The sequence below is a fragment of the Dysgonomonas sp. Marseille-Q5470 genome, assembly GCF_951230145.1.
GTDB lineage: Bacteria > Bacteroidota > Bacteroidia > Bacteroidales > Dysgonomonadaceae > Dysgonomonas.
The window spans coordinates 115343-173013 of sequence record NZ_CATNVE010000006.1 but is presented as its reverse complement, the minus strand read 5'-3'; the positions used below and the strand labels follow the sequence as shown (position 1 = coordinate 173013).

46 protein-coding genes (2 of these 46 running past the window's edge) are annotated in these 57671 nt (G+C 37.0%); 23 read left to right on the top strand and 23 right to left on the bottom strand.

All coding sequences use genetic code 11. The features are described 5' to 3' along the window. The 4 genes from QOX35_RS11690 to susR form a co-directional block, all read right to left on the bottom strand. Window positions 1–1459, bottom strand: the 5' portion of a protein-coding gene (locus tag QOX35_RS11690) for a GH92 family glycosyl hydrolase (RefSeq protein ID WP_502846768.1). Its footprint begins 848 nt before the window's first position; 1459 of the gene's 2307 nt are visible here — the first part of the coding sequence; it begins with the start codon at window positions 1457–1459; its stop codon lies off the left edge, out of view. Window positions 1460–1509: 50 nt separating this feature from the next. Further along, window positions 1510–4050: a glycoside hydrolase family 38 C-terminal domain-containing protein gene (locus tag QOX35_RS11685; protein WP_283687050.1), complete on the bottom strand. Its 2541-nt coding sequence runs from the start codon at window positions 4048–4050 to the stop codon at window positions 1510–1512. 14 nt (window positions 4051–4064) lie between these two features. Beyond that, complete coding sequence (locus QOX35_RS11680; protein WP_283687049.1) at window positions 4065–5450, bottom strand: SGNH/GDSL hydrolase family protein; 1386 nt, start codon at window positions 5448–5450, stop codon at window positions 4065–4067. A gap of 256 nt (window positions 5451–5706) precedes the next feature. Beyond that, window positions 5707–7305, bottom strand: a complete 1599-nt coding sequence (gene susR, locus QOX35_RS11675; RefSeq protein ID WP_283687048.1) for a SusR family glycan utilization regulator — start codon at window positions 7303–7305, stop codon at window positions 5707–5709. A gap of 305 nt (window positions 7306–7610) precedes the next feature. Between susR and QOX35_RS11670 the strand changes: the two genes are divergently transcribed. The 7 genes from QOX35_RS11670 (at window position 7611) to QOX35_RS11640 (ending at window position 15359) form a co-directional block, all read left to right on the top strand. Then, window positions 7611–8918 carry a TolC family protein gene (locus tag QOX35_RS11670; RefSeq protein ID WP_283687047.1) on the top strand — a complete coding sequence of 436 codons (1308 nt, stop codon included), beginning with the start codon at window positions 7611–7613 and terminating at the stop codon, window positions 8916–8918. A 22-nt stretch (window positions 8919–8940) separates the two neighbouring features. After that, entirely contained in the window at window positions 8941–10023 is a 1083-nt protein-coding gene (locus QOX35_RS11665; protein WP_283687046.1) for an efflux RND transporter periplasmic adaptor subunit, read from the top strand. Window positions 10024–10027: 4 nt separating this feature from the next. After that, window positions 10028–13240, top strand: coding sequence for an efflux RND transporter permease subunit (locus tag QOX35_RS11660; protein WP_283687045.1), 3213 nt, complete (start codon window positions 10028–10030; stop codon window positions 13238–13240). A 2-nt stretch (window positions 13241–13242) separates the two neighbouring features. After that, window positions 13243–13554 carry a hypothetical protein gene (locus QOX35_RS11655; protein ID WP_283687044.1) on the top strand — a complete coding sequence of 104 codons (312 nt, stop codon included), beginning with the start codon at window positions 13243–13245 and terminating at the stop codon, window positions 13552–13554. A 2-nt stretch (window positions 13555–13556) separates the two neighbouring features. After that, the gene (locus QOX35_RS11650; RefSeq protein WP_283687043.1) at window positions 13557–13745 is read left to right on the top strand and encodes a YgaP family membrane protein; all 189 of its coding nucleotides are present in this window, start codon (window positions 13557–13559) and stop codon (window positions 13743–13745) included. A 65-nt stretch (window positions 13746–13810) separates the two neighbouring features. Further along, window positions 13811–14725, top strand: coding sequence for a phospholipase A (locus tag QOX35_RS11645; protein WP_283687042.1), 915 nt, complete (start codon window positions 13811–13813; stop codon window positions 14723–14725). Window positions 14726–14741: 16 nt separating this feature from the next. Continuing rightward, window positions 14742–15359, top strand: coding sequence for a class I SAM-dependent methyltransferase (locus QOX35_RS11640; RefSeq protein ID WP_283687041.1), 618 nt, complete (start codon window positions 14742–14744; stop codon window positions 15357–15359). 51 nt (window positions 15360–15410) lie between these two features. On the opposite strand, the gene QOX35_RS11635 is transcribed toward QOX35_RS11640, so the two are convergent. The 6 genes from QOX35_RS11635 to QOX35_RS11610 are packed head-to-tail and all read right to left on the bottom strand — an operon-like array spanning window position 15411 to window position 17248. Then, window positions 15411–15599, bottom strand: a complete 189-nt coding sequence (locus QOX35_RS11635) for a heavy-metal-associated domain-containing protein (protein ID WP_283687040.1) — start codon at window positions 15597–15599, stop codon at window positions 15411–15413. Window positions 15600–15608: 9 nt separating this feature from the next. Then, complete coding sequence (locus tag QOX35_RS11630; protein ID WP_135104302.1) at window positions 15609–15986, bottom strand: MarR family transcriptional regulator; 378 nt, start codon at window positions 15984–15986, stop codon at window positions 15609–15611. A 24-nt stretch (window positions 15987–16010) separates the two neighbouring features. Then, window positions 16011–16481, bottom strand: coding sequence for a thioredoxin (gene trxA, locus QOX35_RS11625; RefSeq protein WP_283687039.1), 471 nt, complete (start codon window positions 16479–16481; stop codon window positions 16011–16013). Window positions 16482–16483: 2 nt separating this feature from the next. Then, entirely contained in the window at window positions 16484–16720 is a 237-nt protein-coding gene (locus tag QOX35_RS11620) for a hypothetical protein (RefSeq protein WP_283687038.1), read from the bottom strand. An 8-nt stretch (window positions 16721–16728) separates the two neighbouring features. After that, the gene (locus tag QOX35_RS11615; protein ID WP_283687037.1) at window positions 16729–17031 is read right to left on the bottom strand and encodes a rhodanese-like domain-containing protein; all 303 of its coding nucleotides are present in this window, start codon (window positions 17029–17031) and stop codon (window positions 16729–16731) included. 13 nt (window positions 17032–17044) lie between these two features. After that, window positions 17045–17248: a DUF6132 family protein gene (locus QOX35_RS11610; protein ID WP_135104298.1), complete on the bottom strand. Its 204-nt coding sequence runs from the start codon at window positions 17246–17248 to the stop codon at window positions 17045–17047. A gap of 387 nt (window positions 17249–17635) precedes the next feature. Between QOX35_RS11610 and thiM the strand changes: the two genes are divergently transcribed. The 8 genes from thiM to arsM all read left to right on the top strand — a co-directional run bounded on the left by thiM (window position 17636) and on the right by arsM (window position 23353). Then, the gene (gene thiM / locus QOX35_RS11605; protein ID WP_283687036.1) at window positions 17636–18430 is read left to right on the top strand and encodes a hydroxyethylthiazole kinase; all 795 of its coding nucleotides are present in this window, start codon (window positions 17636–17638) and stop codon (window positions 18428–18430) included. After that, the gene (gene thiE, locus QOX35_RS11600; protein ID WP_283687035.1) at window positions 18427–19083 is read left to right on the top strand and encodes a thiamine phosphate synthase; all 657 of its coding nucleotides are present in this window, start codon (window positions 18427–18429) and stop codon (window positions 19081–19083) included. The genes thiM and thiE overlap by 4 nt, the downstream gene beginning before the upstream one ends. Next, window positions 19070–19720 carry a TenA family protein gene (locus tag QOX35_RS11595; protein WP_283687034.1) on the top strand — a complete coding sequence of 217 codons (651 nt, stop codon included), beginning with the start codon at window positions 19070–19072 and terminating at the stop codon, window positions 19718–19720. The genes thiE and QOX35_RS11595 overlap by 14 nt, the downstream gene beginning before the upstream one ends. Window positions 19721–19733: 13 nt before the next feature. Beyond that, window positions 19734–20546, top strand: a complete 813-nt coding sequence (thiD, locus tag QOX35_RS11590) for a bifunctional hydroxymethylpyrimidine kinase/phosphomethylpyrimidine kinase (RefSeq protein WP_283687033.1) — start codon at window positions 19734–19736, stop codon at window positions 20544–20546. A gap of 129 nt (window positions 20547–20675) precedes the next feature. Continuing rightward, window positions 20676–21002, top strand: coding sequence for an ArsR/SmtB family transcription factor (locus QOX35_RS11585; RefSeq protein WP_283687032.1), 327 nt, complete (start codon window positions 20676–20678; stop codon window positions 21000–21002). A 67-nt stretch (window positions 21003–21069) separates the two neighbouring features. Continuing rightward, a complete protein-coding gene (locus tag QOX35_RS11580; protein ID WP_283687031.1) occupies window positions 21070–21495 on the top strand; it encodes an arsenate reductase ArsC in 426 nt (141 codons plus the stop codon). Continuing rightward, window positions 21488–22522, top strand: coding sequence for an ACR3 family arsenite efflux transporter (gene arsB / locus QOX35_RS11575; RefSeq protein WP_283687030.1), 1035 nt, complete (start codon window positions 21488–21490; stop codon window positions 22520–22522). Before QOX35_RS11580 ends, arsB begins: the two co-directional genes overlap by 8 nt. Window positions 22523–22543: 21 nt before the next feature. Continuing rightward, the gene (gene arsM / locus QOX35_RS11570; RefSeq protein WP_283687028.1) at window positions 22544–23353 is read left to right on the top strand and encodes an arsenite methyltransferase; all 810 of its coding nucleotides are present in this window, start codon (window positions 22544–22546) and stop codon (window positions 23351–23353) included. A gap of 76 nt (window positions 23354–23429) precedes the next feature. Here arsM and QOX35_RS11565 read toward each other — a convergent pair whose 3' ends face one another. Next, window positions 23430–24764, bottom strand: a complete 1335-nt coding sequence (locus QOX35_RS11565; RefSeq protein WP_283687027.1) for a KamA family radical SAM protein — start codon at window positions 24762–24764, stop codon at window positions 23430–23432. A 476-nt stretch (window positions 24765–25240) separates the two neighbouring features. Here QOX35_RS11565 and QOX35_RS11560 point away from each other — a divergent pair, with 476 nt between their 5' ends. The 5 genes from QOX35_RS11560 to QOX35_RS11540 all read left to right on the top strand — a co-directional run bounded on the left by QOX35_RS11560 (window position 25241) and on the right by QOX35_RS11540 (window position 32776). Continuing rightward, a complete protein-coding gene (locus QOX35_RS11560; RefSeq protein WP_283687026.1) occupies window positions 25241–26236 on the top strand; it encodes a FecR family protein in 996 nt (331 codons plus the stop codon). Window positions 26237–26259: 23 nt separating this feature from the next. Continuing rightward, window positions 26260–29619, top strand: coding sequence for a SusC/RagA family TonB-linked outer membrane protein (locus QOX35_RS11555; protein ID WP_283687025.1), 3360 nt, complete (start codon window positions 26260–26262; stop codon window positions 29617–29619). A gap of 19 nt (window positions 29620–29638) precedes the next feature. Then, a complete protein-coding gene (locus tag QOX35_RS11550; RefSeq protein WP_283687024.1) occupies window positions 29639–31168 on the top strand; it encodes a SusD/RagB family nutrient-binding outer membrane lipoprotein in 1530 nt (509 codons plus the stop codon). Window positions 31169–31390: 222 nt separating this feature from the next. Next, a complete protein-coding gene (locus QOX35_RS11545) occupies window positions 31391–32200 on the top strand; it encodes a glycoside hydrolase family 16 protein (RefSeq protein WP_283687022.1) in 810 nt (269 codons plus the stop codon). A 30-nt stretch (window positions 32201–32230) separates the two neighbouring features. Continuing rightward, on the top strand, window positions 32231–32776 hold the full coding sequence (locus tag QOX35_RS11540; RefSeq protein ID WP_283687021.1) for an RNA polymerase sigma-70 factor: 546 nt from the start codon (window positions 32231–32233) through the stop codon (window positions 32774–32776). A 31-nt stretch (window positions 32777–32807) separates the two neighbouring features. Here QOX35_RS11540 and QOX35_RS11535 read toward each other — a convergent pair whose 3' ends face one another. From QOX35_RS11535 to QOX35_RS11480, 12 genes are all read right to left on the bottom strand, one after another. Then, complete coding sequence (locus QOX35_RS11535) at window positions 32808–33896, bottom strand: endonuclease/exonuclease/phosphatase family protein (RefSeq protein ID WP_283687020.1); 1089 nt, start codon at window positions 33894–33896, stop codon at window positions 32808–32810. Window positions 33897–33988: 92 nt separating this feature from the next. After that, window positions 33989–36079, bottom strand: coding sequence for a glycoside hydrolase family 36 protein (locus QOX35_RS11530; RefSeq protein ID WP_283687019.1), 2091 nt, complete (start codon window positions 36077–36079; stop codon window positions 33989–33991). A 164-nt stretch (window positions 36080–36243) separates the two neighbouring features. After that, entirely contained in the window at window positions 36244–38319 is a 2076-nt protein-coding gene (locus QOX35_RS11525; RefSeq protein WP_283687018.1) for a glycoside hydrolase family 36 protein, read from the bottom strand. 57 nt (window positions 38320–38376) lie between these two features. Further along, a complete protein-coding gene (locus tag QOX35_RS11520; RefSeq protein WP_414647289.1) occupies window positions 38377–39537 on the bottom strand; it encodes an MFS transporter in 1161 nt (386 codons plus the stop codon). Window positions 39538–39611: 74 nt separating this feature from the next. Continuing rightward, a complete protein-coding gene (locus QOX35_RS11515; RefSeq protein WP_283687017.1) occupies window positions 39612–41297 on the bottom strand; it encodes a leucine-rich repeat domain-containing protein in 1686 nt (561 codons plus the stop codon). A 22-nt stretch (window positions 41298–41319) separates the two neighbouring features. Continuing rightward, a complete protein-coding gene (locus tag QOX35_RS11510) occupies window positions 41320–42900 on the bottom strand; it encodes a glycoside hydrolase (RefSeq protein WP_283687016.1) in 1581 nt (526 codons plus the stop codon). 25 nt (window positions 42901–42925) lie between these two features. Then, window positions 42926–43504, bottom strand: a complete 579-nt coding sequence (locus QOX35_RS11505; protein WP_283687014.1) for an SIS domain-containing protein — start codon at window positions 43502–43504, stop codon at window positions 42926–42928. A 10-nt stretch (window positions 43505–43514) separates the two neighbouring features. Beyond that, window positions 43515–44486, bottom strand: a complete 972-nt coding sequence (locus QOX35_RS11500) for an ROK family protein (protein ID WP_283687013.1) — start codon at window positions 44484–44486, stop codon at window positions 43515–43517. A 4-nt stretch (window positions 44487–44490) separates the two neighbouring features. Beyond that, window positions 44491–46893 carry a glycoside hydrolase family 2 protein gene (locus QOX35_RS11495; protein ID WP_283687012.1) on the bottom strand — a complete coding sequence of 801 codons (2403 nt, stop codon included), beginning with the start codon at window positions 46891–46893 and terminating at the stop codon, window positions 44491–44493. Between the two features lie 14 nt (window positions 46894–46907). After that, window positions 46908–48590: a RagB/SusD family nutrient uptake outer membrane protein gene (locus QOX35_RS11490; protein WP_283687011.1), complete on the bottom strand. Its 1683-nt coding sequence runs from the start codon at window positions 48588–48590 to the stop codon at window positions 46908–46910. Window positions 48591–48604: 14 nt separating this feature from the next. Next, on the bottom strand, window positions 48605–51751 hold the full coding sequence (locus QOX35_RS11485; protein WP_283687010.1) for a SusC/RagA family TonB-linked outer membrane protein: 3147 nt from the start codon (window positions 51749–51751) through the stop codon (window positions 48605–48607). Window positions 51752–51868: 117 nt separating this feature from the next. Further along, on the bottom strand, window positions 51869–54520 hold the full coding sequence (locus tag QOX35_RS11480) for a family 78 glycoside hydrolase catalytic domain (protein WP_283687009.1): 2652 nt from the start codon (window positions 54518–54520) through the stop codon (window positions 51869–51871). A gap of 883 nt (window positions 54521–55403) precedes the next feature. Here QOX35_RS11480 and QOX35_RS11475 point away from each other — a divergent pair. The 3 genes from QOX35_RS11475 to QOX35_RS11465 form a co-directional block, all read left to right on the top strand. Beyond that, window positions 55404–56426, top strand: a complete 1023-nt coding sequence (locus QOX35_RS11475; protein WP_283687008.1) for a LacI family DNA-binding transcriptional regulator — start codon at window positions 55404–55406, stop codon at window positions 56424–56426. Between the two features lie 414 nt (window positions 56427–56840). After that, window positions 56841–57524: an L-ribulose-5-phosphate 4-epimerase gene (gene araD, locus QOX35_RS11470; protein WP_283687007.1), complete on the top strand. Its 684-nt coding sequence runs from the start codon at window positions 56841–56843 to the stop codon at window positions 57522–57524. A 29-nt stretch (window positions 57525–57553) separates the two neighbouring features. Further along, a protein-coding gene (locus tag QOX35_RS11465; protein WP_283687006.1) for an alpha-N-arabinofuranosidase crosses the window boundary here: on the top strand, window positions 57554–57671 show its 5' portion. It continues 1418 nt past the right edge of the window; 118 of the gene's 1536 nt are visible here — the first part of the coding sequence; the start codon lies at window positions 57554–57556; its stop codon lies off the right edge, out of view.

Below are 57671 nucleotides of genomic sequence, written 5' to 3'. Positions count from 1 at the left end.
TATCGTTACCAAATTTTTGTGAAGTATTGATCGCGTATTTATATGCTTTGTCGATATCATAATTGCGAATACCCTTCATGTAAGCATCGGTTAAAACAGACAACGCCGGATTACCGATCATACAACCTGAATATGCATTCATTATTTCCCAACGTTCGTAATACTCTCGTCCGCTCTCGTCGGCCAGTGTGATCAATGAGTTTAGCTGATCATTGACCAGTGCGGGGTTAATAATTGTTTGAAGTGGAAATTGACTGCGAAATACGTCCCAACCGCTGAAGATTGTGCGTTTTTTGAAGGCTGATGCTTGATGAATCTTTTTATCTCCTCCTATATATCGCCCATCTACATCTGTAAAGATGCGTGGATCTATCATTGTATGATAAAGCGAGGTATAGAATATTATTTTCTCGTCTTTAGTCCCTCCTTCTATCTTTATACGGCTCAGTTCATTATTCCATAGTTTTTTTGCTTCAGCACGAATATTATCGAAGTTTTTATTTCCTATGTCCGCTTTGAGATTTTTTTCTGCACCATCTATGTCTACAAAGGAAATTCCTACCTTCAATGTAACTTCTTCTCCTTTATGAGTTTCAAATTCGGTAAAAAAACCAAGGTGTTTTCCCTCTATTTCTTTCTTATCTCTGATAATCGGAGCTTCAGAGACTCTTTGCAGATAGGGAATACTGATAACCTCTTCTCTTTTTCTCTTCCAGTTATCAGGAATATCTGCACTCCAAAAACCATAATTATTTAGTGGTTTACTAAATTGAGCATGAAAGTATACAGTATAGTCAGCATTGCCTTCTCCATTGCCCCAACCTCCACCATCGGGAGTACATCTCATCCATCCTTGGATAGTGCTATCGTTCAGAACTTTTACATATTGGTATACAGACGTTCCTCCTACTCTGCGAGCCAAATCAATTTGTATCCTAGATTGCTTATTTGCAGGAAATGTGAACCTTAACATTCCGCTATGAGGAGCTGCTGTAGCTTCTACTTTTATATTATAATCGGTAAGCTGTGCCGAATAATAACCGGCTTCAGCAGTTTCTGTATCTTTATTGTACGAAGAACGATATCCTCTGATGCTTCCATCTTCCTTACCGGCTATCGTCTTTAATGTGCCGATAGTAGGCATAACTAGAAAATTGCCTAAATCGCCATACCATCCCACACCACTCATTTGAGTAAATGCAAACCCTTCGATAGTTTTGTGTTCGTAACTGTAGCCGGGGCTGTTGTCTCCTCCGGTAATTGTATTCGGACTGACCTGAACCATACCATAAGGAGTAGTTGCTCCCGGAAAAGTTTTTCCTAAGCCGTGATAAACTCCGGCTGCTCCGACACTGGTACTAGCACCGATAAAAGGATTAACATAATCGGAAGGGGCAAAATCTTCTAAGGGTTTAACATCTGAAGCACAGCTTGCTACTATCAGGCACAAACCGGCCATAGAGGCTATTATAGATCTATACATAATAAGTGGTTATATTCTTTAATTATTTAGTTTGCTTTCTTTAGTAATAATGTTTTTAGACCGAAACGAGGCATAGATATAGATACTTTGTTTTTATCTATTACCTTTTTTGAAATAGCATTTCCGTTTAAATCAACTTCTTTTATATCAGCAACCGGAAATCCGAATGCAATTCTTCTTATCGATCCGTCTCCTTCTGCATTGAATAAACGAATTAGAATATTGTCATCCTTGACTTTAAAAGCACTTATTTCATAGCCGGACTTGTCTATATTTATAAATGATTTATCAGCCAACGGTATATTTTTATGAGAAGATGTTATTAGAGGTTCATTCCATTTATTATTTTCTATCGATATATTCGCTTGATCCCATTTTCCGCTGTGTGGAACTATTGCATATTTCATCTTCAAAGGATGGGTAATTTTATAATCGGGTCCCCATAAACCAATACCCGAATATTGGGCTGTGAGTGCTAGTGGAAAATCTTTTCCATGTGAATAGGAAGTGGTATGGTCAGAAAATATAGCAAATCCATATTTCTGATCTTTTTGTACAAGGTCTACCCAATTCAGTATAATGTTATGTTTAATTCCGTCCCATGTATTGAAAAAAGTATTTTCGAGTTTACTTTCACATACATCAAATGGGGCATTTTTATATAGAGTGGAAAAAGACAGGGCTACAGGAAACAGTACATTCAACTTAAATCTGTCGTCAGTAAAAGCTCGTCTGTTATCTCGCCAATTTAGTCCCTGCTTGTACTCCCCTATCCCAACATTATTTTTCCAATTAACGGTCAGATCAAAGTCTATACGCTTTTGCCCGTTGGTTAATGTTATTATCTGAACAAAAGGATGTGAGGCTATTTCGCCTTCTATTTTGACGCTTGTGCGAAGGAAATTATCCTCTAATACTGTTATTTTTGCCCGAGCATCGGTTGTCGAATAAAATTTATTTTCGTCATAGAAATGTCCTCTGAGTTCCCCAAAATTGAATTCGTTATCTTTATCTACATATTCTTTACTATCTTCCATTTTTGCTATAAGGCTTTTGATTGTACCTCCTTTGGAAGGATTTAGAGTTATCCTATACATATTGCTTTCGAGGATATAATTTCCATCGGTATCAACGTGTACAGAAGTTTTCTTATTGATCACAACCTTTTTATGCGAAACAAGAAATGTAGCATAACCGAAAGCCGGAACTTCTGCCTGAAAGGATATGTAAGAGGAATCTCCTATCTGTTGAGAATAAGATGATAATAGTTCATTTTTTGAATTATATACCACAACTTCCCCTTCCTTATTAGAAGGAATTAGCGCTTTAACGAGCTCAGTACGTTTTACACCTAGAGTATTATATACTCTGATATATGCCCTATTTTCAGTATTCCGACTAATACTTGTATTGTAAGAATCGACAGCTTCGTCAATCACTTTTTCGGATATTTCATTCGTATTATTTGTCCACAGAGTGATTTCCTGAGCCCATGTACGATCTTTTTTCAGACGGTTGTAAGGCACTATCCACGAATCATGATGCTGTGCCATCATCAGTGTACGCCAAGCTTCATCGATTCTCTCCTGAGCAGGATTATATTTATTATCAAGATTTGCCATAGCTGCCATTTTCTCAGCCATTATTATTTTATTCTCCGAAACACGAACTTCTTGAGCAATTTTCTGTAGCACCTGACTGCCCCACATAAGATTTACATGTATATCTTCTTGTGAGAAGTAATAATTATTATTCGTTTTTTTGTCCGAAATATTCTCGAAATAATTTCTCCAAGTAGTATATATAGATTTATTTTTGACATTTGCTCCATAGCCTAACCAGGGACCATTTTTCCATCCGGCATCCTGATAACACATCCCAACTGGATTTTCTATGCCTTGATTGAAAGAAGTCTCAAGATATGCTTCGGAATTATTCCATGCTTTGGTCTGCCATGTCGAATTATCTTCAAGTTCTTCACTGGCATAACGAGGCACTGTGAGTATAGCAGTTCCATCAGTACCGATCCAGTTCACCAACTGCCCTCCATAAGGGGCAGTATATCCGCCCCAACAGGTATTAGGGCATTTCAACACTGCATATTTGAAACCAAACAATCTTAATATCTGAGGGAGGCTACTTGTGAAACAAGGTTCCTCTACCGAATAAGTAGTGAAAGCAACATCGGGAAAATGTTGGTGTATCTTTTTTATACCATATTCAAACTGGCGTATAATACTTTCCCCTGATATATTGTAACAATAAGGTTGAGCATAAGCCGGATTTGTAAATTCGACTCTTTTATCTGTCGCAATATTTTTAAAATTATTATAGGCTACGGGGTCTTTTACTTTTACAGTATCCCATGTCTCAGGTTCTATTTCGAGTCCGAGCTGCCAGTCGGGATGCTCGGTAAGCTTATCGACCATAAATTGAGTAACCCAAACCGGATAATGCCCGTAAACTCCACCATGATAGCCGTCTACAAAATATGCCTTCTGCTGCGAAAAAAGATTACCATAAAAAGAAAAAACTGCAAGGATAGTAACAACGCCTGTTTTCAACATAATCACACAATCGCTTATTTAACTTTCACTAAGGTTATTATTCTCTTAATAGGCGTATTTATATTATATATAGTAGATAGAAGCAAGTCCATCTCATCTTGCCATACCTTTCTTACTTCAGGATATCTTGCTTTGCTATACAGGTCACGCCTAATATTTATCCAGACATTCGAGCTTTTATTTTCATCCAGAATTTTAACAGCTTCCTCAGTATTAGGATCTGTTATACCTTTTGGCAAGAAAAAATTGAATTGTACCCACGCATATTCACGGAAGCGTTTTTCTATCTCCCATCGCTCTTCATTCAAAAACATAACCTTTAGCGCTTGTTTATACTGTGGTGTATTAAGTGTTGCCAGATTGATGCCTTTGGCAAATTCGGCAGAAGACCAAGTTCCTATATTTTCTCCGTCTATCTGAAGACAGTAGTTGCCCTTCAGCCCTTTCACTGTCAACATCTCTTTATTCATCTCATCGATAAAAGGCACTGTTTTTATAGCTTCAGCCTGACTCTTTTTCTGTTCCCATCCCCGAGCAATCGTGTCCATAGGATATGGTAAAGCTTTTGCTAGGTAATTGAAACTTAAACCTGTAGAAGTCTTTTTAATATCTGTTATTTCACAATTTGAAGAAGAAATTATAGAAGTATTGGGAGCATCTATACTTATTTCAGCCACTTCCTTACCTGCAAATCCCTGAGCTTTCAATATCAGATAAGCCATAACCATATGTCCATCATTATCAGGATGAATACGGTCTTTTCCACAAAGGGTGAATGTTGGATCTTTTTGCTGAAACTGACTATTAAGTGCGATCATTGGTTGATTAAGATCAAAAAACTGCCAGCCATTAGCCTTTGCCGATTCTCTTTGAAAATCAACAATTCGAAGCATCGCTTTATTTTTATTCCGAAAAGGTGTATTTCCTTCTATTTTTGCAGTTTCATCGTAAGGAGAGCTACCCATCAATACAATTTTAGTATTAACAAGATTCTTGTATCTCGCCTCCATCTGTTTATAAGCATCATAAGATGCTTTTACTTTCTCATCTGCAAATTTTTCAGGCTGGTCACCATTGTATTCAAGATATCCCGAATCATTCATACCAAAAGTTGTAATGAGAACGGTTGGTCTTTTACTGAATACGTCTCCATCGAGTCTCCGAACCATGTCTATAGCCTGATCCCCTCCTATTCCTGCATTCATAATAGTTAATCTCATTTCAGGAAAGCGTGTCATATAATAAAGCCATATATATGAATGATAATGACCTCCATCAGTAATACTATTACCTAGAAAAACAACCCTGTCGCCATTCTTGAAAGGAGTTATTTCCTGAGCTATCGTAACGGATGCACTCAAAAAGAGCAGATAAAATAGAATTAGATTTTTCATTTTCATGTATTAGATTAAAAATAAAAATAGATTGAACTTTTAATGGCGGCTTATTAGCCATATATAGAATAAAGATTTTTCATAGTTATGAAATACCTCAAAAACTATATATGCAAATATATGAGCAGATAGACCCTATTTGTTTATGTAAGTAAGCTTTTAAGTAGGTTTTTTGGGCAGAATAAAAACGTGTATACACTGTTTATAAGACAGATATAAAAAAAAAGACATAGAGTTTTGGTAAGTATTTTAGAAGGCTTTTTTATGATAAATTTCCTATTTTTTTCACCTCATCTTCAAAATTTTCACTCGTGATCGCTTTACTTCTTATTACTTTACTCTTATAATTGTAGATGGTTTGAATAGAGTAACGGAGAAATGTAGCTACTTGATCCATATCATTTATCCCAAGACGGATAAGTGCAAAAATACGTAATTCAGTATTTAGCTGATTTTTTCCCAATCTGTAACGTTCGTCTTCTTTCAACAGATTATTAAACTCTTCTACAAAATTGGGATATATCTTAAAAAAAGCTCTGTCGAAGGTTGTGTATAAATCTTCCACCTCTTTTTCTAAATCGCGCGAAGATGAAGTCTGCTTGAGTAGTTCTTCCACCTGTCCGGCTTTTATCTTTCTATTTACATTTTTTCTAAAATCATCCAACTTATCGATGTAAATAGCACATTGATTCATGAAAATACCGATATACCTCTCTTTTATCAAACTAACTTCGTCTAGCTTCTTATTTACACTCGCTAATTGTTCATTCGCAGCTTTCAGATTTTTCTTTGCTCTTGATACAATCTTAATTTGTCGGTAAATAAAATATAAAACAATACCCAACACAACAACAAAGCAACTTGTGAGAATAGAATAAATTCTGAGATTCTGCTTTTGCTGCTCAATACGATATAAATAAGTATCTTCAATGATAGGATACACACGTGCTATAATTGTATTTCTAAAACGAGAATTAAAAAAATTTGCATCATCCAAAGCAATCCTTATATAATTATATGCCCTATTCATATCTCCTTTGTCATACAAATAAATAGCCAAAGCAAGGAGAGCCTCATTCTCCTTGACTGCTAACTGGGTATCGGTTATAGCTGCCAGAATCATATACTTTTCTTCCATTGCGCTATTTCCCATATATTTATATATTTTAGCCAAACTCATTGCATCCATAGCATATCCATGAGTTGGAGAGTCTTGTTTGTTAAATATATTGAGAAGAATCTCACAGGCTTTTTTATATTGCCCTTCATCTTGAAGTTTGAATGCCATTTCCTTACTATACATATCCGAGCCTTCGCTCAATAGAGATGTAAGTCTCTCGCGATAGTTTTCCTTTTCTTTCAGATAAAAGCTCTCATATTGGGAGTCATCTGTGTATTTAATTAAATTTTCGTAATACCTGATATATGTCCAACAATACGACAACTTAAGATATATAGGTAATTCATCATATTCAATTGCCTTAAGCGTTTCCAAAGCCTGAGTAAATAGTCCTGAGATACACAAGATGAATGATAAATCTAACTTATTCTGATTTAGATATTCTTTATTACCTAATTTTTCGGCTATTATAATATTTTTATTTATATACTTTATAGCAGAGTCACACTGGAAAGATCTGTATTCTGATATGATGCTTTCATTAATATTATATTCATCGCCCAGAGTTTTCGGATTATCTAGTTGAGCTATTAATCTTTTGATTTTAGCTTCCTTTTCGGCTATATATATCGAACGGTTCTGTGTTGTTTTGTCCAGTACTGTTAACAAAGAATCTATTTCATTTTCAGAAAACGCATTCAAAGACAGAACAAAACAAAGCAAAAAAATTAAAGCTCTCATAAAAGCATATAGAGTGGTGAAAATCTTCTACACAAAACTAATAAGATTTTTTCAGAATCCCTATTAGTTAGAAGAAATAGATGTAAGACAAAATTTTAGTTATCTATATATACAAACTTATAATGTATAAAAATATAAATTCTTTTGATTTATATCCCCATTTGAAAGTTCAAATAATACCCATCCAAATATTTTCCATTGGAAATTTGTTTCTTTGGAAAATTATATTTTATTTTGCAATATATTTCTAAAGGATATTATTTCCAATAGATATTTTATTGATATAAATAATATTAAAATATAAAATGAAAAAGGCAAGTATTATTATTAGTGCTATTCTGGTTAGTTTTCTAACGCAAGCGCAGAATCTCCGGCATATTTCGGTAAAAGATGCAGTAGAGATTGCAGTGAAAAATAACAACAATGTTAAAATATCTGAGTTGGATGAAAAAGTAGCGAATGCAAATTATCATCAAACAGATGCCGTTTTTCTTCCACAAGTGACGGTTGGATATACCGCTTTAAGTACAAATAACCCACTAAATGCTTTCGGATTTCTATTGCAGCAAGAATCTGTTACTGCAATGGACTTCGATCCTGCCAAACTGAATAATCCCGGAGCAAGACAAAATTACAGTGCTCAGGTAGAGGCTAAGCTACCATTGTTGAATATGGATATGATCTATGCTCGCAAAGGAGCTAAATCTCAAGAAGAGGTTTACAAATATAAAACGGAACGAGCCAAAGAATACATCGAATTTGAAGTACGAAAGGCATATACTCAATTACAAATGTCGTATCAGGCTCGAAACATCCTTCAAAAATCGTTATCAGATGTGAAACAAATACATCAATCAGTTTCCAATTTCTATAATCAAGGATTAGTTCAGAAATCGGATGTACTGAATGCTCAAGTGCAAGTCAATACAATTGAAACAGCATTGGCAAAAGCCGAAAATAATATACAGAATACCTCAGACGGACTGCGTCTTCTGATGGGATTGGAAACAAGTAACGATGTATATACAACAGATTCGTTGTTGCAAGATGTAAGCCTATATCAAGACAGAGAACTTTCGTCTTATCGTTCCGATATCATGGCACTAAACAAAGCTTTAGATGCAACAAACATGATGGTAAAATCCTCAAAGATGGCATTCCTACCACGTATCAATGCTTTTGGTTCATATAGCCTGAATGATTCGAAGGCTTTCAAATTTGGGAATGATTCTTACCTCGTTGGTATAAATCTAAGCTGGACAATATTTTCAGGCAATCAAAACCGGAGTAAGATGAAATCGGCACAATTCGAACGAGATAAAATGCAAGAAGAGATCAACCTGCATATCAAAAAAGAAGAACTAGAGCTAAATAAAACCAAACGTGATCTGAACGATTCCCAAATCGAGATCAACAAGCAAAAGGCCAGCGTGGAACAAGCAGATGAAGCATTACGTATTCTCTCCAATCGTCACCGAGAAGGTTTAGCGAGTACCACAGATCTATTGATGGCACAAGCTCAATTCTTTCAACAAAAACTTATGCTATCTCAATCTATTATGTCGTATAATATAACGGATGCATACCTCAATTTTTTATCAAAAACTAAGTAACAAATAAAACCTATAAATAGATATGAAAACTTTAAGAAATGCATTTTTAGGAATAGTGGGAATATCAACTCTTTACTCCTGCTCTTCTTCTGATAAGTTAGAGGATAAAGATAAGACTATAGTAAAAGTAGAAGCTTACTCTCCGGGCCAATCTACAAACGAAGGATTTTACCTTAGCGGTGAGGTCACAGCCAAGCAAACAGCTAATATCAGCACCCGAATGATGGGATATATAAACAAGATATATGTAAAACCAGGCGACAAGGTAACATCAGGGCAACTCCTCGTATCTATAAGCAGTGATGATATTCTGGCAAAAAAGGCTCAGGTACAAGCTATGATTACCGAAGCTGAAGCAGCAGCAAAAAATGCCCAACGTGATTATGAGCGTTTCAAAACACTACGCAACCAAAACAGTGTATCAGATAAAGAACTCGAAAATGTAGCTTTGCAGAATACTTCGATGAATGCCAAAGTACAAATGGTTCGCCAACAGATGAACGAAGTAAATGCGATGCTTTCATACACCAATATACGCGCTCCATTTTCGGGAGTCGTAACACAAAAAATGGTGGACGAAGGGAGTATGGCAAATCCGGGAATGCCTATTTTGACGATTGAGCAGAATGGTGAATTGCAGGTTATAGCATCTATCCCCGAAAACTATATACAGTATGTAAAAGTAGGCGATGTAGCCAAGATGGAATTGAAATCATTAGGGATAACGATCGATGGAAAAGTATCCGAACTCAGTCCGTCGGCATTCCGCACAGGAGGACAATACTCTATGAAATTGGCTATTGACAGAAAAGATAAAGAAAATATACGTCCGGGAATGTATGTAAATATATTGATACCGAATAAAACAGGTGAGAATATTACATCTAAAATCATGCTGGACAAAAGCTCTATTGTATACCGTGATCAGCTTACAGGGGTATATGTGGTAGACAACCAAAGTCAAGCTAATCTTCGCTGGATACGTTTAGGTAAGACAATCGACAATCAGGTAGAAGTTCTTTCGGGGTTGAGCCAAAACGACAAAATTGTATCCAAAGCCGAAGGCAAATTATATAACGGAGTAAAAGTATCTGTAAATAAATAAAATTATGGAAAACGGAATTTCAGGAAAAATAGCCGGAGCGTTTATCAAGTCTAAATTGAGTATCCTACTCATGCTAGCTTTTATGCTCTTAGGTCTGTTCAGCATATATTTCATACCCCGCGAAGAAGAACCTCAGATTGAAGTTCCTATGGCGGACATCATGATTGGTTATCCCGGAGCAACACCTCAGGAAGTAGAATCAGGTGTTGTACAACCTATCGAAAAAATCATATCGAATATCAAAGGTGTAGAGCATGTTTATTCTACTTCTATGAATGGCATGGGTATGCTCACCGTACAATTTTATGTCGGCGAAGATGTGGAACGTTCGTTAGTAAAACTTTACAACGAAATGATGAAAAATATGGATCGTATGCCACAAGGTGCTACTATGCCATTGGTAAAATCACGAGCCATAGATGATGTGCCTGCATTAGCTTTCACTTTTTGGAGTGATAAAATAGGTGATTACCAAATACGCCAGGTAGCAGAAGTAGTTAGCAACGAGATAAAGAAAATACCTGATGTAGCACAAGTGAATATTGTAGGTGGACAAAGCCGACAAGTGAAAGTCATGCTCGACAAAGACAAGATGGCTCAAAGCAAGCTCGACTTTGGAGCAATAGCCCAATCACTGCAAGCAAATAATGCACAGATGCAAAGCGGAAATATCGTAACAGGAGATATGGTTTACTCTGTACAAACCGGCAATTTCTTTGCGAATGTGGATGATGTGAAGAATCTGATTGTAGGAACAAATGATAATCAGCCAGTTTACCTGTATCAAATAGCAGAAGTAGAAGATGGACCTGAAGTACCCAAACAATATGTTTCGTTTGGATATGGAGCTGCGTCAGGCGATAAAAAAGCCGGCATGCCCGACGACTATTCGGCTGTAACTATTTCTATTGCTAAGAAAAAAGGTGCTGATGCAATGAAGCTGGCAGAAGTAGTCATTGATAAAGTAGATCACCTGAAAAAAGATGTCATTACAAAGGATCTGAATGTAGAAGTCTCTCGTAATTATGGAGAAACTGCGTCGCATAAAGTATCCGAATTACTGTTCCACTTATCTATTGCAATTATAGTTGTAACCCTGTTTGTAATGATAGCTATGGGATGGCGTGGTGGTTTGGTGGTATTTCTTTCCGTGCCTGTAACATTTGCCCTCACTCTTTTTGCTTATTACTTCTTGGGATATACACTCAATCGTATTACACTGTTTGCTTTGGTGTTTGTTACAGGTATTGTTGTGGATGACTCCATTGTGATTGCGGAGAATATGCACCGTCACTTCAAGATGAAAAAACTACCACCGTTACAAGCTGCGCTATATGCTATTAATGAGGTAGGGAATCCGACTATCTTGGCAACGCTGACTGTTATCGCAGCCGTACTGCCCATGGCATTCGTATCGGGAATGATGGGACCATATATGAGTCCGATGCCTATAGGTGCATCTATAGCCATGATTTTCTCTTTACTGGTAGCTCTGACGTTGACTCCATATTTCGGCTATTTATTCTTAAGACATAAAGAGAAAAAAGGAAAAGGAGAAGGACACGAAAGTGAAGAAAAAGAAACGGATTTACATGAAACAAAAATATACAAATTATATGCTAAAATAGTAACACCGTTTTTGGAAAACAGAAAACGTCGCTGGACATTTATGATTGGCTTAACTGTCGTTTTACTGGGATCGTTTGTGTTGTTTTATACAAAATCTGTTCCGGTAAAAATGTTGCCTTTCGACAATAAGAATGAATTTCAAGTGGTAATAGATATGCCGGAGGGAACGACTTTAGAACGTACTGCCGCCGTAACTAAAGAATTAGCTGTATATATCAGCCGAAATGATAAAGTAACCAATTATCAAACTTATGTGGGAACTTCTGCTCCTATCAGCTTCAATGGATTGGTGCGCCACTATGATATGCGCGTGGGTGACAATGTAGCTGATATACAGGTTAATCTTGTTGACAAAGGAGAACGTAGCGAACAGAGTCATGATATAGCGACATCGGTGCGTGCCGATTTGCAAGCTATCGGCAAAAAATACAATGCCAATGTAAAAATAGTGGAAGTACCTCCCGGTCCTCCTGTAATGTCTACAATTGCAGCCGAAATATATGGTCCAGACTATGATCAACAAATAGCTGTAGCCAAACAAGTGAAAGATATACTAGCTGCGACAGATAATGTTGTTGATGTGGATTGGTCGGTAGAAGATGCTCAGACTGAATATAAGTTTGAGGTGGATAAAGACAAAGCGATGAAGTTGGGAATCCCCAATGCACAAGTTGTTCAGAATATGAGAGCGGCTCTATCGGGTATGCCTGTCGGTATATTGCACCAACCTTCATCAGTCAATCAAGTAGGTATTGTACTTCAACTGTCAGAAAAAGAGAAATCAAGCATAGAAGATGTATTAAGCATGAAAGTTGTGAATCAACAAGGTATGGCAATTCCCGTTAGCGATTTGGTGAAGGTCACTAAAGGAGAAAAAGAAAAGAGCATTCATCGCAAAGATCAAAAACGTGTAGTTTACATATTAACCGAAGTTGCAGGAAGTTTAGAAAGCCCTATATATCCTATTTCGGAAGTGTCGGATAAGTTATCTCAGGTAAAACTCCCTGAAGGATACACTTTATCTGAAGAATATAGTAAGCAACCAAAATATGAAGACAACTTTTCCTTAAAGTGGGATGGAGAATGGCAAATAACATACGAGGTGTTCCGTGATTTAGGATTAGCATTCTTATTTGTATTAATTATTATTTATGTACTCATTGTGGCATGGTTTCAAAACTTTATAACGCCGTTGGTACAGCTGGCTGCTATACCTCTATCATTGATTGGTATTGTTTTCGGCCACTGGATCATGGGAGCTTACTTTAGTGCCCCGTCTATGATTGGATTTATTGCCTTAGCCGGAATTATGGTACGAAACTCGGTACTGCTTATCGACTTTATCGACATACGGCTCAAAGATGGTATTCCATTAAAACAAGCTGTTATTGAAGCCGGAGCTGTACGCACCACGCCTATCATACTGACTGCCGGAGGCGTAGTTTTGGGGGCAATCGTCATTCTATTCGATCCTATTTTTCAAGGTCTGGCAATTTCTTTGATGGGTGGAACAATAACCTCTACTGTGCTGACACTGATTGTTGTGCCGTTATTGTATTTCAAAATGTTGAAAAAGAAAGTAAAATGATTATGAAGCTATTAGTTGTATTAAGTATAAAGGAATATCAGGAGCAGGTGGGAAGCCTGCTCCATGATGCCGGAGTAAAACGGTTTAGTGTAACAAATATCACCGGATACAAAAAGAAGGAAGAAAACTTGGGCTGGTTTGCAGCGAATGGAAATAATGCAAAAACTAATTCGATAATGCTTTTCAGCTTTGTAACAAAAGAAATAGCAGACAAGGCTATCGTAGAAATTGATAGTTGTAATATTGAGACAAAAAATCCTTTTCCTGTACATGCATTTATCCTTGATGTAGAGAATTTTTCTAAACTGATTTGATTATGAAACGTGAATATATTATACGAATAGTAGCGGGTACAATGGTACTAACAGGAATTTCTCTGGCTTATTTTGTTTCTATCGGATGGCTGTTCTTACCTGCATTTGTTGGTGTGAATCTTATACAATCTTCGTTCACTAAATTTTGTCCGTTAGAAATCCTGCTCGATAAACTGAATGTTAAACGGTAAATTGATTAATTAAACTAGAGAGCAAAACCGAACACTTAAATCGTCTTTTGCTCTCTTTTTTAGATATGAAAGCAATATTTTATATAATAATCGTATTGTTTATCCTCATTATACACACCCCCAGGGTCTACTCACAGGAAAATACGATCTTACAGGTAGATAGTATTTCACTTCGGAATAACTATCTGAATGAGATGCAGTCAATAAATGTATTGAAACATAAACCGATTGAAGTTTCAGAAGACCTTGTAAGGTCTGTACTAGACAAGCAGGCTCCTTTTGCGGTGTATAAGGATAATTATATGGTAACCGGAATCCCTTTAAATAAATCGGTAACCCGCAAAACAGCGGATGCATTTTTCCAATTTAGCATTCGTCATAGAGTTACCAGAAGTGTACTCCCTTTCAACTCATTCTTATACATTACTTATTCTCAGAAATCATTTTGGGATATTTACGATGAATCAAGTCCTTTCAGCGATACAAATTATAATCCGGGAATAGGCATAGGTAGGTATGTGATAAAAGACAACAAACTGAAAGGGGCAATGATGATTTCTTTGGAACACGAATCGAATGGTAAAGCAGGAGAAGATTCCCGTAGTTGGAACTATATAAATCTGTCAGCTAAATACTTTTACAATATGCGATTATCGGCTAAAGCTCAAATATATCTACCCTATGTAGATGGTGTTAATAATAAAGATTTGTTGCGCTACAAAGGATATGGAATTTTTTCGGTCAATTATATTGATAAGGAAAATTTATGGTGGTTTAGCCTTAATATAATCCCTCGAGATAAGGTTATAAACCCTAATTTACATACATCTTTATCATTTAGAGTATCTAAAAATTCAAATCAATACTTAACTTTGGATTATTATGCAGGATATGGAGAAGGGTTGCTAAATTACAAGAAATATACAAATCAGGTAAGAATAGGATTTACGATAAAACCGGATTTCTTCAGTGCATATTAACAAAAAATGAATGACTATGAATAATAAATGGGACGAAAGTTATAATATTGAAAAATACCGCTACGGAGAAACCCCGAATCTATTTTTCAAGCAAATCCTCGATACGCTTCCAATAGGAAAAATTCTTCTTCCGGCTGATGGAGAGGGACGAAATGGTGTATATGCAGCGACAAGGGGTTGGAATGTAGATGCTTTCGACCAAAGCCAGCAAGCTAAAGGAAAAGCCTTGCGTTTGGCTCAAAAGAATAGCGTGGATATTTCATTCAAAGTGATTGATTTCGAAGACATCTCTGAAAATTATATTGTAGACTCTTATGATGTAATCGCTCTTACCTATGTTCACCTACCGGAACAGTTAAAAGCAAGATATCACAGATCATTATTACCTTTTTTGAAAATTGGAGGGTATATTATTATCGAAGGATTTAGCAAAGAGCATGTAAAATACCAGCAACAAAATCCATTGGTGGGAGGTCCTCCTCAACTGGAAATGATGTATTCGAAGGAAGAGATTTTATCTATTTTTGAATCTTTAAAAATCGATTTATTGGAAGAGATCACTGTAGAATTGGCAGAAGGTATAGGGCATAATGGAAAAGCCTCTGTAATACGCTTTATCGGGCAAAAGATATAAAAGAAAGAAGCAACAGTTGTTATTTACCGTTGCCTCTGTTTACTTTATAGATCAATATATATTTTCAAATTTTTCCTGAAGTTCTTTTTCTGTGATTTCTTCTGTGTGATCGATAACAATAGCTTTATTCGCAATATCCACATTCACACCATATACTCCGGGAACAATACCGATTTCTTTGCCTATAGACCGCACACAGCTACTACACTGTATATTTTCTACATTTATAATTGTCTTCATAGGCTACGATTATAAATTGACTACAGGTTTTAGCGTTTCGGGAATGTCGAACTCAGCACATTTTATCGATTCAAGCTTTTTCTTGCCCAAATCAGTCAAAGCAAAATACATCTGACGCTTGTCTTCCTTACCTACAATACGGCGGATAAGACCTTTCTTTTCGACCGACTTTATCACTTTTGATGTATTCGAATTACTCAGCCCCAATACGCTCGCCAACTCATTTGATGAATATTTTTGAGTATTTAGCGAACATAGCAGCATTCCTTCATTCAGTCCAAGATCATATAATTGTTGAAAATTTAGTTCAAAGTCATAAATCGCCCGATACACATCTCTGATCTGACATAATGTTTTTACTTGCGAATTATTTATATTGTCTGCCATTTTAGTCTAAGTTTATATTTACTGTTATTCTTTTAATAAAAGATTATCAATAGCTTCCTTTAATTGCTGCTTGGGTAATGCTCCTGCAGCCATCTGAGGTTGTGCATTCATCGGAACAAAGAGTAAAGATGGTATACTTCTTATTCCGAAGAGAGCTGCAAGTTCAGGCTCTGTTTCCGTATTTATCTCATAAATATATATACGATCTCCGTATTCTGCAGCCAATTCTTCCAACACCGGAGCTATAGCCTTACAAGGGCCACACCAGTCAGCATAGAAATCGATCAATGCCGGCTTATCCCCCAAATATTTCCACTCAGTAGGATTTGTTTCAAAATTAGCAACTTTTGATAAGAATTCAGCTTTTGTTAAATGTATTGTTGTCATTTTATTTTCTTTTTTAATTGTTTCTTCTATTTGATTTTTTGTTTCTGCCTTGTTATTACAAGAAATAAGCAATAATGCCACGAATGAAAATAGTATTGTATATTTCATTTTTAATCCGGTTTATATTTTTTTATCTGATCTCCATAAATATTTTCTTTGTACTTAGTATCTGTATAGCATTCTCCGGAACCACAACAGGAAATATTCATAATTGCCTGAAAAAGTAGCCATCCTCCAAAAACCAGAAATATATAATTTTGCGAAATCATTGAATAGATAGCCATAAGTATTCCCAATATCAAACGAACGATCCGTGCAAAACCCCAATTCTTCAATATGTGATTCATTTTGTTATTTATTTAAAATTAAACCAACTTCCACCATTATATACTTCCTGAAAACCTTTATTTCTTAGAAGTGTTACTGCACTGCGGCTACGCATGCCACTCGCACATACAGCAATAATCGGTTTATCTTTTTTCAGTTTAGATAAATTACTGCTTAAACTATCTAACGAAATATTGATTGAATTGATTGCCGCCCCTTGTTTATACTCTTCTTTTGTACGAACATCTAAAAGGATAGCACCATCCTCTAAGAGTGCCTTAAAGTCAGCCTTATCCTCTAGTCCGAAAAATCTGCTAAGAAATCCTGCCATATTATTTATTTTACTACTGTTTCTTTACTTTATTCTTTTTAAATATTCCACCGAATAAACCACCCAATAATACTCCGTATAGAGTACTGATAGTAGGTGATGAAGTTATGGGACAAGTACCGGTACTACAGCCAATATACCTCCAATACATATATCCGCCTATTGCTCCGATGAGAGCACCTAAAAGGTATGTCCAATTGTTTTTTATAATTTGCATATCTAGTTATTCTTATATTATGATGCTACAAAGATAATAAATAATTTCCATTAGAAAATAATTCTGAAAGAAATAATTTATATAGATTTAATAAATAACATTAAATAACAAATAAATAAAGATTAGTTCATAATGAGTCGCAAGAATACCCTTTATTGTCAATATTTATATGTAAATTTGTTTTATCTCTGTTAGGGGTGTTCTTTTTATAAGAGCTGAGATTAAACCCTTGAACCTGATATGCTGTAATTGGCGTCGTAGGGAAACGGAATGAATAAAAGATATTAATAATACTATATATAGAGTATTAATCAAGCCGTTTCATAGATATGAAGCGGCTTTTTTTATTGTAAAAAAACAAAATATCTATACATAAAATAAATAATTATGATAAATATCGAATCTCTTATACGAGATCTGGATCTGATCCGAAAACAATCACCGCTTATACATAATATAACTAATTATGTAGTAATGAACAATACAGCCAATGCCTTACTGGCTATAGGTGCATCTCCTGTAATGGCACATTCTGTGGACGAAGTAGCAAAGATGACAAATATAGCATCATCACTGGTTATCAATATCGGTACATTAGAGGCTCTGTGGGTAGAGGCTATGCTTATAGCCGGGAAGACAGCGTTAAATAAATCTACTCCGATTGTCTTTGATCCGGTTGGAGCCGGAGCCACGTCATACCGCTCGAAAGTATCTAAACAATTGATAGAAGAATGTAAACCGTCGATTATACGGGGTAATGCTTCGGAAATAATAGCCTTGTCAGATACTCAGGCCCAGACCAAAGGCGTAGATAGTACAAATGCTTCTGACTCTGCATTAGATTCGGCAAAAACATTGGCTTGTAATACAAAAGCAATAGTTGTAATCAGCGGCGAAACTGATTATATAACCGATGGCATAACTGTTGAAACTGTAAAAAACGGTAATCCAATGATGGCGAAAGTCACGGGGATGGGATGCACAGCTACAGCTATAGTTGCAGCTTTTGCTGCAGTAAATAAAAATCTGCTCGAAGCTGCTACACATGGGATGTCGGTGATGGGAATATGTGGAGAAGTTGCCGCTGCACACTCGCAAGGGAATGGAAGCTTACAAGTAAACTTTCTCGATACATTATTCAATATCAATGAAGAAGTGATAAGAAAAAACATCAGGCTATGAAAGACTTTGATCTAACCTTATATTTGGTTACCGACCGTTCATTATCCCTCGACAGACCATTAGAACTTGTTGTGGAAGAAGCTGTAAAAGGTGGTGTAACGATGGTGCAATTGAGAGAAAAAACATGTTCTTCAAAAGAATTTTATGACCAAGCCTTGAGATTAAAGAAATGTCTGAAACCGTATAATGTACCTCTAATAATCAACGACAGATTGGATATTGCACTAGCTTGTGATGCTGAAGGACTGCATATCGGTCAAGAAGATATTCCATATCATATAGCACGTAAAATATTAGGCAAAAATAAAATTATTGGTCTATCGGTAGAGAATATACAAGATGCTATTGAAGCCAACAAGTTGGACATAGATTACATTGGTATATCCCCTGTTTTCGGAACTTTAACCAAGACCGATACCGCACAAGCTTTAGGCTTAAGTGGAGTACGTGATATAACTCAAATATCGAAACATCCGAGTGTGGGTATAGGAGGAATTAATAAATCAAATACACAAGATATTATTCGTGCCGGAGCAGATGGGATTTCCGTCGTATCAGCTATTATGTCTGCTAACAATCCTCGACTAGCAGCATCGGAATTATTAGAAATTATAATTAAATCAAAAAATAAAGAATCAAATGAAGTGGAGTGAAGAAACATGGGTTTCCGCAAAACCTGTTTATGATAAGATACTGGAGTTACCATTTATAAAAGAATTAATAAACGGAAAGTTAACAAAAGAACGATTTATATTCTACATCAGACAAGATGCCTTATACCTCGCTGAATACGGAAAGATATTGATAGGTATAGCCTCAAAGCTGGACAAAACAGAACATACTACTGCGTTTGTCAACTTTGCCAGCGACAGTATAAATGTAGAAAATGCATTGCATGAATCTTTTCTGCAAGATATAAAAGATGAAAAGAGTGAAGCATCTCCTACCTGTTTGTTATATACATCATTCTTACATAAACAATTAGCCCATGCTCCTATAGAAGTAGCATTAGCGGCTGTTTTACCTTGTTTTTGGATTTATAAGAAAGTGGGAGATTACATATTAAAAAATCAAACTGAAGGATATAATCCATATCAGAGTTGGATAAATACTTACGGCGGAGATGGTTTCGAAGAATCTGTATCGAGAGCTATTGCTATTTGCGATGAGGCTGCAGCACAATGTACCGAATCACAAAAACAAGCTATGACCGATGCATTTGTGATGTGTTCCAAACTAGAATGGATGTTTTGGGATAGTGCATATAAACAAGAAAAGTGGATAATTTAAACAGCAAAGGAAAATGAAAAAACAATATAAGCGAGTGCTATCCATAGCAGGCAGCGACCCTAGTGGAGGAGCCGGCATTCAGGCAGACCTTAAAACGTTTTCTGCTTGCGGATGTTATGGAGCAACAGCAATAGTGGCGGTAGTAGACGAAAATACGATTGGTGTAACAGGTGTGCATCCTATTCCGGTTCCATTTGTAGCAGGACAAATCAAATCTGTACTAGACGACATTGGTGCGGATGCTATCAAAGTAGGGATGCTACATTCCTCTGAACTTATACGTACTGTAAAAGAAACATTATCGCATTACAATATAAAAAACATTGTATTAGACCCTGTTATGGTAGCTACATCAGGCGATAAATTGCTGCAAGATGAAGCCATCGAAACATTAAAGAATGAGCTTATTCCTTTTGTGCGGGTAATAACACCCAATATACCCGAAGCGGAGATATTATTAGGAAAAAAAATACAAACACAAGAGGATTTACCTTTAGTTATCAAAGATTTATCTTTTGACAGATCTGTTTCTGTACTTCTAAAAGCCGGACATTTGACAAATGATGAGTTAGTAGACGTTTTTTATAACGCTGAAACAGATGAAATTATACATCTGAGTTCTAAGCGAATTAAAACACAAAACACACATGGTACAGGCTGTACTTTCTCGTCTGCCATAGCGGCTTATCTAGCTCATGGTATCTCGCTCAACGATGCTATAATAAAAGCGAAGGAATATATAAATAAAGCTATACTAGCCGGCGAAGAATACAAAATAGGGAAAGGACATGGCCCGGTACATCATTTTTTCAATTTTTGGCAATGACTTAGGGTTCTAAAACTCAAAAATTAAAAAATTACTGAATTAAATTGATATCGGCATAAAAGAATTGTTCGTAGATATACGAATTAAAATATTATTCGTATATTTGCGAACATAAAAAATATTAATTCAATGCCAAAAAAAGAATTAACAGCCGATCAGGAACAACTTGCACGCTTTGCGAAAGCATTGGGACACCCTATTCGCATTGCTATCCTTGAAATGCTTGCCAATCAATCATGCTGCTATCATGGCGATATGTCCGAGGTATTACCAATTGCCAAAAGTACGCTATCACAGCATTTAAACGAACTAAAAGATGCAGGGTTAATTCAAGGAACAATCACATTACCTACTGTAAAATATTGCATCAACAAGGAGAATTGGAACAAAGCGAAAGGTTTATTTTCAACATTTTTCATAGAGATTCGCAATGAAGATAATTGTAATGCGAAGTAAAAAACTCACCTGCAATATTCGTATTTTCACGAACAACAAACGGATTAACTTCTAATAAATATAAAATATGAAAATACTCATACTTTGCACTGGCAACAGTTGTCGCAGTCAAATGGCACATGGCTTTTTACAATCATTCGATCCGTCTCTTGCTGTCTACTCGGCAGGGACAAAAGCTAGCGGAAAAGTAAACCTAAAGGCTATAGAAGTCATGTATGACGCAGGAATAGATATTTCGCACCATACATCCGATAGTGTAGACAAATACATGAATGATGAGTGGGATTATGTGATTACTGTTTGCGGAGGTGCAAAAGAAAGCTGCCCAACATTCTTAGGAAAAGTAAAGAACCGCTTACATATTGGTTTTGATGATCCCTCCGAAGCTACAGGAACACCTGAATTTATTCAATCCGAGTATATCAGGGTACGGGATGAAATCAAAAAAATATTTTACGAATTATATATTGATAAAATAAAAGGTCATGAGTAAAAGGAAGATGAATTTCTTAGATAAAAACTTAACGCTTTGGATTTTCCTTGCGATATCTATCGGTATAGGATTGGGGTATTTTATACCCACCTTCAGCAGCTACATAGATTCTATGTCGAACGGTACAACAAACATTCCTTTGGCAATCGGTCTTATTCTGATGATGTACCCGCCACTGGCAAAAGTAGATTATAAACAACTACCGAAAGTATTTTCCAATATTAAAATATTATCTATTTCCTTAATTCTTAATTGGATTATCGGGCCTGTCTTAATGTTCTTACTGGCCATTCTTTTTTTACACGATTATCCCGAATACATGGTTGGGGTTATTCTGATAGGTCTTGCACGGTGTATAGCGATGGTGCTTGTATGGAATGACTTGGCAGAAGGCAATACCGAATATGGTGCAGGATTGGTTGCATTAAACAGTATCTTTCAGGTATTCTTTTATAGTTTTTATGCTTGGTTATTTGTAACAAAGCTACCTCCGTTATTTGGCTTCGAAGGAGTAATTGTTGATATATCCATAGAAACCATTGCTGAAACAGTCGCTATTTATTTAGGTATTCCTTTTCTGATAGGCATTCTAAGCCGTTTGATATTAGTTAAAATCAAAGGAGAACAATGGTATAAAGAAAAGTTTATCCCGACAATCTCTCCCATTACTTTGATCGCCTTACTATTTACCATTGTATTAATGTTTAGTCTCAAAGGGGAACTGATCGTACAAATACCATTGGATATGATACGTATAGCCATACCGTTATTGATTTATTTCGTAGTCATGTTCTTCCTCAGCTTCTTTGCAGGAAAATTAATGGGAGCATCTTACGATAAAAATGCTTCGATAGCATTTACTGCTACGGGCAATAATTTTGAATTGGCTATTGCAGTTGCTATTGGAGTCTTCGGCTTACATAGCGGGCAAGCCTTTGCTGGAGTAGTCGGGCCATTGGTTGAAGTACCTGTACTCATACTTTTAGTGAACATTGCTTTTTGGTTAAAGAAGAAATACTATAAATAAAATAACTACAATACTTTCATTATGAACACGAACGAAGATAAGAAAGCTTTAGTAAAACAAAGGTATAGCGAACTAGCATTGAATAGTAATGCTCTAAAATCAAGTTGCTGCTGTGGAACGAACCCTGCAACTCCTTCAAAAAAAGTCTTTACAATCATGAGCGAAGACTACAGCGGACTTAAAGGATATGAAGCCGATGCGGATTTGGGTGTAGGCTGTGGATTACCTACTGAGTATGCAGGTATTAAAGAGGGTAATACCGTTTTAGATTTGGGCTCAGGTGCGGGCAACGACTGTTTTATAGCCCGAGCAGAAGTCGGAGAAACAGGGAGAGTAATCGGCATTGACTTTTCTCCACAAATGATAGAGAAAGCGCGAAAGAATGCAACGAAAAGAGGATATACCAATGTTGAATTTATTGAGGGAGATATAGAACATATGCCTTTGCCCGATAATTCCATAGATGTGGTAGTCAGTAATTGTGTTTTGAATTTGTTACCTGAAAAGGATAAGATATTTAAAGAAATATATCGGGTATTGAAACATGGAGGCCATTTCTGTATTTCCGATGTGGTGCTAAATGGTTTATTTCCAAAAGAGTTTACGGATAATGCTTCTATGTATGCAGGCTGTATAGCCAGTGCCATACAAAAAGACGATTATTTAGGTGAGATTGAAAAAGCTAATTTTACTAATATTAAAATAGAACGTACAAAAACGGTAATCATTCCTGATGATGTCTTACAGGAACATCTCGATGAATCGACAATTGATAAATATAAAAAAGGAAATGTCGGTATTTATTCGATTACTGTAACAGGAGTAAAATAATAAAATTTATGAATAGCTTAAGCCATCATAAGGTGGCCTAAGCTATCAAATTTATATTTTTCTATAACGTTATTTATTACTCAAACAGAAACGGTTTCGTATCGATAAGTTTATGACGGTCTTCTTCAAAGAAGAATTTGTCTTCACCGAATGCCGGTTTAAGCTGATTAAACCAAGTTGCTTTAGAATCATATTCAGCAAAAAACGGAATATGTACCCATTTAGGATTACGTCCCTGAATAAAACGAAGAACAAACAGCTTTTCTCCTTTAATTTCCTGTACACCTAATACCTGTATCTTCCCGGCATGATCACTCATACTCGGTCCTCTTACCGTCCGGCACAGACCACTCACTTGCTGATATGCTCGGCGAAAGATATTCCAACATCTTTCGAGTGGAAGTTCAAAGTATTGCTTTGATCCTGTATCTCGTGCTATAAACATATAATAAGGGATACAGCCCAAATCAACTTGATTACGCCACATCCGCGCCCATATTTCAGGCTTATCATTGATATGCTTTAGTAGAGGTGATTGCGTCCGTATCTGTGCACCGGTATTCTTTATTCGTAAAATCGCTTGTTTAACAGCATCAGTAGAAAGCTCTCTTGGATGGTTAAAGTGTGCCTGAATAGATAAGTTCTTCCCAGATTTGTTAATTTCTTCAAATAAACGGATAACATCATCACTATCAAAATCAGTAAGGTATCTATATGGCCAGTAGGCTAATGACTTTGTTCCAATACGGATAGAACGGATATGATCAAAATCGGATGTCAATAATGGTTTGATGTAACTACCGAGAATAGCAGCATTCATTACCATTGGATCTCCACCCGTAAACAAAACATCTGTAACCTCTTTATGAACTCGCAAATACTTAAGTAACAGATCAACTTCTTTCATTGCAAATTTCAATTCGCTCATACCTGAGAATTGAGGCCACCTAAAACAAAATGTACAATAAGCATGGCAGGTTTGTCCCTGGCTGGGAAAGAACAATACAGTTTCGGGGTATTTGTGTTGAATACCTTTGAGCTTTACTTCTCCTAAAGATGGTACATTGTGCTCCTGCCCCGCAGGATTTGGGTTCAAAGAAAGGCGGATTTTGTGTATTTTATCTTCAATAATAGATTTTTCGACATTGTCATCTAGTAGCTGTTCAACTATAGCATAATGCTTTTTATCAAGCATTCCTTTTCTTGGAAAATTTAATGTAAATATCGGATCAGTGTCGATATTATCCCAATCTATCAATTCATCTATTACATAATTATTTGTTTTGAATGGTAGCACTCTTCCTACAACTTCAATATCCTTCACAAACTCCTTTGGAATATTGGCTATTTGAGGTATAGATTGATAATTGTGTAATGTGAACGTTTTTAGTTGATTTCGGGATTTATTCATATTATAGTTAAGTTTTTTAAGCTACACTTATTGATAATCTAAGCGTAGGCCATTTAATATATATTGCAGAGACATAAATGTCGCTAGCTGAATAATAACAATCAGTTAAGAGGCAAAGAGACAAGCTTAAATAATAATTAAGCTAAACTAGACAAGACTCAAAAATTTGTCTTATCTGTTTGTAAAATATGCCACAACGATATTTGTATAATCATATCCGGAGCAAACACAGGTACAGCTAAAAGGATGCTATTGCGTTTGTATAAATGATTCCGGTTCGTAAATATATAAAAAATAATCGGGATACTGATCTTAAAAAAGCAGAAAATGGGTAAAAGGCTAACTCCATATATGAATAGAAACAATTGATTTTCTAAATAAAAAACACCTCCCCTAAACAAATTCAAAAAATATTTTCCATTCTAAGGTAGGGTTTCCCTCAACATACGTGTCATAGTTGTATAAAGCATTAGAAGATGGAGATTCCTTACGAAATATTGATCAAATATTGCAAAAATGAATGCAATATTCAAGAAAAGCGATTTATTGAAGACTGGCTTGCTGCTGATGACAACAATCTAAATACCTTTCTTGACTTACAGAAAGAATGGATTTACATAAATCAGCCATCATATGTTATTCCTGATAAAGAAGCTGTATGGAAGCAAGTCTGTAATAAAACAGATTACAAACAATATCTCGAAAAAGGCACAGGCATAAGGAAGAAACATTCTATTCCGTATACTATGTGGGCACTTACTGCTGTATTAATACTGTCTTTGCTCACTATATCGGGATATTTGATTAATAATGCTTACAGGCCCAAGTCTTTTACTCATATAAGTACTCAATGGGGCGAGAAATCTGAAGCAATACTTGCTGATGGAACAAAAGTATGGCTTAATTCTAAGTCAGAACTATCTTTTGCTAGCGATTACAATGACGAGAACAGATCAATCGAAGCGCATGGAGAACTTTTTTTCGATGTTGCTCATGATCAGGATAAACCCTTTATTGTAGACATCGGTAAGGTCAAAATCCGCGTACTCGGCACAAGCTTTAATGTTTCCAATTACGATGGTGATGATTTTTTTGAAATATCCCTCATCGAAGGTGAAGTAGAAGTATTAGATGCAAAAAAGAACAAGCATATGTTTAATCTGTCACCATCTCAACGAGCACACATAAATAAACACAATCTGAAATACGAAATAATAAACGAAGATACAGAGGAAGCAAAACTTTGGACTGCAAATAAATTGCTCATTCATAATGCAACAGTATATACTGCAATAAAGAAACTCGAACGATGGTATGGAGTCAATATCTCTTACTCTCAATTAGATGAAAGTAAAAGATACACATTCCTTTTGAATACCGAATCGCTGCGAGAATTTCTCGACCTATTTAACAAGATAACACCAATAGAATATGAAATATATGACAACTCAGTAAAAATAAAAGGGAAATAGTTACTAACATTTTATTTAATACCATGAAAACAATAATCAGAAAATTGCTATTTACACTCATTTTGTGTCTAATGGCGCACTCAGCAATTCTAGCTCAAAAACCAATTAATATCAGTGTAAAAAACATCTCCATCAAAGAGCTATTTAGCGACATCCAGAAAAAATACGGCTATTCGTTTATATACAGCAACAGTGATCTTGACGACAAGCAAAAAGTAATCCTGAATGTCCAAAATGCGTCTATACAAGAAGTATTGACAGAAGTCTTTAAGAACAAAAGCGTTGGCTACGAAATAAAAGGCAACCAAATAGTTTTGAAACCCATTACGGTTCATCAACAAAATGTTCAAAAGAAAATATCAGGAGTCGTATTAGATTCAAATAATGAACCTATTATTGGAGCCACTATAAAAGAAGTGGGAACAACAAATGGTACAATTACTGATATCAACGGAAAGTTTGAACTATCAGTAAACGAAGGCTCAAAAATTAATATTACATCTATCGGCTTTCAAACAAATACCGTAACGGTGGGTTCAAAATCGGCATTCGACATTATTCTGATAGAAGATGAAAGAGTACTTTCAGAAGTCGTAGTTACGGCATTGGGTATCAAACGTGAAGAAAAGGCTCTTGGCTACGCTGTACAAGGAGTACAGGGACAAGCCTTGCAGACAGTACGCCCATTAGATGTTGGAACATCACTGACTGGTAGAGTGGCAGGATTGAATGTACTAAACAGTACCGAATTTGGAGCTGCACCCGAAATAACTCTTCGTGGCGAAAACCCGTTAATCGTTATAGACGGTGTTCCTTATACAAATATGACATTGCGCGATTTGCCGGCTGACGACATAGAGTCTATGAACGTATTAAAAGGCTCTACCGCTTCTGCCCTTTATGGATCTAAAGGTGATGGAGGAGCCATCATGATTACAACAAAGAAAGGTTCGGAAAGACAAGGCTTATCCGTATCTATAAATAGTGGAACTATGTTTACAGCGGGTTATCTTGCCATACCCGAGATGCAATCAACTTACGGACGTGTTGTGAATACAGCAACGAATACCTATGCACGTACAGGCGATGGTTCGTGGGGCGTACCGATGGAGGGGCAAGAAGTAGTACAATGGGACCCTATTTCAAAAACAATGACGCCAATGCCATACACTGCTAGAGGAAAAGACAACTTTAAAAACTTCCTGGTACAGGGCTATATACTAAACAACAATATAAATGTTGTACAACAAACTAAAAATAGTAGTTTACGAGCATCTGCGACATGGGTACAAAATAAAGGTCAATATCCCAACTCTTTATTCAATAAATATACCTATAGTCTTGGTGGAGAAATGAAAGTTGATAAGTTTACATTGTCTTCGAGCTTAGGATTCAACAAACAAACCTCTCCCAATCTAGGATTCAATGGATATGCCGGATATGATCCTATGTACAGTCTATTGGTATGGTCGGCTCCAGACTACGATATCAGAGACTATAAAGACTATTGGCTAATAAAAAACGAGAAGCAAAATAGTAGTTATGAAAGTGCAAATAACAATCCATACTTCGACAGATATGAGAGATTGCATACATTAAACAGAGATATTTTTAACGGGACGCTTTCTCTCAACTATGATGTTACTCCTTGGTTGAAAGCTACATTAAGAACTGGATTCGACAGTTATAGTGACCGTCAGGATGTACGCATATCCAAAGGTTCGTTCACAGGAGGAGGTACATCAACCGTAATAAAAAATGGGACAGAGATATGGGGAGAATCAGCAAAAGGTTCATTCAATATGGGCGTAGGCAGAGGTTACAGCATCAACAACGACCTAATCTTTGCTGCAGACAAGGCATATAAAGATTTCAGATTCGACGGATTTGTAGGAGGTTCTATTTTCTACAACCAAGACGAAGGAATGGAGGCTCGCACACAAAGCGGACTCTCAATACCGGGATTCTACTCATTGAAGGCATCTATTAATTCGGTACTTACTAGTTCAAGATTGTATAAGAAGCAAGTAAACAGTGTATTCGGACGTGTGGGTGCATCGTGGCGAAGCATGGCATATATAGAAGCAACTATGCGTAACGACTGGAGTTCTACCCTTTCAAAATCAGAACGTTCTTATTTCTATCCATCGGTAGCAGGTAGCTTTATTGCTTCTGAGCTTCTACCGGAGATGAATTGGCTATCATTCTGGAAGCTTCGCGGATCATGGACAACTTCCAAAAAGCCCGCTAACATATATGATATTAATTCAGACTATGCGATTACACAAAATGCTTGGGGAAATCTAAGTTCGGCTACATATCCTACATCTATCAGAAGTACAAGCGTAAGAGCAGAGTCTACATCAACATTCGAAGTAGGTACAGCCCTCAATTTTTTCAAAGGTAGAGCTTCGCTTGATGTCGCATATTATAATAAACGCATGTACGACTTTATAGTACAAGCGCCTATAAGCCCAGCCTCTGGTTATAAAAGCAACTATATCAATTCGGGAGAAGAAATCACACGTAGAGGTTTTGAAATTACGGCTACTGTAACACCAATCAAAACAAAAGACTGGGAATGGGATGTAACGCTAAATTGGTCGAAATATGCCCGCTATTATACAAAACTGGATGAAACATTTTCGCAAGATAAACCTTGGGTAAAAGTTGGAGAGAGAGTAGATCATTATATAATCAGAGAGTATCAAAAAGATCCACAAGGTAATATAATACATAGCAATGGTCTACCGCTTTATTCTGCATACGATTCTAAGTTTGGGAATTACGATCCTGATTGGATTTGGGGTATGAATACAAGTGTAAGGTATAAAAATTGGCACTTCAGAATGACGATGGACGGACGTGTAGGTGGTATTGCTCAAACAACTACCGAAATGTATATGTGGCGTGCCGGATCACATCCTAACTCAGTCGTTCCTGAACGTTATCTGGATGCAACCCAGCCAGGAACGAAAAACTATACAGGGCAAGGAGTAAAAGTAATATCGGGGAAAGCAACGTACGATACATACGGAAACATTACAAGCGACACTCGCGAATATGCTGCTAATGATGTAGCTGTTACTTACAAAACATATATCGAAAATCTACATAAAGGAACAGCATGGGGAGGTTCTCCTTCTTCGTTGGATGCTTACAGCACCACATTCTTCAAAATCCGAGAAATTGCTCTGACCTACAATCTTCCAAAAACACTATCGGCTAAACTAAGAGCGAGAGATATTGCAGTATCGGCTGTAGGGCAAAATATGCTATTATGGGCTAAAGATTTTAAATATTCAGACCCCGACGGAGGTATAGATAATTTTAGCGACCCGTCTCAGCGTTATATTGGATTCAATGTGAAAATAGATTTTTAAAACTTTAAACTGAAACGAAATGAAAACCATAAATAAATTCACGATTATAGCAAGCATCCTTCTTTTATCAATATTTATAGGATGTAGCAATTTCGACGATTTGAATACTAACCCCGACTCTACATCTCAGGTTAGTGCATCTTTGCTATGCACAAATGTAGTGTTACGTGTAGCCCGATTTGATGGAAGAGATGCAAAGGTAATGATCTCGGATAACGCATTATCCAAATATGTAGGCTATGCTAACGAAGGACAAATGAGTACGCAATACAACACAATAGGAAGTAGCAGCTTCGAAATACTGACAGTACTTCCCAACATAGATAAAATGCTAGGCTATGCACAAGGTAGTCCGATGGAGAACTCATACAAAGGTGTGGCAAAGTTTGTTCGCGCCGCTGCCTTTTTCAAACTAACAATGGAATTAGGGGATATACCGTATAGTGAATCGAATAAAGGTGCATCTGGTGTTTACAAGCCAAGCTATGACACACAAGAAGATGTATTCAAAGGTATTTTAAACGAATTGAAAGAGGCAGATCAATTCTTTGCTAACGGAACAAACTTCGATGGAGACCCAACTCCGTATAATGGAGATCCTGCTAAATGGCGCAGAGCATCAAATGCACTCGCACTAAAAGTCTTAATAACATTGAGCAAAAAAGAGAATGTGGCATCTTTGGAAGTAAAGAAACGTTTTGCTGAAATCGTTAATAGTGGCAACCTACTGGAAGCCTCAACAGGATTTTTCGGGCTTAATTATTCAAGTCTAAACAGACACCCACTATCAAGTACCAATGATTTGTTTACCAGTAAAACAATTGTAAGTTCTTTACTCATCGACAATTTGAAATCTTTAGGAGACAGAAGATTATTCTACTTTGCAGAACCTGCAGGAGCAGCTATCGCTGCAGGTAAAACAGAATCGGACGAAGAAGCCTATATAGGCGTTGATGTTTCAATGGATTATTCTGCAATGAATGCAGGTCATAGCGCCAATAAATATTCGCTATTAAACAAGCGTTACTTAAAAGAAGATGCTTGTGAACCACGCATGGTATTAACTTATGCCGAGCAACAACTAATCATTGCAGAAGCAAGAGTAAGAGGCTGGATAACAACAGGTGATGCAAAATCTTATTACGAAAGCGGTGTAAAATCTGCTCTTGCCTCTATTATGGCGACTAAGGCTGAATATGCGCACGGTAAAGCCATTACTCAGAGTTATATTGACAATTACTTCACTGGTGACGCAGAATTCAAAGGCTCTACCAACGAGCAATTGAAACAGATATGGATGCAACGCTACATTCTTAACTTTATGCAAGAAGCTCAAAGTAGTTTCTTTGAATACAGACGTAATAACTATCCTGACTTCCCTATCAACCCTGAAACAAGTTTGAATGAGAATAATAAAAACGGATTACCTATGCGTTGGTTGTATCCAAGTTCAGAAACAAATTACAATCGTGATAATTTAAAAATAGCACTGGATAAACAGTACGAAGGCTATGACGAAATCAATAAATTGATGTGGTTGCTTAAATAACATGCAATTGTTATAAACTTTATCAATTATCCAGCTTGTTTTTGTATCTTCATCTATAATTATTATGTGCTCTATGGTTTTCTTATAGTTATCAAACGAGACTAAAGAAGATTGTGATAAAGGAAACCATAGAGATACATATATTCGCTAAAAAAAAGATTTAGTACGACGAGTAAAAAATCTTATAGTGGAGAAAGGAAGTATAACTAAAAAATTAAAGAAATGAATCATTATATCCAAAAAGGAATAATCTTAATCGCCTTAATTTTATTTATTTTACCCAAATCGTTATCCTCTCAAAGCGGTGACTGGAAATTAGTATGGTCTGATGAGTTTGAATATAGAGGTCTACCTGACTCTACAAAATGGAGTTTCGATACACATGGAAACTCATATGGCTGGGGAAACAACGAGTTACAATGGTATACCGACAGAAATATAAACAATGCTCGTGTATGTAACGGTGTATTAAGAATCACTGCCGTGAAAGAAGAGTCTAATGGTAAACAATATACTTCTGCAAGACTAAGGACAAAAGGGAAAGGAGATTGGCTATACGGAAAGGTAGAAGTAAGTGCAAAACTACCGACAGGTAAAGGTAGTTGGCCTGCAATATGGATGTTGCCTACAGAGAGTAAATACGGTGGTTGGCCCAGATGTGGTGAAATAGACATTATGGAACATGTAGGTTTTTCACCAGACAGTGTGTTTTCTACAGTTCATACCGAAACATATAACCATACGAAAGGTACACAGGTAGGAAAATCAATTCACGCTCCGCTAGTTACCGATAGGTTTCATGTTTATACTATGGAATGGAACGAGCATCAGATCAGATCGTATATCGATGGTATTCATTATTTTACATTCAACAAACAAGAGGGAATAGACGCATGGCCTTTCGATCAACCATTTCACTTATTGCTTAACCTTGCCATAGGCGGAGGATTAGGTGGTATAAAAGGTGTAGACAATACGTTGTTTCCGCATTACTTCGATATTGATTATGTACGTATTTATCAGAAAGAATAGTGACTCCTTCTACAAATAAGAATATAAGATATGCGTAGTTATATAGAGTCTGAGTTTGAGGAAATATTCAACACATATTATGAACCAGTATGTTATTTCCTAAATCTTTATACTAAAGATGAGCATGTTATCAAAGATATTGCCCAAGATGTATTTTGTAGCTTATGGGTAAATAGAGAATTGCTGCAAATAGATGATATAAAAGCATACCTTTATACCGCTGCCCGTAACCGTATATTAAACTATTTTAGAGATATAAAACTTCACGAAGAGTTGCTCGCCAAATGGATATCTGAAGAAAAAGAACTGGATGAAGCATACGATTGCGTAGACAGGACTGAATTTGAAAAAAGTATAGAAACAGCCATTGAAAGTCTAACTCCAAAATGCAAAACTGTATTTAAACTCAGTCGCTATAGCCGTATGAGCTACACTCAAATTGCAGAGCAAGAAGGTATATCCCAAAAGATGGTGGAAAAACATATTTCGGTAGCCCTGAAGAAGATAAAAGCGCATATACTCAAATCAATGTTACTCTGGATTATCTTTTTCTCTTATGTGGAAAAAAACACTTAATAGGTATTAGACTGTGTATAAATATTAAAGTCTATTTTATTTCGAAAGTAATAAAAACCCCTTTGTGGTCAGTCGGCCAAACATCCTTGAATGGTTTAATAACCCGATCTTTTGTTTTATCCTCATTTCTCTTTCCCCTTACTATATAGCCTTTTGGTCCAAGTAACGCTGCTCTTTTTACCGTCAACCGTTTATCCGGATAATAGTATACAAAATCAATACGTTCCCGCTCATCTGCATCTGGAGTCCAAGTAATAGCATTCGGGGAAACATCTTTATTGTTAGCGGGAAATGTAAATCCGGGGTATTTTACGACATCGGGATATGTCTCTCGGTATGCATCTTTAAATCCATTCTCATATAATAAAGACGATACACCCCAATTTACCACGCATCCATTATGATCGAATAAATTAGCTGTTTCGGCTTGCCAATCGAGATGAGACGGTTCGTTGAAATCTCCGGCATAAATAACTAACCCTCCTTTGCTCATTTCGGTTTTAGCATCATTTATAAACTCTTGAGCTGACTCTATACGTCCCGAAAGGTTACATACTTTCAATATTGTAGCCACATCAGTAATAGGCGAGTTTAATTTATTCCAGTCTTTACTGCCATCGTTATAACCTCTCGGGTAGTAGCAAGTGTAGTATCTATATTCGGAATGGGCGGGATAAACCGCAACACGTTTACCGTCTACATTCAGCACAGCCTTAAACTGCCATTTGTTGATCCGTTGCTGTTCTACAATCGGATATTTGCTTATAATAGCTCTACCATCTATACGCGCACTGTAATAATTAAGCCCTTGTTTTTTTAACGCGTCTATCAATTGAGGCATAACTGGATTATCTCCCTCCCCTTTATACAATTCACAGAATGTGGCGACATCGGGCTTCAATCCTGCTATCTGATCTATTAGTCCCTGAAACGCATTGGGCACTTTGGTACATTCTACCCAAATATTAAGCTGTAGCAGAGTAAGCTCGATTGTTTTCCTTTTTTCTTCTTTACCGGTATCAGGTTTAATTGACTTTGAACAATAAGTATTCGATAAGAAAAAAAAGGGCAATAAAGAGATTAATAGCATTTTACATATTGGAGAGAACTTCTTATACATAGTAGTATTCTTTAATTAGAAATAAAAAGATAGTACCATCATGAATCATTATTAAATAACAATTATTCCGGTACTATCTTTTGCAATAAATATTAAGGCTTTATTTGAATCTTCATTAAAAGACTGGAGCGAGGTTGATCCAAAGTAATTTCAAACCCTTTGGCAAGTTCACTTCCCTTTTTCACAAGGACAGCTCCTGTATCTTTATTTGTTAATGTATATTCTCTATCCAACTTTAATCCTTGCAGCTTTACCAGATAAGTTTGGTCGGGAGAATTAGCTCTACGAAATCCAACGATATAGCCGCTGTCATCGGACGGACGGTATAATTGATATACCATCCATATATTATCGGCTGTAATGTCCACATCACCCGATCCGCTTAATGGATAATAATCTTCATAAAAGTAAGGACGTACTTCGTTAAACTCAGCCTGTTTGTTGCGCATATCAACTACATTGTAGTTTCCTTCTGTTACTTTCCAGTTATAAATAACAGATGTTCCCAATCCTGAGCGGAAGGTATAGGAGTCAGCCTGCTGAATACCTGTACCATGTAGAGGTAAATAGAGTTCGAGTCCGTAAGTATGACATTGAGATCCGTTAGGTTCGCCATAATTATAGTCTGTACGCCACAATGCGGCACTTCTGGATATACTTTCCAAGTCGATACGACGTCCGCCACTTGCACAATTATCGATTATTGTATTCGGGAACCTATTCAATAAATATTCCCAGAATTTATAAAGACCCTCGATGTAGCGTATCTCGCAAATACCACGTCGTCCTTCCTCATCATTATTATACCAGAAGCCGGCCGGTTCGATATTAAAATCCTGACGATAATAATCTATTCCGTTCGTTTCCATAAAATCACCTATAAATTTTCCAAGCCATTTACAAGCTTCCGCATTTCCCAAATTGAAAAGTACAGCATCATGATCACCATCTTTCTGCCATTCTTCTTGTTTCACTGATCCTTTTGCATCGAGCATCCATTGGGGATATTGATTCGCCCAATCCGAATTCTTCATTACTCGTTCAGGTTCAAACCATACCATAAATTTAGCCCCCTGTTTGTGTACCTCATCCGCTATAGGGCGAAATCCACGAGGAAATCTTTCAGGATCGATAGTCCAATTACCGACAGTATTAGCCCAGTTTTTTTTACCGGCAACATCTGCAGCTTTAATATACCACCCTGCATCAAGCCAGAAAACATCAGATACCAGTTTATATTGTGCATAGCGCTTGATAAGAGCGATAGCATAATCCTCTGTCATGCATGTATATTCATTACATGGCGCAGGATCTCCATAATTGAAGCTGGTAGATACGGGATATACCGTAGGCTTACCATTCTGTTTCCATGTATAATGTTCGAGAACAAGTCGCCGGAAGGCGTTGTGTCCTACAAAGCGGTTCTCACCGTTCCAAAACAATAAGCATACTTTTGGTGTGCGGATACTCTCTTTTGGATAAAGGTATGTTTTAAGATTTACCATACCCGATTTCAGATTTGTACTCTTGCTCGTCTCTGTCTTCACTTTGGCAAACCATGTTCCAGTCCATCCTATGGCTGCCAATACGCCTCCCTGCCCTTTGGGTGCTTGCATATTAAAGAACGGAAAAGCATTCTGAGAAGAACGCCCTCCGTATGGCTCCATATACAGACTGTCGTGAGGCTGCATCACTTTTAGCCTTTGATGAAAGTCTTCTTTTGACACATGGCTACCGTCCGCGTAATGCATTTTCAAGTCTCCGCCCTCTTGATATGTGAATGTAATATCAGAGGCATTCACCGATGAGATCTCGGGAGTATTCTTATTTCCTGTATTCACAAAACGAAGCACCCATTCTACGGCGTTATAAGCATTGAAGCCTTTTACTTCGCATTCTACAGTGAGTCCCGACACCGGGTCTTTGTAAGAATAGATACGCTTAATAACAGAAGGGTCACTTTCCGTAATATTTTTCACACTATAGCTCCAATTCTTAATGAATGTGCCCGAATGTTTTCCGTTATATACAAACGAAAATGGAGGAGTAACTCCCTTTCTGAAATTAGCGGAAATCCATTTGCCGATATCATTTTTATTACCTGTTATTTGTACCGTCGACTGCCCTGCGACAGACAAAGATCCCAATAACAGTAGGATTAGATAAACTATGTTTTTTTTCATTATATATTTTTATCAATTTATTGATTATCAAAACATCATTGATAAAAGGTGACAAAAGTAACACCTTTTTACACTTTTTATTTCTGTCACTTTTTCTATACTATCAGTTAAAAGCTATTCTAGTATTATTATAGATAAAGTATTCTGCTTTACATATATCTGCCCTACTCCACTGCCTTGTATTTTAGCAGCAGCGATTGATTTGGCTTATCCAAAGTCAAGACAAATCTATCGGCAAGCTCTCTTCCCGATATAATAACGGATTCGTTTTTGTCCAGATCTGTTACTTTATATTTCTTTTCGGGTTTGATGCCGGAGAGTTTCACTTCAATAGTATTTTTCTCGCAAGCCTTTCGACGGAAAGCAATTATAACCCCGCTGTTATCTGAAGGTCGGTTGAGTTGATATGCCAGCCAGATATTATCGAGAGTTGTATCGTCTATCCTCGTCAATGGATAATAATCCTCATAATAATAAGGGCGGATATCTTGAAATTCATTTAATCGGGCTTGCATTTCATATATCGAAAAACTTTTGTCTGTTATTTTCCAGTTGCAGGTCAAACAGGTACTCATACTTGAACGGAACGCATACGGGTCGGTCTGTAAAATTCCGGTACCATGCAGAGGAAGGAAAAAGTTCAATCCATAAGTATGGCATTGATAGCCATCAGGATCATCGTAATGATAGTAATCGCTTCGCCATAGAGGTGCACTCCTAGGAATAGTTTCCATATCGATCCGTTTTCCTCCACTGGCACAATTATCTATAAACAAATTAGGGAAACGCTTGAGCAGATAGTCCCAAAACTTATACAAATTTTCGATGTGGCGTATTTCTTTCATCCCTACTCGTCCTTCTTCTTCGTTCGCAGCCCAATAAATATCGGGATGCATATTAAAATCCTGACGATAATGATCAACTCCGTTTTCTTCTATCATATCTCCGATATATTTACACAGCCAGTCGCAAGCGTCAGTGTTTCCGAGATCAAACATGAGATAGGTATCATCGTTATGTTCCGGGATATCCAGCATCCATTCGGGGTGCTCTACAGCCCATTGTGTACCTCTGATTATTCGTTCGGGTTCGAACCACACCATAAATTTTGCTCCTAGCTTATGTGCTTCTTCCGAGATCGGCTTTAATCCACGAGGAAAGCGTGTTGTATCTACCGTCCAGTTACCAACTGTGTTAGCCCAACTTTTACCCTTTTCCCAGTCTGCAGCTCCGGTATTCCATCCGGCATCTAACCAGAATACTTCAGGCATAATGTTGAATTGCTTGTAACGTTTCATCATTGCAATTGCGTATTCTTCAGTCAAACCCGAATACTCAGTATAAGGAGCAGGGTCTTTGTAATTAAAGCCTGTAGCTAATGGATAAGGAGCATTTTTTCCATTTATTTTATGTGTCTTATGATTCAGCACAAAGCGACGAAACTGATTGTGTCCCTCCATTCGGTCGTCGCCGTTCCAGTACATTAGTGTAATGCTTGGCGTGCGTATACTTTCTTTTCCATACAAGTAGAGATCCATCGTTTTCATTCCCGACTCTATGGATATTCTTTTTTGATTTTTACAGCTGATATCTGCATACCAGCTACCACTCCACCCGATGCCCACAAAAACACCTTGGGATGAAGCTGATTCGATATTGAATATTGGCAGATAATCGCCTTCGGATGAACGCCCGTTTATTGGCTCCATCAATTTACTTTCACCGGGCTTTAACGTAAGCGTACGAGGATGAAAGTCGTATTTGGATATATGATTACCATCTGCATAATGTAGATTAAAATTGCCTTCGACAGGATAATCCATCTCCATATCTATGGCTTTTACCTGTTTCAGATTTTTCGAATTGGCAGCAGCCATATTTGTGAAATGAATCGTCCATTCCAAAGCCTTGAAAGCCGGATATCCTTTTATTTCACATTCAACTTTCAGCCCTGTCTCGGCTTCGGTATAAGTAGCAAGATATCTGACAACTCCCGATTCTTCTGTCTTTTGTTTCTCAATAGTATGTTTCCATTTGCGAATAAATTCTTTTGAAGAAACACCACCGTATACAAACGAAAACGGAGGAGTTTTACCTTTGGCAAATAGTGTTGATATCTGATTTTCTACATTTACCGGTGTTTTGGTCATCTTAGTAACAGTTTGCCCGCGAGAACTCATTGTCGCACAGATGAAAATAAGAAACGTGATGATTGCTTTACTGCAAATATTTTTTATCATAGAACTTTTATTTTATTACAAGAAATCTGCAATGCTTTAATATAGGTTTCAATGTTTTTATTTACTTGTTTTTCTGACAATGCTTATTAGCCACAATAAGTAACACCATATAGCAGCGATGAGAACAATTGCAGATATCTGCGTTTTGAAAATATCGGTAACAACGCCAAGCACAGGAGGCAGTATAGCACCACCCGAAACTCCGACAATCAGCAGAGCCGATATTTCGTTTGCTTTCTCAGGAATGCGTTTTAATGCCAACGAAAATATGATAGAAAATAAATTGGCATAACCTAAACCAAATATTGCAACACAAGCCAGCGTTATCCAAACATTCGTATTGATGCACAGTAAAAGCAGTCCTACTAATCCTATCCACACACTGTAGGTAAAGAACTTCGACTCGGAGCTCTTCATCAACAATATACCCCCTAAGAATGCCCCCACGGTACGAGACAGAAAATATACACTGTTGCCCATACCTGCATCTTCTACCGAAAGTCCGGCCTTTTCCATCAATAACTTAGGAAATGTCATGTTCATTCCTACATCAACACCCACTAACACCAATATTCCGATAAAAAAGGCTACGATATACTTATCCTTGAAAAGTTCAAGAGTATTTTTAATTGAAATATTAGAAGTGTCATTTCGTTTATCTTCTATCTTAGTTAAGCTCAACCAAATAAAAGCAAGAAGAGAAAGTGCCGCATATATCGGAAATATCATTCTCCATCCCAGTGTAGTACCGATTACCGACGCTGCGAGAATAGGACCAACAAAGGAGCTTATCGCTTTCACAAATTGACCTAAAGTAAGAGTGCCTGTTAGTTTGCCCGAGCCTACTACGTCTGCCACGAGCGGATTGAGCGATACTTGTAACAATGTATTGCCAATCCCTATCAGCCCAAACATAATTAGAACAGTGGTGAAGTCATAGGTTGCCAGAGGCAAGCACATAGCTAATACATGGAATGCAAAACTAATTAACACTGTTTTTTTTCGGCCTATTTTATTCATCAGCATCCCGGTGGGGATAGATAAGATAAGAAACCACAAAAAACAGGATAGTGATACCAGATTTACCATGGAATCGGTAAGATGACTAAAGTCATTTTTTACGTAATTAGTAGAAATCCCTATGATATCTACAAATCCCATGATGAAAAATCCAAACATCACTGATAATATTTTTATGGCGGAAGTATTATTTTTCATCCTTTACAAATTCGTTTGATTAAAGCTACCCCGAACCCTAATCCGGGATAGCTTACTGTGTTTAATAATCCTTTTTAGTTGACCGTTTTTAATAACTCTCCATAGTTACCCGTAGCCGCATTTGTCCAGTTATAGTACTCTACACGAACACCTGCTTCAATTGCTTTCTGAACAGGGTTTACACCTGAGTTCCAAACACTACTCCAACCTCCGTTTTCTGCAGTTTCTACTTTCAGCGTCCGTGATTTAGATGTATCGGCTGTAAAGTCGAATGCCAACTTATCTCCACTTTGTCCCCATGTAGACCAAGCATAACCATTACGTAGATCAAGATACTCTATCGGACATCCTGTAGCAATGAAACGAATATTATAGTTGCTAAGTAATGAAATACCCCGCATGTCAATATATTTCAATGAAGTATTGTTACTTAGATCTATATCTCTCAACCATGGTTGATCCTTCGTTTTGAAAGAAGTTAGTCCTGCATTTTTCGCTGATATCGTTGTTAGATTGTACCAGCCTGTCATATCAATCTCACTTATGTTATTGTTATCACATACCAGATACCAAACATCATCGAAGTATTTCAAACCATCTAAAGATGTAATATTTTTGTTCGAAAGATCGAGCTTGTTAGCCAGATTGGTTGGTAATTTAGCATTTCTGGCTTCACTGATTATGATGTCATTTCCACTGAAAGCCTGAGGACAATAACCTTTCATTATGGCACGCAGATTTGCATCCGGCATGGATGCCGTACCTGCATTAGTCCAATTAATTTTATCAAATACAACTTCTTTGTCAAGACCTATTGTAGTCACCTTCACTCCCGAAAGACCTGCTGTTCTTACTGCACTCGATCTGTTGAACATATCCATGTGCCAGAACCATATATTGCTCACTAGTAACTGACATTCCTGATTTGTATCGAAGTCGAACTTGAAATTATCGAACGAACCAAAACACATGCAGTTGCTGATATCTAATTTACGGAATTTGATATTATCCAATACAATGTTTAGTAATGCCGGACATTTGCTCAAGTCTAGTTCTGTGAGAGGATTATTGCCCATGTATAAAGTTTGCAATGTTTTAGACTGTATATTCATACTTGTAATATTGCTACTCCATGCAAAGATGCTGACAATACCATCCATTCCCACTAGTTCAATGTTGCCAAGATTATTATCTGTAGCCCAAAGAGTTTTCAATTTAGGGAATTTCTCTAAACCACTCAAATTAGTAATTCCTTTACCCGAAATATTCAACGTTCCATTTTCGAATTCGAAATCGGCTGCTACAGAAAGCTTCAAACTATCCTGAGCATCAAATAGCTGAGGCCCGATTACTTTAAGTGTATTACGCAAATTTATATCTGCGACCCATCCCTTAGGTAACCATTGCTGCATACTACCCAGTGATATCTCTTTGTCGCCTCTGACAAGAACTAAGGAATAGCCACTCTCTTTTGCATTGAGAGGAAACAAGAATGAGAGATAAGACGATGTAACCTCTTTTATTTCAACATCTATATCAAAAGAACCGTCCAGAGGTTTCAGTAACGGACGTAAATGCAGGTGATCGGTAGACTGAAAACCCCGTCCTTCTATTTTAACTTCCGTTCCTTGAATACCTTCTTCGTATTTAGGTATAACAACGCCGGATATACCAAATGATAAATCATACTCAGTCACATCATCGCAACTCCAGAAGCAAGTTAGCGAAACCAATAATATTAATAATTTAAACTTATTCATTTTATTAGGCTTTAATTACTGTTTATTTTTGAACTAATATTAAGACACTAGAGCGCGAAATGCTAAGCGAAGTTTTATCCTTAATATTTATAGTTTCTATAGATTGAATGAGATTATCCCCGGTAGGAAGATTTCCTTCTACATATTTGTAAACCTCATATTCTCCATTCGCCTGAGACTTGTCATTAATAATTTCTACAGGTTTATTGTGCTCCGAGCCATTTGCAAAAATGTAAACCCATTTATTATTTTCATTCAGAATGGCTGTTCCGGCAACAAGATTTTCGTTCAAATCTAATGGAAATACTTCTGCATTTTTTTTGATGAAACGAGTCAACAGACTATATGCATAGTAATGAGGTCTGACCTCATAGTCTTCCTTTATTGCATTATAAATTTCCGGATCAGGCTCATATGCTTTTTTTACATATTTCCATAGGCCGAGTTGTTGCATTTCCGAATAACTTCCATTTCTGCTATAGTATTGATCTATCAACGACCAGTAACTTACACCTGCAGCGCCTCCGTTAAGTAAGTTGATAGCAATACGAGTCAAGAGGACTCCTCGTTCGTACTTATCGATATCTAACTGACGTGAAGAACCCGAAGTTTGATTAGATCCGAACTCCCCTACAAAGTGTTTCTTCCCGCTCGATAGAGTCACATTATTTTTTTCCCAATTAACGATATCGGCATTCGAAGTAGTGTATCCAAACTTATAAGTATGAGTATTCAGTAAATTTGTTTCTGCTTGTAGAGCTTCTGCACATGATTTTAAATAGTTAGGGCTACCATCTGTATTGTCAGATAGATTGAACTCTACTTTATCCCTAAGTCCCATTGCCTTAAATTTTGCATCCAAAGCCTTTACCAGAGGTGCATACTGATCGGGATGGCTGTCAGGCTCTCCTTGCCACATCGTTCTACCATAATTGGGGGTATGGCTATCAGGCTCATTGAATGGAGTTACTGCTTTTACACATGTAAAACCTTTCGTCTCGATCAGATATTTGACCAATACCGAGAAGTTTTCGGCAAATTCTTCATACTTATCCGTTCCGCATACCCACGGAGCATTCGGTCTGCTATCGCAAAGAAAATGCTTCCCTGTTGGTGTTCCTGCTATCAAATCCATGTTTACAGGACATCCCCATAGTACAAGTGTTACTTCTCCATTATTTTCCTGTATTAATTCCAGTACTTTATATAATGATTGCATTTCCTGCGAATCGAAAGTAAACTTGCTCATATCCGCAACATTCGGGTCATCATTATCATTTAGTGGTTCCCACCAATGCGGTTGTACCATTACCCGGAAATTTTGGACACCCATTTTCTTTACACGCTCTTTTACGATGTTCCAATCTTCAGCCTTAGATCCGTCTTCTGGACGGGTTAAGTTTTGTGAGAAGAAGTGAGGATCCAGTTCGACTCCTATCCCTACCAATTTCACACCTGTAGATTCTTTTACCTGAGTGGGGTAAAAATTGGATGGAATACGGTTATAACCTTCATCTATATTGGAACAGGCACTAGAAATAGTCATCATGCTAAAAAGAAGCACAATAACAAATGTTTGTTTGAAATATTTCAGTGTTTTCATTGATTAACTTTTTTATAAAATCCAATTATTCAAAACCTAGTTGTTTTTCTATCGCTTGAATCAAAATATGTATTACTTGAATATGTATCTCTTGCACCCGGTCGGAAAAATCAACTTTCGGTGCAACAATTACAATATCACTCAATGCAGAGAGACGATTATCACCGGTAGAGGTTAGTGCTAAAACCTTCATTTTTTTTAGATGGGCACTTTCAACTGCCTTCACTATATTGTTAGAGTTACCACTTGTACTGATAGCCAATAATACATCCCCTTCGCATCCCACACCTTCAACATAGCGGGAATATATTTCGTCGAACGAAAAATCATTTCCAACACATGTTATGTATGCCGGATCATTTATTGAAATGGCTGGTAAAGACGTTCTGTTTTTACGATAGCGTCCCGTCAATTCTTCTGCAAAATGCGTAGCATCGCAAAGAGATCCTCCATTGCCACAGCTAATAATTTTATACCCCTTCTTCAATGAATCCGAGAGTAATATAGCAGCCCGTTCAATGACTTCTATTGTTTCTGGATTGTTCCAAAAACTATCGACCTCTTTTAATATTGCTTGCGAGCTTTCTCTTATCAAATTTTTCATAATATCGTTTTTAATCGATTAGATTGGCAGCTATAGAAAGAGCAGCATAATCTCCAATATTTTCGCCAAGAGCCGCAGGAACTATCTTGCAAACATCTCTTGCTCCTTCCAGAGCTTCTTTCGAAATCTGACCCAAGACATAAGGTTCCATCATATCCTTGTTACGAGCATATATACTGCCTATAGCTATAAGTTCCGGATTTAGAATATCGATTAGCATGGCAAGACCTTTCCCTAAATAAGTAGCTGATGTTTCGTACACCTTCAGGGCAAGTTTGTCTCCTGCTCCGGCAGCTTCTGCAATAAGCTTCGCATTTATATTTTCCATATCATCGAGAGATGGGCACCATGAAACATGGCCTCCTTTTTTTATCTCTTCTGCAGCTAAACTACGAGCCAATTGAGCTATTCCGCCACCACTGGCATATCCTTCAAAAGAACCTTCTTTACCGTACCCTATCGGTCCGTCATCTGTTAAACGAATATGCCCAACTTCTCCGGCATTGTCGTTCGTTCCCGAATATAAAGAACCATTAAGAATTATTCCCGCACCAAGTCCTGTACCACATGTCAGAAAAATCATATTTTGAGTTCCCCTCCCGGCACCGAACTTCCACTCGGCTAATGCACACGCATTGGCGTCATTCTGCAATCCGGCTCTTACACCAAGCTCTTCCTCAATGATTTTCACGATAGGTATATTATCCCAGCCCGGCAAATTGGGTGGAGACATTACCGTTCCCGACTTACTGTCGAGCGGTCCGCCACAGCTAATACCTACAGCACGGACTGTTTGAGCGGTAAGATTGAAGCGTGCCATCATTCTTTTTGCTTCACTCATTATATTTCTGATCGTTTCTTCAACTGTAGTAGTTTCTATTTTTGTTTTATCAACTATCTGCAAATCAGAACCTATTCTTTTCCCGTAAACGATGGCACATTTAGTGCCCCCTATGTCAATTCCTAATAAATTATCTTTCATATTCCTATTTAATACTAGGATACAATCCTGTCTTTTTTAACAACTTTTTATATTCCTGCAAATTGAAAGGAGCTTCTCCATATAAATAATGATTGCTATATTCTTTTTGCCCCACTTTATATTTGATGAGAAGTATGCCTTGCCCTTTTTGCAGTGGTAATGAAGCTATCTTGTTCATACCATTTGCCAAAACCTCGAAATTTCCTTTGTATATTTCTTTATTAGATGCCATGTCAGACACAATCACCTGTCCCTTTTGCAGATTACGGGTGTCATTGGCAACAATCAAAGGATAGCCATTATCTACAGGATCATTTATGAGTACACAAAGGTCTGTTTGTGCATTTTTAATGAAATAATACGCCATTTTCTTTGAGTTGTAGTAATCTACGATAGCATCCGAAATTATTGGCCAGCCATCACGAAGATTCCACCACACTATTCCTGTTTTAGGACTAAACTTCTGCCCACGCCACAACTCTACAAAAAACTTCATAGCCTCGGCCTGCACTGCCTGTGATGCAAAAACAAAATCGTCAAGTTTGGTTGGTATTTCGCCAAAAAGCAAATTCACCTGATTCAACATTAGATTGTTGCGATCGAAAGTTTTTCCTTGAGAAGAGAACCGACGTGTCGACTTTGTAACCCACTCATCGTTCCATTCTTTGTCTTTAGTCCAAGGGTAAACACCTTCCTTAGTCATCATTTTGTTTAGACTTTCGACATTCGGACATCCATGATACCCTATTTCGCTAACAAAGCAACAGGCTGCCTTTGTATAATATGGTTCTTTATAGTATCCTCGTGGCCCCCAGAGATGATTCTCGGGTAATAATTCGTCACCACCGCCATGTTCCCATACTGCTTGACTGTAATATGGAGAACTTGGTATATAAGGTCGTGTGGGATCAAATTCATAGAGTACTCTAGCAATAACTTCACGAGTTATCACATCCTTATTTGGATTGATATTCAGTGGTTGCAGCGTCCAACGCATAGCCAAATCGTTCTCATTATTGCCCGACCAGAGAATCAAAGAAGCATGATTTCGAAACTTAAGCACAACAGACGTAACCTCCTCTTCAATCATTCTTGCAAAATCATCACGTTGCGGATAAAATGTACACCCCATACCGAAATCTTGCCATACAAGAATTCCATTTTGATCACAAAGATCAAAAAAGTCGGTGTCTTCATATACATTACCACCCCAACAGCGAATCATGTTGCAGTTGATGTCTACGGCCATGTTGATCATCGTATTCAAGTGAGATTTATCTCTGCTATGCAATGCATCCATTGGTACCCAGTTAGTGCCATGAATAAAGATCGGTTCATTATTAACGATGAATCGAAATTGTCCGGGTTTTCCGGGGAGATTTATATCATCCATATCCAGCTTTACAGTGCGAACCCCAATTTTACAATTGTTGACATCCAGCTCTTTTCCATCCGAATCTATCAATTGCACACTTGCATCGTAGAGCGCAGCTTCACCGTAGCCCCTAGGCCACCAAAAATCAACATTCTTAAGTTCGAATATATGACGAAAAGCCGGAGTGCTTACAATCTGCGAATTCTGATATACGATTTTTCCTTTACGACGAAGGGTAAATTGAGCCTTCACTTTGTCAAACTTATCAAAGGGGATAACCATCTGTACATCTGTAAAAATACGTGCAGTATGAGCCGTTGTATCGATGTTGATGGTCATCCAATTTACATCTTTGAGACGAGTAGAATTGAGTACCCGAAGTTCAACATCTCTCCACAATCCGGCACTGACCAAACGGGGCATAATATCCCATCCATACATGTGCGGAGCCTTTCGCATATAAACAGCCTCCTCTGCCGGAAAATTACCAATACTGATCGTACCGAGTGTATGTTTCTGAGCTTCCATAACAGCCGAACGGATAATTACTTGCAAAGTATTTTCTCCTCTTTTGAGAAAATCTGTCACGTCATATGTATGCTCAATTAACATATTTGCAGCCTCTCCCACTTTCTCTCCGTTGAGCCAGATATCTGCAAGACAATCTATTCCTCCAAAAAACAATTCGACCCGTTGACCTTCTTGAACTAATGGAGCTTCGAATGTTTTTGTGTAACACCATTGATAGTTTTCATACTTTCGTAATGCGTTCACATTACTACCTATCATTGGGTCAGGAATCAAGCCCGCAGCCATCAAGTCTAATTCAACATTTCCGGGAACAGAAGCGTCTATTTTTTCCACTTGCATATCATTGATAGCTTGTGGAGTAACAACCGGCTTAGAAGGCTGTTTCCAGTATGAGAGCTGCCATTTCCCATTCAAAGAAATATTCGCGGACAGGGCCGTTATATTTCCCAGAAATAGGGCTGAGGTAAATAAGATTAATAATCGATATTTAATTATAGTCATAATTCTTCTCTTTCTTATTCACCCGGTTGCAACATAGCATCATTGGTATTCCAACCCGGTGTTTGAGTCAAGACTCCATTAGACAAAGTTATTTCGGCTTCCGGAATAGGTAAGAATCCTCCGGTTTCGGGACGGAATTTTATCTTATAGGTAGCATTCTGGCTATTATTCTTCAAGGTTATGCCGTTCATTCCGTTAACAGTAGATTCAGCATCTCCCCATCTCAATACGTCGAGCCATCTTATACCTTCGAATGCTAGTTCGTATTTACGCTCATTCTTGATATTTTCCAATGTTGCCGGAACAGATGGAAGGTCTACACGTTTACGTACCCGATCCATATATTCCTGAGCTTTAGAACCACCTAACTCCGCACCCATTAAAAGGAGGTCAGCAAAACGGATAAGCACTATATCCTGAGTGCTATTAAACTGAGGATCGTTTGGCATATTCCATAAGATAGAACTGTACGATACAATATTTCCTTTGTCGTCATACACATTCACCGGCATATATTTCTTTGACCAATAACCCGTTTCATTCCATTGGTAAGCTTGTCCCCATTTATATTTTGAGGTAGAACCTTCGCCTTCGTGTGTTGCATCAGACACATCGAGAACCGAACCTCGTTTGCGTAGATCATTATTAGGCCATTCGTTATAGAATTTACTGTTGACAGGTCCTTTTCCCCAGCCTGACCCAAAAGGCAATAAATCCTGATTACCTCTGAATCCGAAGTGCAAGTTTACAGTATTTCTACGATCGTAGTTATTTCCTTGAGCAGCAGTGGAACATTTGATAGCAAACATAGTTTCGTTATTATCTCCATTTTCCCCTATCCATTTTAAATTGTTATCCGCTGCGTACTTGTAATCAGATTTTGTTTTTCCTGACATTACAATCGAATATGGCCACAAGTTTCTGAAGTCAGGAATCAAATCATGTCCGCTGTTAGCTATACAGTCGTCAACCCATGCTACGACCTGCTCTTTTGTAATATCACCCATTTGGGGTTGCTTGTAATAATCAGTATAGAATAAAAATATACGAGCCATTAAAGCCTGAGCAGCCCAACGCGTAGCCAATCCATTCTCGCTTTTAGGAATATCCTGAAATTTAGTGGCGGGTAATATTTCAATTGCACGCTTCAGATCGGCCCCCATTTGTGCATATACATCCTCTGCCGAAGCACGAGGAAGGTTTACAGGTTCGGGAGTAGTAATCAGCTGTACGGGTCCAAACATAGAGCACAGACGGAAATAGGTAAAAGCGCGTAAAAAAAGTACCTGACCCTCTATTTTGTTTCTTGACTCGGTAGTTGGCCACTTTATATTATCCAAAGAACCAAGCAGTAAGTTTGCCCGATAAACCGAACGCCATGTACATTCCCATAGATCGGTGTACATTGTTCTTGATGTAAGCTTGAACAAATCGATAGCATGAGAAGTGAGGTCGTCTTTCCCTCCACCTCCCAGCATATCATCTGCCATGAGGTTGAGAACAATAAAAGAATGTTCTGTTTCGCCCCCACCCACACGTGATCCAAAAGCATTATATACACCCATAAGAGACGTATATGCTTCTTCAGGAGTTTGAGGGTAATTTGATGAATCTTTCTGCGTTAATTGATCTGTATCCAAAAAATCGGAACAACTAACTGTAAAAACAGAAATTAATATTATAATTATCTTTTTCATTTTGCCTTAGATTTTTAAAATTTGAGATTAAGACCAAATAAGAATGTACGGGAGTTTGGATAAAATCCATAATCTATACCACTCATCCATCCTGTAGGCCCTGCTCCAATTTCGGGATCAAGCCCTTTGTATTTTGTCCAAGTAATTAGATTCTGTCCGGTAATATAAAGACGTACTTGAGAAAAGATATTTTGTTTCTTTAGCAAGGTTGCAAAATCATAACCAATAGTAAGGTCATTCAAGCGGATATAGTCACCATCTTGCAAATAAAGGTCGGAAACAATGTTGGTATAAGACGATTGTCCCAGTCTTGGCCATTTGTTAGATGTGCCTTCTCCGTGCCAACGATCCATCGGATCATGTTGTCCTCCGTATATCTGGTTACCATATACACCCGAGAACGAAGCGCGGAAATCAAAACCTCTCCATGCCCCGCCGAATGAAAATGAAAATATTCCATCAGGGTTAGGGTCACCAATAAATACACGGTCTTGCTCGTTGATTTCACCATCGTCGTTCTGATTTACATATTTGATGTCGCCCGGTACTGCATTTGGCATAACGAGTTCTCCTTTCGAATTGCGATAAGCATCTATCTCATCCTGATTTTGGAATACGCCATCGGTTTTCAATCCCCAGAAGTAACCGATAGGATATCCTACCTGCGCTCTGTAAAACTCGGGACTCCATGTTCCTACAGTTCGAGCACTACCATGAATAATTCCTTCCTGGTTAGCGATACGAGTCACCCTGTTTTTATTATAAGCCCAGTTGACATTTATATCATAGCTGAAATCGCTTATCTGATCTCTCCATACTACAGCCAGTTCCACACCGGTATTTCTGATATCTCCTCCGTTTATATCGGGAGCATTAGCTCCGTATGAACCAAGAACTGGTGCTGCTACAAGCCAATCTTTGGTTGTTTTGCGATACCAGTCGAAGTTGAATGATAATCTGTTCTTGAGCAATAAAGCATCAAAACCCACATTTAACTGCTCTGAGGTTTCCCAAGTTATATTCGTATTGGGTAGATTAATCGGGTATGAAGCAATTGTATAACTGTTTTTATCTACTCCCGGATAATAATAGCTATATTCTACACTTGAATAATCTCCTGAATTCTGACCTCCTACACGCATCTTTGCGAGATACTGGAATGGTGAAATCGCCTGATTTCCGTTCTGTCCCCAACTTGCTCTCAGTTTAAACATATTGAGATGACTCTTAAAAGATTCCATAAAGGACTCATTACTAATAACCCACCCGGCCGAAACAGAAGGGAAGAATCCCCAACGTTTTCCCGGAGCGAAGTTTGACGAGCCATCCGAACGCGCAATAAGAGATAACATATAGGTTTCTTTGAAGTCGTAATTGACACGACCAAAATATGAAAGTAATGCTGATCGACTCCATGGTGAGCCACCTAAGCGAGTGGATGTTTCACTCACTTTTGGAGTATTAATAAGGTAAGCATATTTAAACCCTTCGAAAATAGAATTGGTATTGAAACCCGAAATACTTGAACCTAAACCACCTTTTTCTGCACTCGTACCAGCCAACACATCAAAGTTATGCTTGTTTTCGTCTAATGAGAATTTATAATTCAACGTATTTTCGAATGTCAAACGACTAAATCCTAATGAAATATCCTGACTTACTTTTGTTTCTTGGCTTGTATATTCAGGTGCCAGATTATATTTAGGTATATAAGCCCTGCTTTCTTCGGCATCCATTGTTAATCCAAAATTTGAGCGAAACACTAAATTTTTAATAGGCTCGATTGTTATGAATGCATTTGTATTTAATTGGTAATTCTTTTTGTTGTTATTACTGTTATAGACAAGATATGCAATAGGATTGGGCGCATATGGAGCATACGCTATCGGCCCATGATAATCTCCATTGTCATCATATATAGGCATAAACGGGCTTCCCCCCATTATCATGCCCAATGCACCAAGTCCTTCGGTAGACCTTCCGCTTAAAGAACCATCTTTATTGGCATATATAAAATTGATTGTCTCCCCCATGCGTACAATGTCACGTCCTTTTGCCGAAAAGATCGTTTGATCGGCATTGAGACGAAAAGTATATCTATCTTGCTTCGTTTGAACGGGTTTCCCCAGAGTGCCTTCCTGAGATGAATAAGAAAAGCTAGTAAAATAAGATGATTTCTTGCTCCCTCCGGAAATGGTAACCGAATGGTTTTGTGTGGGTGCATTTTTATTCTTTATTTCTTTATACCAATTTGTGCCTTTCCATTCTCCTGAAAGAACTTTATCCCAATTAGGAACCATCTGAGAAAAATTAATTCCATATCCGTAAGTGTTTTTTGAGTATTCGTCATCCAACATCGCCTGTGTTGTTGCATCAACGTACCATTTGTAATCAGGTGCATTTGAAATCCCTATATATGTATCGTAAGCAACGCGTACTTTATCTTCTCCTTCTCCGCGATGTGTTGTTATAAGCACCACGCCGTTTGCAGCACGAGCACCATAGATTGCAGCAGATGCAGCATCTTTCAATACATCTATCGACTTAATATCTGCAGGATTTATGTTCGATATATTCCCCGGTACACCATCCACAATGTAAAGCGGATCTGCATTGCCGATTGTACCCATCCCTCGAATATAGACTTTGTATGATGATCCCGGTTCTCCTGATGTCTTTGTAATTTGCATACCCGGAGACATACTTTGCAAAGCAGTCAGTGGATTTGGAGTATGCAACTCCTTTATTCTATTTCCGTCAACTTGTAATGTAGCACCTGTTACAAGTTTTTTCTTCTGTGTGGCATATCCGATAACAACGACTTCATCCAATAGCGAAGCGTTTTCTTCTATAATTATTTTATATTCTTTTTCAGTTCCTATCTGAATCGTCTTCGGTTTAAAACCCACGTAAGATACAACTAGCGTTGAACCGGGTTGTGCGGCAATAGTAAACAATCCATCAAGGTCTGTAACTGTACCAACCTTCGTCGTATTGTTCATTATTGTTGCACCAATAATTGGCTCTCCTTTCTGGTCAAAAACGGATCCTTTTATATTGTCATCTGTCAGTATGTTTTGAGCATGTACAATATTTATGAATAAAAGGGACATAAACATTATCAAAAATATCTTTTGATAATAATTAAGTTTGTTTTTCATTGATAAAGATTATTTAATTTATTTTCAGTGATGTAATTTGCCTTTAATATTTATGCATTTACAATGCTTATTCTGTCATGGTCATTCCTCCTTTCATTGATTTATTTTAGGTTGTATTTAAAAGTTGAATTTATGCTTTCCTCCTTCAATAGAAATCGCCTTATCTCCTACTAGAACAGTAGCTGTTGTATTGATTGGAATTTCGACTTCTAATTGAATGCTACCTCCTACCCGCTTCCATTCAGATCGTATAAGTCCTTTTACGGAGTTGTAATCTCCTTTCACCCAATCCAGACCTTCTACAAAATGAGGTTGTATAAAAATATGTTTGAACCCGGCATTGTTAGGATCAAAGTTTATACCAGCTAATACATTATACATCCATGCATTGATATCGCCCAAAAACATGTGATTGATAGATGCATCTCTGAATTCGGGAGACAAAGTCCATGTTTCGGGCATTGTATTAAAACCTTTCTTTATCCATGCACCCCACGAAGGTTCATCTTCTTTTGAAGCCATCTGATAAGCCATATCTGCATAGCCATATTTCGATAGCATTCTCAGTACTGTCTTGCTTCCCAATACTCCGAAATCGAGGTATCCGTTATTTCTCTTTACCGTCTGATATAAATTGTCGGCGACCTTTTGCTCCATACCATTAGGAACAATTCCTAAATAAAGTGCTATGGCCAATGATGTTTGCGATCCGTTAGCATATATATTTTTTCGGGAGTCAAAGTATTTATTATTAATCAAATCCTTAAGCTTTTTCGCTTTTGCTTTATAAATCGATCCATCGTAACCTAGTATTTCCGAAAATTTAGCCATATAAAGATTATCCAGATAATAATAGCACGAAGTAGTATAGTCGGTAGGCGTTTGAGTTTTGTAAGGTACCCAGTCTCCTATACCATAGGTTACACAGCCGTCAGTATCTTCTCTGGTTGCCAAATATGCAAGATATCTCTCGCATGTGCTATATATTCTGTTTATGCTTTGTTTGTCTCCGTAGTAATCGTACAGAGCCATTGGGACAATAAACATCGCAGCATCCCATACAGGACCAATCCAGTCATCATATCCCCAACCCGAGCTTGGTATAATTCCAGAAATACGACCTTCTGAATTCTGGTTATCAATCATATCTTCGATCCATTTTTCATAGAATCGGATACCATCGAAATTTAGTAATCCCAAATCCATCGTAATATGAGCATCCGCTGTCCATCCATTTTTTTCTCGTTGAGGACAATCGGTAGGTATACTCATCACATTCGATAAATATGACCGGTTTGCAGCCTTCCATATCTGATTCAGCAGGTCATTAGAACAGCTGAAATGACCTACTTCTTTTAAATCAGAATGAAAATTAAGTGCTGTTACATTTGTTTCATCAAGTTTTATGGGACGACTTGAACGGATTTCTACATATTGGAATCCTTTGTATGAAAATCTAGGTGTAAAGACACACTCCTTGCCATCAAGGATAAGTACATCTGTTTGAAAAGCCAATCCCGGAAGAGGCTTATAATAGATGTCGAGATTTCGCATCTCTAATCGCCCATTTGGCTTCAGTAATTCACCATATTGTATCTCTACTCTTGTATTTTTCTCTCCCTTTATTTTTAGTTCACATCCACCTGTCATATTCACACCAAAATCATAGACAAAAACAGTATCGCCAAAAGACTTTAGTGATATCGGGTTTATATTTTTTATTTTCCTTATTACGGGCTCTGTTTCTGCAACCAGACGGTTAGACGGAGCATTCATTATTTTTGCATTAGCCCACATAGAGTCGTCAAAGGCTGGTTTATCCCATCCTTCAATTTCTTTATTCGCATCGTAAGTGTCCCCACTGTAAATATTGTTTTGCACATAAGAGCTCGACGAAGAAACTTTCCATGTGGAGTCTGATATTATAATATCCTTCGTATTATCTTTATAAGTGATATGTAATTCGCTGATCATAGAAGCGCGGTTGCGCCAACGGGCTTTTTCGAAGCTCCACGTTGCCACAGGTGCAAATGCATTGTAAAACCCATTTCCTAAGATAGATGTTATAACATTTTTACCGGATTGTACCAATGACGTTGCATCATAGATGTTATACAAATTCCGTTTATCATAATGGGTGTAGCCCGGAGCCAGAAAGGCGGAAGAATCAACAGGCTTCCCATTAATAGAAACGTCATAATACCCAGCGGCGCTAATATATAACCTAGCCTTCGCTATTTGTTTATTATTATTTATTTCAAAAGATTTACGTAGCATGGGTGCAATAGGGCTGTCCATAGCCTCATTGTCTGATATCCATTTTGCTTGCCAGGCTGAAGGTTGCATGAAAGCTGTTTCGAAATGACTGACAGGTGATACAATCTTCTGCTTTTTATTATTGTCCCATACTATAACTTGCCAATAATATGTAGTGTGCGGTTCAAGCACACAACTGGAATCAGGGGTAATGAACATTTCGTTGGTAGAGATTATTCCCGAACGCCATATATCATTAGAAGTCTTTTCTGAAAGAGCTTCCTTATTCCTTGAAAGTAGAAGTTGAACGCTGCCTTGTTTAAAGTCATGTCCTGAAATTGCTTCATAATTCCATGTAAATCGAGGAGAAACAGCATCAATTCCAATAGGATTGTGCATATACTCACATCTTAAGTTGTTAATCTTGACTTTCTTTGTTTCACATGATTGTGCTAGAATAATAAAGAGACTTGTCAATAATAAAAAGGTTATGGTTAATCTAGATTTATGCATGGTTATTATTATTTTATCACGAATAACTTTAACGGTTTAGTAAAATATTCAAAAAAAATAGAAGAAGCTTTCGATAAAGCTGTTTGCAAAAGTAGAAACTACATATTAACAAACTATTACATACGTATAAAATTATGGTTTCATTATATTTTCATGTATATTAATTTGGTTATTCCGTATTGATTAATCTAATAAATTTATATTTAAATATCGTTTTTCTCATTGTAATCATGCTTCCGCCTCTATCCTAAGAAATGGGATTTGTTATTTAAATTGATCCAGACATATAACAAAACCTCATTTAAAGACACCTAAACACAGCTTAAACGGTTAAACAATACAAATTTAATTCTTATTTTAAAAACCACAATAAAAAGTTCAAATATCTTTCATAATTAACCATTGTTAAAAAATGGAACATTTAGAATAGAGACATTAAAATAACAAACAAACATCTCATTAATAATATATTATAATTATAAAATAGAATCTAATATACATTCGATTAGGAAAGAAACAAGAGCGAGGATTCTTATATAAGATAAAAATAAAGTATTATTATTTTAACGAGAAAGTAAAATAATATACATTTGTAGAAATATAAATAGTATATTATATTTGAATGATAAAAAGGAATTGGTATCCTTATATATACTTTTAGATACATAAATAGGTATTTATATGTATAGATGAAGCGAAATAATACTAAAACAATTATCTATAGATATTCGAACCTAATCAGAGTTAAGATAATGTAGATGTAGTTGGCAATAATACTAAACCTACTATTGCACATATAAATATCTAATATACTTATATATCATTCATATAAATTAAATATTTAACCGTTAAATATAGAAAATTACCAATTTGTGTATTATATATGAAAACAAGGGTTTCACTTAAAGATATTGCAGAAAAATTAAACTTGTCTAAAACCACAGTGTCATGGGTACTGAACGGACAAGCAGAGAAAAAAGGTATAAGTAAAAATACACAAGAGATTGTACTGAATTGTGCAAAAGAATTGAACTATCAGCCAAATTTAATAGCTCGAAGTCTTAATATTGGGCAGACCAAAACGATTGGACTTATTCTGCCTTCCATATCCGATTATTTTTATTCCTCAATAGCCAGAGAAATAGAAAATCAAGCCAACATGCATGGATATTCTCTGATGATAGCAAGTTCCGAATCTGACTTCAACAAAGAAGACCTTGTTATACAAATGTTCAAATCGAAGGGAGTAGATGGAATAATTATAGCACCGACAAAGCGATCGAAAGTTGAAATAGAACGGCTTATATCTGAAAAATTTCCTTTAGTAACATTCGACCGTTATTTTCCTGAACTGCAAACAAGTTATATAATTATCGACAACAAGGAAAGTAGCTACAAATTAACAAAGCATCTCATAGGTATGGGGTGCAAAAACATTGCCCTTATTACCACAAACTCTCATCTTACTACAATGGGTGAAAGAAATGAGGGTTATAAACAAGCATTGTCAGATTCCGGTATCAAATTTAATCCAGCACTTGTGGGAAATATAGAATATGAAGATTATGATAATAAAATTGTAAAAGTATTAGATAATATATTTGAAAAAGTACCTGATGTAGATGGTTTCTTTTTCACCACACATATTCTAGCAGTAGAAGCCTTCCTTTATTTTGATAACAAAGGAATTGACTTTAATCGACAATTTCAACTGGCATGTATACATGGCGTATCTTTATTCAAAATTTTAGCACCAAAAATTAACATTGCAAAAATGCCTGTTGCAGATATAGGTAAAAATGCTGTAGATATTTTACTCGGAGAGATTCAGGAAAAGAGTAAACATGCTGGTGAGAAAGGACAATATAAAGTTATTTTACCATGTACTCTTTATTTAAATAATTAAGAGTACAACATAAATATAAATAGGATTTTTAAGCAATTCAAATAACATTTATTTCTATAGACTTCTATAATAATCTTGTTTTAACCTATATCAACTAAAAGATTGAATCTTGGATTTCTAACAAGACCTTTCCTTAAACACAAACTACATAAATAATAAAAAACCCAAAACAACAGGATATACTACAATATTCTCCCTTTCGGCATTCATTTCGAAAGATATAAAATAAAGATTCGAGGTTTTATTTTCCATCCTTTTTGAAAATAGATCAAATTTGAGATAAGAACACTTAATATATGTTTTAAAACATATCAAAAATAAGTGTATATTTTTACACTTATTATTAACATTGTACTCATAAGTGTACAGTGAACACTTATGTTTCAAATAAGCTTTTAAACCATATATAATATCATGCTAGAATCACTAAAAAAAGAGGTATTTGATGCTAATTTGGATCTGGTAAAACATGGATTAGTCATATTTACATGGGGAAATGTTAGTGCTATCGATAGAGAGAAAAATCTGGTAATAATCAAACCTTCAGGAGTATCATATGAAAAGATGAAAGCTGAAGATATGGTTGTACTCGATTTAGATGGAAAAATTGTAGAGGGACAATTGAAACCCTCATCCGATACTGCAACCCATATAGCTTTATATAAAGCCTTTCCAAATATAGGGGGAATTGTACATACTCATTCTACTTACGCCACATCTTGGGCTCAGGCAGGCCGTGATATACCTAATATCGGCACCACTCATGCCGATTACTTTAAAGATGAGATACCATGTACAAGACAAATGACAAAAGAAGAGATTGAAGGCAAATATGAACTCGAAACAGGTAATGTAATTATCGAGCGTTTTGCCGCTCTAAATCCGAATTATACACCGGGAGTTCTTGTCAATAATCATGGCCCTTTCTCGTGGGGAAAAGATGCGCATAATGCCGTTCACAATGCAGTAGTACTGGAACAAGTCGCTAAAATGGCTTATTTGGCATATAGCATCAACCCGCAACTAAAGATGAATGATGAGCTTATAAAAAAACACTTTTTCAGAAAACATGGTCCTGATGCATATTACGGACAATAAAAATGTTACACACGTTTAAATATTATACCATGAAAAAAGTTATTCTTTCCATACTATTTCTAAGCGGTGTCGCTGTTATTTCAGTAGCCCAAAATAAATTGGTTATTAATGCCGATCAGGGGAAAGATGTTATCAGCAAACATGTTT

What these genes read in the sequence shown, in the direction of transcription:
- thiD (WP_283687033.1), top strand. Translation starts at nt 19,734, where the DNA reads ATGAAAAAACAATATAAGCGAGTGCTATCCATAGCAGGCAGCGACCCT.
- QOX35_RS11490 (WP_283687011.1), bottom strand. Translation starts at nt 48,590, where the DNA reads ATGAAAAAGATAATTATAATATTAATTTCTGTTTTTACAGTTAGTTGT.
- QOX35_RS11635 (WP_283687040.1), bottom strand. Translation starts at nt 15,599, where the DNA reads ATGAAGACAATTATAAATGTAGAAAATATACAGTGTAGTAGCTGTGTG.
- QOX35_RS11640 (WP_283687041.1), top strand. Translation starts at nt 14,742, where the DNA reads ATGAATAATAAATGGGACGAAAGTTATAATATTGAAAAATACCGCTAC.
- QOX35_RS11485 (WP_283687010.1), bottom strand. Translation starts at nt 51,751, where the DNA reads ATGAAAAACAAACTTAATTATTATCAAAAGATATTTTTGATAATGTTT.
- thiM (WP_283687036.1), top strand. Translation starts at nt 17,636, where the DNA reads ATGATAAATATCGAATCTCTTATACGAGATCTGGATCTGATCCGAAAA.
- QOX35_RS11535 (WP_283687020.1), bottom strand. Translation starts at nt 33,896, where the DNA reads ATGTATAAGAAGTTCTCTCCAATATGTAAAATGCTATTAATCTCTTTA.
- QOX35_RS11685 (WP_283687050.1), bottom strand. Translation starts at nt 4,050, where the DNA reads ATGTTGAAAACAGGCGTTGTTACTATCCTTGCAGTTTTTTCTTTTTAT.
- QOX35_RS11645 (WP_283687042.1), top strand. Translation starts at nt 13,811, where the DNA reads ATGAAAGCAATATTTTATATAATAATCGTATTGTTTATCCTCATTATA.
- QOX35_RS11655 (WP_283687044.1), top strand. Translation starts at nt 13,243, where the DNA reads ATGAAGCTATTAGTTGTATTAAGTATAAAGGAATATCAGGAGCAGGTG.
- QOX35_RS11520 (WP_414647289.1), bottom strand. Translation starts at nt 39,537, where the DNA reads ATGAAAAATAATACTTCCGCCATAAAAATATTATCAGTGATGTTTGGA.
- QOX35_RS11495 (WP_283687012.1), bottom strand. Translation starts at nt 46,893, where the DNA reads ATGACTATAATTAAATATCGATTATTAATCTTATTTACCTCAGCCCTA.
- QOX35_RS11545 (WP_283687022.1), top strand. Translation starts at nt 31,391, where the DNA reads ATGAATCATTATATCCAAAAAGGAATAATCTTAATCGCCTTAATTTTA.
- QOX35_RS11680 (WP_283687049.1), bottom strand. Translation starts at nt 5,450, where the DNA reads ATGAAAATGAAAAATCTAATTCTATTTTATCTGCTCTTTTTGAGTGCA.
- QOX35_RS11620 (WP_283687038.1), bottom strand. Translation starts at nt 16,720, where the DNA reads ATGAATCACATATTGAAGAATTGGGGTTTTGCACGGATCGTTCGTTTG.
- QOX35_RS11555 (WP_283687025.1), top strand. Translation starts at nt 26,260, where the DNA reads ATGAAAACAATAATCAGAAAATTGCTATTTACACTCATTTTGTGTCTA.
- QOX35_RS11530 (WP_283687019.1), bottom strand. Translation starts at nt 36,079, where the DNA reads ATGAAAAAAAACATAGTTTATCTAATCCTACTGTTATTGGGATCTTTG.
- QOX35_RS11615 (WP_283687037.1), bottom strand. Translation starts at nt 17,031, where the DNA reads ATGGCAGGATTTCTTAGCAGATTTTTCGGACTAGAGGATAAGGCTGAC.
- QOX35_RS11565 (WP_283687027.1), bottom strand. Translation starts at nt 24,764, where the DNA reads ATGAATAAATCCCGAAATCAACTAAAAACGTTCACATTACACAATTAT.
- QOX35_RS11510 (WP_283687016.1), bottom strand. Translation starts at nt 42,900, where the DNA reads ATGAAAACACTGAAATATTTCAAACAAACATTTGTTATTGTGCTTCTT.
- QOX35_RS11665 (WP_283687046.1), top strand. Translation starts at nt 8,941, where the DNA reads ATGAAAACTTTAAGAAATGCATTTTTAGGAATAGTGGGAATATCAACT.
- QOX35_RS11475 (WP_283687008.1), top strand. Translation starts at nt 55,404, where the DNA reads ATGAAAACAAGGGTTTCACTTAAAGATATTGCAGAAAAATTAAACTTG.
- QOX35_RS11560 (WP_283687026.1), top strand. Translation starts at nt 25,241, where the DNA reads ATGGAGATTCCTTACGAAATATTGATCAAATATTGCAAAAATGAATGC.
- QOX35_RS11550 (WP_283687024.1), top strand. Translation starts at nt 29,639, where the DNA reads ATGAAAACCATAAATAAATTCACGATTATAGCAAGCATCCTTCTTTTA.
- QOX35_RS11540 (WP_283687021.1), top strand. Translation starts at nt 32,231, where the DNA reads ATGCGTAGTTATATAGAGTCTGAGTTTGAGGAAATATTCAACACATAT.
- QOX35_RS11525 (WP_283687018.1), bottom strand. Translation starts at nt 38,319, where the DNA reads ATGATAAAAAATATTTGCAGTAAAGCAATCATCACGTTTCTTATTTTC.
- QOX35_RS11500 (WP_283687013.1), bottom strand. Translation starts at nt 44,486, where the DNA reads ATGAAAGATAATTTATTAGGAATTGACATAGGGGGCACTAAATGTGCC.
- QOX35_RS11660 (WP_283687045.1), top strand. Translation starts at nt 10,028, where the DNA reads ATGGAAAACGGAATTTCAGGAAAAATAGCCGGAGCGTTTATCAAGTCT.
- susR (WP_283687048.1), bottom strand. Translation starts at nt 7,305, where the DNA reads ATGAGAGCTTTAATTTTTTTGCTTTGTTTTGTTCTGTCTTTGAATGCG.
- araD (WP_283687007.1), top strand. Translation starts at nt 56,841, where the DNA reads ATGCTAGAATCACTAAAAAAAGAGGTATTTGATGCTAATTTGGATCTG.
- trxA (WP_283687039.1), bottom strand. Translation starts at nt 16,481, where the DNA reads ATGAAATATACAATACTATTTTCATTCGTGGCATTATTGCTTATTTCT.
- QOX35_RS11480 (WP_283687009.1), bottom strand. Translation starts at nt 54,520, where the DNA reads ATGCATAAATCTAGATTAACCATAACCTTTTTATTATTGACAAGTCTC.
- QOX35_RS11650 (WP_283687043.1), top strand. Translation starts at nt 13,557, where the DNA reads ATGAAACGTGAATATATTATACGAATAGTAGCGGGTACAATGGTACTA.
- arsB (WP_283687030.1), top strand. Translation starts at nt 21,488, where the DNA reads ATGAGTAAAAGGAAGATGAATTTCTTAGATAAAAACTTAACGCTTTGG.
- QOX35_RS11585 (WP_283687032.1), top strand. Translation starts at nt 20,676, where the DNA reads ATGCCAAAAAAAGAATTAACAGCCGATCAGGAACAACTTGCACGCTTT.
- QOX35_RS11515 (WP_283687017.1), bottom strand. Translation starts at nt 41,297, where the DNA reads ATGAATAAGTTTAAATTATTAATATTATTGGTTTCGCTAACTTGCTTC.
- QOX35_RS11505 (WP_283687014.1), bottom strand. Translation starts at nt 43,504, where the DNA reads ATGAAAAATTTGATAAGAGAAAGCTCGCAAGCAATATTAAAAGAGGTC.
- QOX35_RS11670 (WP_283687047.1), top strand. Translation starts at nt 7,611, where the DNA reads ATGAAAAAGGCAAGTATTATTATTAGTGCTATTCTGGTTAGTTTTCTA.
- QOX35_RS11630 (WP_135104302.1), bottom strand. Translation starts at nt 15,986, where the DNA reads ATGGCAGACAATATAAATAATTCGCAAGTAAAAACATTATGTCAGATC.
- QOX35_RS11580 (WP_283687031.1), top strand. Translation starts at nt 21,070, where the DNA reads ATGAAAATACTCATACTTTGCACTGGCAACAGTTGTCGCAGTCAAATG.
- thiE (WP_283687035.1), top strand. Translation starts at nt 18,427, where the DNA reads ATGAAAGACTTTGATCTAACCTTATATTTGGTTACCGACCGTTCATTA.
- QOX35_RS11595 (WP_283687034.1), top strand. Translation starts at nt 19,070, where the DNA reads ATGAAGTGGAGTGAAGAAACATGGGTTTCCGCAAAACCTGTTTATGAT.
- arsM (WP_283687028.1), top strand. Translation starts at nt 22,544, where the DNA reads ATGAACACGAACGAAGATAAGAAAGCTTTAGTAAAACAAAGGTATAGC.
- QOX35_RS11610 (WP_135104298.1), bottom strand. Translation starts at nt 17,248, where the DNA reads ATGCAAATTATAAAAAACAATTGGACATACCTTTTAGGTGCTCTCATC.